The following is a 50,582-nucleotide window of genomic DNA, read 5'->3' as shown; positions in this document are numbered from 1 at the left end:
GCTATTTATGCCTAAAATAATGAAATATTCAACTGGTGTACAGGTGTTTTTATCGGTACCAGTTGGTGCGATTGCTTATTGGATATTTAATCATAACAAGAGGAAAGAATTAAAAAAGATATAAAGTAAGATATTACTGATGGCTTGAATTGTCTAAAACCAACCGACTGATTTTGTTCAGTTTTGATCGATATCCCTGTCCGCCAGAGCATTGATTGAAAATAATTCCTGATTTATATAGAGCAGTTCCGTTAGATGATTATTTAGCCGAATATGGTATTACGGAGGAGAATCAATTTATATTCGGAACCATTGATACGGAAAAAGTAAAAACATTGAGGTTTATGTTGGTGATTTTAGGATGGTGGAACTTATGAAAAAGATATTAAAATATTTAGGAATTGTTATACTAATAATTTTAGGGACATTTGTAGCACTGTTTTCTTTACTTGTTTTTTGGGCAATAATTGTACCGAAGAATCAGAGCGCTGAAAATGGTTCAGTAAGTTTAAACATAGAGTATAACGGGGATGGTAAAATGCCTGAAAAACCAGATCCCATATATGTTGATACAATGGAAGAGGCACTTACTATCAATCCAGATTATTATTTTGGTGATGATACATATGCAAATAAAGTAAATAATGTTATTAAAGTTTTTGAAAATGATAATTATGCGACAATGTTTTATATTTCAGTCAAGAATTTAAAGGCAGAGGCATTTGTTGCAGCTAAATTTAAAGTAAGAACAGTAAATAAAAAAAAAGCAATATGCATTAGTTGATGCAATACGTTCAGAATATGAAGGTGAATCAAGAATAAAACCATTAAAAATGTTACATCTAGAGGCTCCAGCATATGATTATTTGTGTAATTTTGGAATTACTGAAGGGAATCGATTTATATTTGGTAATCTTGGGACGGAAAAGGTAAAAACGTTGAAAATAGAAGGCCAGAGTCCGACAGAGGTTATTGAATATACATTATTGGGGAAAAAAGAATACTTTTGGTATTATGAAAACCTAATTGAAAATACTAAACCCCCAGCTATGCTGGGGAGAATAGTGTAAGTGGAAACGGTGAGGATATAACGAAAAAGCCTCCTATGATAAAATGAGAATGGTGTCGCAAGCCAAACTCAAAAATAGGAGGCAGTCCCAATGGACAATAAAAGTTTATCACACAGTAGATGGAAATGCCAGTACCACATAGTATTTATTCCAAAGTATCGGAAAAAGCAACTATACGGACAAATAAAAGAAGATGTACGAGAAATACTTGGTACGCTATGCAAGTATAAAAATGTAGAAATAATAGCAGGAGCAGTATGCGTAGATCATGTACATTTAAGCTTAGCAATTCCGCCGAAGCTTAGTATATCAAGTTTCATGGGCTATTTGAAAGGAAAAAGTACGCTGATGATTTATGATAGACATCCAGAATTGCAGAGTAAGTGGAATAAAGCGTTTTGGTCGCGAGGATATTATGTAGAAACCATTGGTAATATAACCGATGAAGCAGTACAGAAATACATTAAAGAGCAAGCAGAAGAGTCGCGCAAGGAAGATATGAGAAGTACCGCTTTTTAGCGGACCAGTAAGGATGCTTGCGACACCGCCCTATTGGGCGAGCAGTAAGAAAGCCCTTATTAGGGCTAATATCAAACCACCAGTTGAACTGGTGGTTGCTGACTTAGTGATAAACTCAGTTCTGAATTTGATATTGAAATAGATGAGGAGTAGTGGGAAATTATATCGAAGTTTTCTTTCCACTGGAAAGTGAGGGGATTTTTTTTCGTTTTGAAGGGAGCATATTACTGTCTGTTTCTACCAAACACGATGTACTTGAAAATCGGAGTGAGCGTCTGATATATGAACTTCTACATCAGAAAGAATTTCCAGCCCGGACCTGGTGAGAAGAAAGAAGGTACCCTGAAATTCTTTTTCCAGTTTCATTAGGCGGGAGGATACATTGGATTGGGTATAGTGAAGGAGTTCCGCAAAAAATTTTATATTATTTAATTTCATGTCATATCTCCATTATAAACAATTTTTCAGTGGATGCTTCCTAGCGGCTTTTGAACCGTTAGGAAGCACCTTTTCTATCCCGCACCCTAAGTTTCTTCATGGACAGGGATCAGGACCTGAAGGGTAAACCAGTTATCATTGGAAGAAATGGTCATGGAGCCGCCGTATTTCTGTGCGGCCGCCTGAATGCTTTTTAATCCGTATCCGTGATACAGTCTGTTTCTTTTGGTAGTGGGCGGAAGGTTGTTGTTCCCCATATCCAGCCGGTTTTCCGAATAATTCTCGCACTGGATCAGCAGAAACCGGTTCCTTTTGCATATGGAAAGGCTGATCAGTCTTTTTTCCGGGTCCTCAAACTGGGAAACGCATTCGATGGCATTGTCCAGGGCATTCCCGAAGATAGAACAGATATCTTTTACATGCAGAAAAGAAATCAGTTTCCCATCCGTCATGCAGGTAAAGGTGATCCTGTTTTGGGCGCAGTAGGTGCTTTTGGTGGTCAGCACAACATCCAACACCTGATTCCCTGTATTCGCCAGGGCCTCCTGTGTGAGAATAGCTTTTTCCATTTCCGATAAATATTGCTCCCGCTTTTCCGGATCCTGTTCCGCCCGGATAGCGATCATGTAATGCTTTAAGTCATGGAATTCCCGCCTCAGCAGTTCCATGTTGTCGATGGCCATGCGGTACTGGTCATACTGGCGCTGCAGTACCACATTCATTGCGTGGTTTTCGCTTCGCACCCGGAGCTCTTTCCTTCTGTTCTGCTGGGCGAACAGCATCAGGAGCCCTCCGAAGTCTACCAGGGTCCGCACGTAAAGTAAGGAGCTGGTGGCACTGGAAAACGGGGTATTCGGCATGACAAAGCTGATATTGCTGATCAGAAAAGCGCCTAATGCAATGGAGGCGGCACCAAGCAGCTCCTTTCGTTCCACCTCCATGCCCTCATCCTCCGGAATGTGTTCTTTTTCCAGAAAATAATATCCGGTAAAAAGGCATGCATAGGAAATCAGCATGATCAAAACAGAAAGCATCCGGTTCTCCCGCCCGGTGCCCAGTGCCCACCAGACATATAGCTGCCACTGGAAGGAGGCGGCAAACTCTGCCAGAACAAAGGCGCGGACACAGAGGAATCCGGCATCAAAGGGTGAGACCTGGCAGGAAACATAGATACAGAAATACATGAGCAGAATGGCCGCGGTCATTCCTGGAAACCATAAGTACAGCGGAAGAATTCCGGCAATCCCGTGCAGAAGAAGAAACAGGCCGAACATACCGGCGAAAAAGGCAGCCAGCCGGACTCCTCTTTGCTTCCGGCGCAGCATAAGGATATAGATGATGCAGGCGCTCCATTCGGCAAGAGCGGTATAGGGACGTGGGGTATTTAAAAGTTCGGCAAAATTCATCGGTTCACCCTCCCAGATAATCCGCAAGGCAGTCCATAAATGCTTTTTTCCGTGCACGGCTTACCGGTATCTGTTCGCCGGAAAATAACAGTACATAATTCGGAAGGCTGCCGGTCACATGCTTTAGGTTCACCAGATAGGCGTTGTGGCATTTGGCAAATCCCAAGGGCTTTAATGCTTCCTCCATTCGTTTCAAGGGACCGGAAGCCATAAGCTCTCCTTTTTCCGTATGAATGAGGATATGGTGAAGCTGGCTCTCGATATAATAGATGGAGTCCGTATTGAAACGCATGGTTCCGCCGTCTGTGTCAATATTTATAGAATGTATCTCCTGTTTTTTCTGTATTCTGCGGACTGCTTTGCTTAAAATCTGGGAAAATGAAAGATAAGGAACCGGTTTTAAAACATAGCCCAGCGCATCCACCGTGTATCCTTCTATGGCAAACCGGGAGGAGGAAGTAATGAAAATAAAGATCACATCCTCATCCAGTTTCCGGATCTTTTCAGCCGTTTGCATGCCGTTTAAATGCTTCATCTGTATATCCAACAGTATGATGTCATAGCTGGCAGTATAATCCGATACGATATCAAGGCCGTCGGGAAATACCTCAATCTGAAAATTCAGGCTGTGCTCTGCTTCGTACCGGACCAGGTAGCCCTTAAGCGTCTGCACATATTCATTTTCGTCTTCTACAATCGCTATTTTAATCATGTTTCCGCCCTCAAATCGGTCAATTTTATTTCATCATTTTAAAGTATAGCATGAGCCAGGGAAAAAACCAAGGCATGAAAAAACCGATCCAGAATATTCCTGAACCGGTTAGGTGTAATTTAGTAATTTTCAACTTTTCTTTCAAAATAAGCCTTTGGGTGGGCACAGGCGGGACAAATCTCAGGAGCGTCCGGTCCTTCGTGGATATAGCCGCAGTTCCTGCATTTCCAGCCAAGAGGAGCGTCGCCATTGAAGGTTTTGTCGTTCTTTAAGCTGTCAAGAAGCTTTAAGTAGCGCTTTTCATGAGCGGCTTCCACTTTCCCGACGAATTCGAATTTAAGGGCCAGTTCATCAAAGCCTTCCGCTCTGGCTTCTTCGGCCATTCTTTTGTACATGTCGGTCCATTCGTAGTTTTCACCTGCAGCAGCGTCCGCTAAGTTTTCTTCCATCGTGCCAATGCCGTGTAATTCTTTAAACCACATCTTGGCATGTTCTTTTTCCTGATCCGCGGTTTCTAAATATAAGGCGGCCATCTGCTCATAGCCGGCCTTTTTCGCTGCAGAAGCATAATATGTATACTTATTTCTTGCCATGGACTCGCCGGCAAAAGCATCTTTTAAGTTCTGTTCTGTTTTTGTTCCCGCATATTTGGACATCGTATGAACCCTCCTGATTTGAATGACAAGTTATCTGTTATTTAACCTTATCGAGCAGCGAAGCGGATTGCGAATATCCGCTTTGACAAATCAGGGAGCGGTAATCCGTTCTGCCGCTCCCTGAAGGTGTCACATTCTTAGTGAACAGGCATTAGCCGAAGTATCTTTCCAGTAAGCCCTTGAATGCTTTTCCGTGACGGGCCTCGTCCTTTGCCATTTCATGTACTGTATCATGGATTGCATCTAAATTTAATGCCTTCGCACGTTTTGCAAGGTCAAATTTACCGGCTGTAGCGCCATTTTCAGCTGCAACTCTTAATTCCAGGTTCTTCTTTGTGCTGGAAGTTACGCATTCTCCTAACAGCTCAGCAAATTTTGAAGCATGTTCCGCCTCTTCGAAAGCAGCCTTTTCATAGTATAAGCCGATTTCCGGATAGCCTTCTCTGTGAGCGGCTCTGGACATTGCAAGGTACATACCGACCTCAGAGCATTCGCCTTCGAAGTTCGCTCTTAAGTCCTTCATGATATCTTCCGGAGATCCTTTCGCAACGCCGATCTCGTGCTCGCAGGCCCAGGACATATCCTCGTCCTGTAATTTGAACTTCTCAGAACCAGCCTTACATACCGGACAGAATTCCGGAGCTGCCTCTCCTTCGTGAACATAACCGCATACTGTACAAACCCATTTTTTCATGATCTCATGTCTCCTTTTTATTTTAATTTTTTTATTGTTATGATGTGGTAATCAGTAATAGTAATGATTACTGATATTAATTTAGCACATCTTTTATCCATTGTCAAGTGTTATTATCAATTATTTTCCAAACAATTTTTGCAGGTGCCGTAGAAGTAAATTGTGTGACTGTCCACCTGACCGTCCGCATGTTCCTGAGCCAGATGGTTGATGTGTTCCATGGGGTCTAACGGCAGGTCGTAAACCTGCCCGCACTTTTTACATACGAAATGATAGTGCGGTGAGGTATCCGCATCAAAGTGATCTGCTCCATCCCCGCATGTCAGCTTCTGAATCTCCCCCAGCTCTACCAGAAGGTTTAAATTCCGGTATACGGTTCCCAGGCTGATATTGGGATATTCCTCGCGGATCGACGTGTACAGGGCGTCGGCAGTCGGATGGTCGTGCCTTGCCATCAGGCAGGCTTTGATGGATTCCCGTTGACGGCTATACTTTAATGTTTTCATGGCCGCTCCTTTTCTATAAATGATAATTATAGTAGTAATTGTTACTGTTTAATAATAAAAGATTCCAACTGTTTTGTCAATCCGCAGATAAAATCCAGCTATATGTTTTCCCTGGCGATCCGTATGAATTCTTCCGTAGCCTGTGACAAATACCGGCCCTTGTGGCAGCCGAATGCCAGGACACCATGGCTGCGCCTGTAATTTAAAGAATAATAATTGAGCCCTGTCTTTTTCCTGGCCGTTTCGCTGGTGCTTTCAGCGCCGGACATAAACATTTTGGGATAGAAGGTAATCCCCATGCCTTTGGCCGCGAGAGCCAGAACGGTTTCGATATTCTCCGTCTCCAGAAGGACCGTAGGGGAAAGCTGGGCATCCTCAAAGATCTCATCGGCAATGGTGCGGACCCGGTTTCCTTTATTGATAAGCAGGTATGGACAATCCTTTAAAAGCTGTACATCCGCGTTTTCTTCCAGTTCTTTTTTAATGGCCTCCTGCTGTCCCGGAAAGTACCGGTCCAGGATCTGATCCGGGACCACGAGAAGGATCTCCTCTTCGCAAATGGGGACGGTCTCCACGTTTTCCGCTTTAAAGGGCAGGAGATCTATCATCAGGTCAATATCTCCGTGGATCAGGGCAGAGCTGAGCTCCGAGGAATTTCCTTCGACCAGATGAAGCTCGATGTTGGGAAATTTCTCCTTGTAGGCCGGAAGGATCGCAGGGAGTAGAAAACGCCCCCTGGTATGGGAAACGCCGATGGATATCTGCCCTGTGGTGAAATCCTTAATATCGGCCAGTTCCCGGTACGTTTCGTCTTTTAAGTCTAAAAGCTGTTTGGCCCTGAGCTTTAATGCGCGGCCTGCGTAGGTCAAAGTCAGGGGCATGGTTCGGTGAAACAGCTGGACATCAAATTCCTTTTCCAGATTTGAAATGTGGTTGCTTAAGGATTGCTGGGAAATATACAGCCGTTTGGCTGCCCGGGTGATATTTAATTCCTCCGCCACAGCCAGGAAATATTCCAGGTTCAGGAAGTTGATCATAAATAAGCCTCCAGCTTTGGAATGTAGGGAAGGAGGCGTTCCATGGAACTGTTCACGATAAGCTCCTCCGGGAATCCCACTTCTTCAATCAGCTCCCATGCCTTTACGTGGTTTCCCACATCTGCTTCGATATGGGCGTCGCTGTCAATGATGACAGAGGCCCGGTAACGCTTGCATAGTTCCAGCATGGTCCGGTAGTTTTCCCCGGCATCTCTTCTGGCGCTTAAGGGATGGAGGGAGCTGGAGTTGAGCTCCAGAAGCGTGTGGTTTTCCGCCGCAGCGGAAACAAGGGTGTCATAATCCACGGGAAAGCGGCCGTCATCGGGATGGCCGATGATGTGGATCAGAGGATTTTCAATGGCCCCTACGTAAGCCATGGTGTTTTCCGCCGCAGTTCCGCTTTTGAAGCAGGGTTCGTGGAGGCTGGCGATGGAGTAATCCAGCTTCTCCAAAAGTCCTTTTCGCAGATCTATCCGTCCGGAATAATCCAGGATGTTGAGTTCAGCGCCCATGAGTATGTTTACGCCGAAGAGTGTACGCGGTATGACTTTAAAATTTATAAAATAAAATTCATGGCATGTCCCCGGCATTTTTGGTGCGTGGTCCGTAGAGCCCATCAGGGCGAGACCTTTCTCAGAGGCAGATCTGGCCATTTCATATAAAGTGTTGTATGCATGTCCGCTGGCTATGGTATGGGTATGCAGGTCCATTATGTCGTTCATATTTTTGTCCTTTCTGTATCAATACCCGGGATTTTGCTGCCCCGGGACTGTTTTCATATATCTCAAATATAGCATATTTTTGCCGAGAAAACTATAGAAATATCGGGCCGGATGTGATAAATATATAGTTAGATTTTACACAAAACAGGACGTTTTATGAATGGAGGAAATTTAAATGAGTGAAGAGATGAAAGAAAAAGCCGTTTTGGAAGAACCGGCGGAAACCATGGATGATTATGCCGAGGAACTGGAAGCATCTTTTAAAAGAGTGAGAGAGGGAGATCAGCTGACCGGAACCGTTATAAGCGTAAACGAGGATATGGTACTTCTGGATTTAAAATATTATGCGGAAGGAATCATCCATAAGGAAAACGTAAGCAATGATCCGGAATTTAACCTGCTTAATGAAATCCATCCGGGAGATGAGATTACGGCAACGGTGATAAGCACCGATGATGGGGAAGGAAACATCGTCCTTTCCAGAAAGCTGGCAAATGATCTCATGGCATGGGAAAAGTTAAAATCCATGTTAAATGACCGCACGGTCGTTAAGGTCAAGATCGCAGAGATCGTAAAGGGCGGTGCGGCAGCCTGGCTGGAAGGGATCCGGGGATTTATTCCGGCGTCCAAACTGGCAGGGGAATATGTAGAGGACTTAGAGGAATATAATGGAAAGACCATTGAGGTCACAGTTATCACCGCAGACGAAGAAAATAAGAAGCTGGTGCTCTCAGGCAAAGAACCGGCCCTCTTAAGGCTTAACGAAGAGAAGAGCAAAAAGATCGCAAAATGCGAAGTTGGAACCGTTATGGAGGGAACGGTGGACAGCCTAAAGGATTATGGGGCGTTCATCAGCCTGGAAAATGGTCTTTCCGGCCTGCTTCATATTTCGCAGATCAGCGATCATAGGATCAAACACCCCGGTGCTGTCTTAAAGAAGGGACAGACGGTTAAAGTTAAGATTATTTCCATAGCGGATAATAAGATAAGCTTAAGCATGAAAGCCATTCAGGCGGAGGATGAAATAGAAGGAGAGGTCTTTGATTACAAGGAGGAAGGTTCGGCATCTACAGGGCTCTCGGCGCTCTTAAAAGGATTAAAGTTTTAGAAAGTCGGGAAAAAGAATATAAAATATCAGGTTTCTATGGTATACTGTTCTTGATGAGCAGGGGCTGCCGGGCGATGGGGCTGCCCCTGTCTCACTGACTGAGAATGCGGGAGAGAGGGGGAATGTGGAATGAATATTCCCGAAGCATTTAACCAGGTTGACCAGTGGAAATCTGTAATGTTTTTGTATGACTCAGCATTAAAGGAAATCAATACAAAGATTGAGATACTCAATAATGAGTTTGTGCATATTTACAATTACAATCCAATAGAGCACATCAAGTCAAGGCTTAAGACACCGGACAGCATTGTAAAAAAGCTGAAGCGGTACGGCTACGAAGTGACGATCGACAACATGGTGGAGAAGTTAAGTGATATTGCAGGGATACGGATCATCTGTTCCTTTACGTCAGATATTTACCAGATTGCGGAGATGATAACAAAGCAGAGCGATGTTACGGTCCTTTATGTGAAGGATTATATTAAGAATCCAAAGCCAAACGGTTATAAAAGCTATCACATGGTGGTGACCATACCGATTTATTTAACAGACGGGCCTGTGGAAACCAAGGTAGAGGTTCAGATCAGGACCGTTGCCATGGATTTCTGGGCAAGCCTGGAGCATAAGATTTATTATAAGTTTGAAGGCAATGCACCGGCGTACTTGCAGCAGGAGCTGAAAGCCTGTGCCGATGTGGTAAATATGCTGGATGGGAAGATGTTTTCCTTAAACCAGGCAATTCTGGAACTGAGCGAGGCACAGCAGCGGGAGGCAGAAGGAGAAGACAGGAAGGCAGAGGAAGAATCAACATAAAAAACGCAGCCTTGACGATGCCACTCGCTGAGGCTGCTTTTTAACCTTATCAAGGAAGCAGCGAAGCGGATTGCGAATATCCGCTTTGATCTCCGCAAAAAAGAAGGTTATGGTATGAGTACATTAACAAAAGAGACTTGGAAGATTTTTAAGTTCAACCAGAAGAATGCGTTTGTTTTTGAGCTGCTGTTCCGGCTGGTTTCGTCCATCCTGTATCTGCTTATCTTAAACAAAGGCCTCTTATTTGCGCTGCGTATGGCCGGATACAGTTATCTGACTGCCGCCAATATCGGCTATTTCCTGGTGAAGCCCTTCACCATCATCGTACTGTTTCTGATGGCCATGATCGGTATCCTGATTCTTGCTATGGAGGCCGGATGCCTTCTTACGCTCTATCAGGGGGCTTTCTATTCCCGGAGGCTGAGACCGGGGGAGATCCTGGCGGGAGGTTTTTTAAAGCTGGCCGACGAGATCCGTAAGAGGAACTGGCGGTTAGGGCTTTTGATCCTGGCGGATTATGCGCTGTCAAACCTGTATCTGATATACCGGGTTTTAAACCATGTAAAGCCCCTTAATTTTGTCCTGTCTGAGATTTTAAGGCAGCCATGGTGGCGGGTGTCTCTGGTGCTTATCCTGCTGTCATTTCTGGTGACGGCGGTTCCAGGTCTTTATACATTCCACGCCTGCATGATCGAGCAGAAAAATTTCTGGGATGGATATCTTAGAAGCTGGTGGCTTTTGAGACACCGGCTTTTGAGGGTTGTGGTTCTGCTGTCCGTTTATTATCTGGCAGCCGTGCTGGGGATGCGCCTGATCTATGCATTCTGTGTTCTGGTCACAGCCGTTTCCGTGACCCTGTTTACAGACAACCGCCTGGCACTTGCCATCCTCCCGGCTGCCTGCGGCCGGATCGAGCTGGTACTCCTGTTCTTAACCAGCATGCTCATGGCCATTGGAAATTTCGCAGCCATAAGCGTCCAGTATTTCCAGTTCAGCAGCAGGCTTAAAAAGAAGGAAAAAAGCTTTGACTATTCCCATAAAAAGTCTGTAAACGGGCGGCTGGCGGCGTTAGTCATGGCAGCAGCGGCGGCAGTCAGCCTGTTCTCTCTCTATGATGTGGTGCGGAACGGTTCTGCAATTACGGGAGACATATTGAATGTGATCCAGATCACTGCCCACCGGGGAAGTTCCAGGGAAGCTCCGGAGAATACCCTTGCAGCCATGGAAAAGGCCATTGATGATCTGGCCGATTTCGTAGAGATCGATGTCCAGGAGACGAAAGACGGCGTAGTGGTTCTGGGCCATGATGCCAGTTTAAAGCGGGTGTCAGGAATAAACCGCCCCATAAGCTCCTATTCCTTTGAGGAATTAAAGGAGCTGGATGTCGGAATATGGTTTTCCGGCGAATTCAGAGGAGAACGGATTCCATCTCTGGAAGAGGTCATGGAGTACTGTAAGGGACGGATTAACATAAATATTGAGATTAAGAATTTAGGGAGCCGCAGTGAGCTGCCGGATAAGGTTGTGGAATTGATTACAGAGCACCAGATGAAGGAACAGTGTGTGGTCACCTCGACCAGGCTTTCCTATCTGGCCCGGATAAAGGAACTGGATCCGGAAATCCGGACCGGATATATTATTTCGGCGGCTTACGGAAATTATTATTCCAGCGACGCCATCGACTTTATCAGCCTGCGGTCCAGCTTTGTAAGCGAAAGGCTGGTGGAGGCCGCCCATGAGAAGGGCAAAGCCGTCCATGCCTGGACCGTGAACAGCAAAAGCGAGATGGAGCGGATGAAGATGCTCGGCGTGGACAATATCATAACGGATTATCCGGTGCTTGCGAGGGAAATCGTGTACCGGGAAGCAGCGACCGAGAATCTTTTGGAATATTTAAGGCTGGTATTAAAATAGACAGGAGAATGGAAATGAAGATTGTACTACAGCGGGTTGCCCATGCGAAAGTCACAGTGGAAGGGCAGCAGGCCGGGGCCATTGGAAAAGGTTTTCTGCTGCTTTTGGGCGTATCTGATACGGATACGGAAGCAATTGCCGGGAAAATGGTGGATAAAATATGCAAATTGAGGATTTTTCAGGATGAAAATGGAAAGACCAACCTCTCTCTGGCTGATGTAGCAGGGGAAATACTGGTGGTCAGCCAGTTTACCCTTTACGCTGACTGCAGAAAAGGCAACCGGCCGAGCTTTGCAAAGGCGGGAAGTCCGGAGCTTGCAAAAGGGCTCTATGAATACGTAGTGGAACGGTTAAAATCCTGCGGAAACCGGGTGGAGCACGGAATCTTTGGGGCTGATATGAAGGTTGAGCTTTTAAATGACGGGCCGTTTACTCTGGTCCTGGACAGCGGTGAGATCTGTTAATCAATGATAATATAACAGGGCTGAAAGCCCTCAGGAAAATCAATGGAGGTAGAAGAATGGAGAAAACAAAGGGACAGCAATTACAGGAAGAACTGACATTCAAGTTTCCTCATATTGCCAAGGCAGCACCGGGGCAGCTTGAGGAAGCAGAAATGTTCTGCGAGAGCTATAAAAGATTTTTGGATAACGGCAAGACCGAACGGGAATGCGTCAGGGAGGCCGTGGCAATGCTTGAGATGCAGGGCTATCTTCCTTTTGAAGCAGGAAAAACCTATAAGGCCGGTGAAAAGGTGTATCTTGTGAACCGGAATAAGGCGATCATTGCAACGACCTTCGGACAGGAAGGGGTGGAGAAGGGCCTCCGCATCAATGGGGCACACATTGATTCCCCAAGGCTTGATTTAAAGCCCAATCCCCTTTATGAAAAGAATGATATTGCGTACTTTAAGACCCATTATTACGGCGGGATCCGGAAATACCAGTGGGGTACCGTTCCCCTTGCCATGCACGGTGTTATCGTGAAGAAGAACGGGGAGGCCGTGGAAGTGAATATCGGTGAGAAGGAAGGGGATCCGGTATTCTGCGTGTCAGATCTGCTTCCTCATCTGGCGGTGGAACAGAATGAGAGAAAATTAGGAGAGGGTTTAAAAGGAGAGGAGCTTAATGTGATCATCGGTTCCATCCCATTTCTTGATGATGCGGAAATAAAGGATGCGGTCAAGCTTCTTGCCCTTAAGCTGCTTCATGAACGCTATGGGATCACGGAAGCGGATTTCTTCCGTGCGGAAATTGAGATGGTGCCGGCCTGGAAGGCCAGTGATGTGGGCTTAGACCGCAGCATGATCGGTGCATACGGACAGGATGACAGGGTATGCGCCTATACGGCTTTAATGGCGGAGATCGATGCCAGGATGCCAGAGTATACCACGGTAACCATTCTCACGGACAAAGAAGAGATCGGTTCCGACGGTAATACCGGTCTGAATTCCCATTATGTGCTGCACTATATTGAGGATCTGGCGGATATGGCTCATGTTGATGTGAGAAAGGTGCTCCGGAATTCCTTCTGCTTATCTTCTGATGTGAATGCGGCCTATGACCCCACCTTTGCACAGGTATATGAGGAGCGCAATTCCTGCTTCATAAACAAGGGCTGTGTTCTGACAAAGTACACAGGCGTACGCGGAAAAGCAGGCTCCAACGATGCCAGTGCGGAGCTCATGGCAAAAATGATCGCCATGATGGATCAGGAAGGCGTGTTCTGGCAGATCGGGGAGCTTGGCGCTGTGGATCAGGGCGGCGGCGGCACCATCGCCAAATATGTGGCCCAGCTGGATGTTGATGTGGTTGATTTAGGAGTACCCATCCTTTCCATGCATTCCCCCTTTGAGCTATCTTCCAAGCTGGATGTATACAATACATACAAGGCATTTCAGGCATTTTACAAATAATAACGGAATTTTGAAATTTTTGTTAATTTCGGGAAAAAGCTTTTTTTACCGTGCCTTATATGGTATAACTGACTGGAAGCAGTTTCATTGTGAATCATTAAATAGAAAGAAAAAGGATTGTATTATGAAGAAAATTTTTAAAGTATGTATGTACGGACTGGCTGCAGCAGCTCTTATTACCGGATGCTCAAAAAAAGCGGCGGAGGAGACAACAGCAGCAGCAACGGAAAGCTCCGCACAGGAAACCATGGCGGATGTGGACTTAACAGGCGTTGACAACGGAACCATCACTCTGGGAGAGTACAAAGGCATTGAAGTGACAAAGGACCCTGTGGAAGTGACGGAAGAAGAAGTGAATACGGCAATTCAGAACGAACTGGAAGCAAGCGCTAAATATACGGAAACAGACCGCGCAGTTCAGACAGGGGACCAGGTCAACATTGATTATGTGGGAACCAAGGATGGAGTCGCATTCGATGGAGGGACCGCCCAGGGCTATGATCTTTCCATCGGTTCCGGCCAGTTTATCAAAGGCTTTGAAGAAGGCCTTATCGGTGCGAAAAAGGGAGACAAGGTCACTTTAAATCTCACCTTCCCGGAAAATTACCAGAACGCGGACTTAGCAGGCCAGGCAGTGGTGTTTGAAGTGACGGTCAACGCTGTCAAGGAGAAACAGGTTCCGGAATTAAATGATGCCTATGTCCAGGAAAACTCTGACTTTAAGACGGTGGATGAATACAAAGAGGACAAGAAGCAGTCCCTGTTAAAGGACAAGAACGACCAGGCGGAGCAGAAGGTCAAGAGCGATATTTACAATGCGATCTTAAATGCCTCTACGGTTGAGCCGAAACAGGATGCCATTGATGCCAACTTCAATAATGTGGTTGCCAACTATACAAACCAGGCATCGTCCTACGGTATGGACCTGGGAACGTTTGCAGGCGCATTTGCAGGAATGGGAGAGGCTGATTTTAAAGAAGTTTTAAAGACCCAGGCAGAAGCTATCGTAGAACAGAGGCTGGTAGTAACCGCTATCGCAGAAAAAGAAGGAATTGTGATAACAGACGAAGACCGTAAGAAAATTGCAGATGAGATGGGCTATGAAAGTGTTGAAAATATGATTGAGACTGCCGGCCAGTTTAACGTAGATGACTATATTATGAATAACAAGGTAATGGATTTCCTGACGGAGAATGCGGTTATCAGATAATGAATAATTTACGACAGGGGGAACCTTTATGCAGCTTTTAAAGGACAGAATACGCAGGGACGGAAAGATTAAATCCGGTGACGTACTGAAAGTAGACAGTTTTTTAAACCACCAGATGGATATTAAGCTGTTCGTTGAAATCGGAAAGGAATTTAAGAGACGCTTTGCCGGTTATGAAGTCAATAAAATCCTGACCATTGAGGCTTCCGGCATCGGCATTGCCTGTATCGTGGCCCAGTATTTTGATGTGCCGGTAGTATTTGCCAAGAAATCCAAGACCAAGAACATCGCAGGAGATGTCTACACCACCCAGGTGGAATCCTTTACCCATGGAAAAGTCTATGATATTATGGTTTCCAAGGAATTTCTGGGAGCGGGTGACAAGGTATTGCTGATCGATGACTTCTTAGCTAATGGAAAAGCTTTGGAGGGCCTGGCTGCTATCGTAAAGGATTCCGGCGCAGAGCTGGTCGGTGCGGGAATCGTGATCGAAAAGGGCTTCCAGACCGGCGGGGACCGTTTACGGAAAGAAGGCATCCGGGTAGAGTCCCTGGCCATTGTAGAAAGCATGGATGAAACATCGGGAACCATATGTTTTCGAGGTGACCGATGACTGAAAAAAGAAAGGCCCTGTTTTTCGATATTGACGGCACGCTTTTTTCCGAGGTAAACCGGAATGTGCCGGACAGCGCGAAACAGGCAGTCGCACGGGCGCGTGAAAAGGGCCACCTGGTATTCATCAATTCCGGACGCACTGACTGTCAGATTGAACTCATCAAACGGATGATCGAAGTGGATGGCTATTGCTGCGGATGCGGGACCCGTATTGTGGCGGAGGGTCAGGTTCTTTTCTCAGCCACGATTCCTCACGAGCGCGGGCTTAAGATCAAAAAAATCATTTTAGAGCACGGTCTGGATGGGATTTTAGAGGGAACAGAAAGCTGTTATTTCAGAAAAGAACCCTCCCGCATTCCCCAGGTAGAGAGAATGAAAGAAACCATAGCCCGGGAAGGGAACATATCCCCCTATGGCTGGGAAGAGGATTGCTACGACTTTGATAAGTTCTGTGTTCTTGCAGATGAAAAGAGCGATATGAAAGGTTTTTCCCGTGCATTGGGACTGGATTTTGAAATCATCAGCCGGGGCGGCGGATTCTATGAATGCGTTCCGGCCGGTTATTCCAAGGCGACCGCCATGGAGCTGGTTTTAAAGCATTATGGGATCGCGCTGGAGGATACTTATGTATTTGGTGACAGCACCAATGATCTGTCCATGTTTGAGTATGCGAAGAACTGTATTTTAATGGGACATCACAGCGTGGAGCTGGAGCCTTATGCTACCTTTTATACGAAGAATGTGGAAGATGACGGAGTGGCCTATGCGATGAAGAAGCTGGGGCTGGTATGATTCGTTTGAAAAATAGCAATAAAATGGATAAAAGCTCTTGAGACTTATAAGTTTCAAGAGCTTTTTTGCAGGAAAATTTAGTATCTTACATAATTATGTTTTTAATTCATTTTTTCCAGAATGCTTCTTGCCACGCTCAGTCCGTTGGCGGATGCCTGCTGGAGGCCCCTGGTTACGGAAGCCCCGTCGCCGATGGCACGCAGGCCTTCTACACTGGTTTCAAAGTCAGCGTTAACCACCACTTTATTGGAATAGAATTTGACCTCTACGCCGTATAACAGGGTTTCATCGCTGGCGATGCCCGGAGTTACCTTGTCGAGGGCTAAAAGCATTTCTTTTATGTCGACCATTATGCGGTGCGGGAAAACTAAGGATAAATCTCCGGGGACCGCATCCTTTAAGGTTGGGATCAGGTTGTTGCGGCATAAGCGCTCTTCTGTGGTACGACGTCCTCTTTGGAAGTCACCGAAGGTCTGTACCAGGATTTTGCCGTCGCAGAGCATATTGCTCAGCTGGGAGATGTGCTTGCCGTATTCGATGGGAGTCTTAAATGGTTTTGTAAAATTTTTTGATACCAGGATAGCGAAGTTGGTGTTATTGGTCTTAAATTCCTGGGATTTGTAGGCGTGTCCGTTGACAACGGCCAGTCCGTTTTCGTAATACTCCGTAGCCACCTCGCCGGAAGGGTTGGTGCAGAAGGTACGGACCTTATCGTCAAAGGTCGGGGTATAATAAACAAGCTTGGCCTCATAAAGGTTCTTGTTTAAAAATTCCATGACCTCATCGCGGACTTCCACGCGGACACCGATATCTACGGTTCCGACCCTTGTCTCAATGCCGTGGTCTCCGCAGATGTGGCTGAACCAGTCAGAGCCCTCCCGGCCGATGGCGGAAACGATTTCCGGTGCATAGTAGGTTTCTTCTTTATCTGTGATGACGCCCTTTGCTTTATTATCCTCGATGATAATATCCTTTACCATCGTATTAAACGCCATTTCAATGCCCTGCTCCAATAAATGTTCCTGAAGGCGGGTGTAGATTTTATAGCCTTCTTCCGTGCCTAAGTGGCGGATCGGGCATTCGATCAGCTTTAAATTAGCGCCTATGGCCTTACGGCGGATCTCCTGGATTTCCTTTTGTTTGTCCACTCCGTAAACATTGGTATCCGCGCCGAATTTTAAGTAAATGTTATCGGATTCCTTTAACAGCTCCACTGTTTTATCGTACCCCAGTATCTCAGGAAGGTTTCCTCCAACATCAGGGGATAAGGACAGCTTTCCGTCAGAAAATGCCCCTGCTCCCGCAAAGCCTGTAGTGATGGAGCATGGTTTGCAGCCTACGCATACTTTGGTTTTCCGTTTGGGACAGGTTCGGTTTTCAATCCGGCGGCCCTTTTCGATCATCAGAATTTTAAGGTCCGGTTTTTTCTCGATCAGTTCATAAGCGCAGAAAATGCCGGAAGGGCCTGCGCCGATGATGATCACATCGTAATTTTTTGAAGCATCCTTCATGAACATCACTCCTTTTTCCTTCTAACCCTTATAGTCAACTATTATGGTAGTTGGTAGAAACGCTCAACCAATTATGAACTTATATAAGCGCAACGGTTTTATTTTAACATAACGGATACGGGAATGACAAGGAAAATAATCTTAAAAATCAGGAATTTACAGGATAGGAGTATCTGGAAAAAAAAGACGGTTTCCGCCTTTACATCTTAAACCGGAACTGTTAAAATGAAAAAGAATAGCGTTAGACCCCCCGGATTGGGAAATCTAACGCTTTTCGGGTGTTCAAAACCCCTAAAAAGTCATGAATCGTAACCGTAATTAATATAGACAATAATGAGGAGAATCATCATGTATATCATCGCAGGACTAGGAAACCCAACCAGGGAATATGAAAAGACCAGGCACAATGCAGGGTTCGAGGCAATCGATATTCTGGCGGACAAACTGGGCACCAGGGTAACGGAAAAAAAGCATAAGGCATTCTGTGGGAGCGGAATGATCGGCTTCGAGAAAGTGATCCTGGCAAAGCCCCAGACCTTTATGAATTTAAGCGGAGAAAGCATCCGGGCCATAGCCGATTTTTACAAGGTGGAACCGGACCACATCATCATCATCTGCGATGACATCAATCTGGCGGAAGGCCGGCTGCGGATCCGGACAAAAGGAAGTGCCGGAGGCCATAACGGTTTAAAAAATATTATAAGCCACTTAGGGACCCAGGAATTTTTAAGGATCCGGGTAGGAGTGGGAGAAAAGCCGGAGGAAATGGATCTGGCGGACTATGTTCTCGGCCGGTTCCCAAAGGATCAGGAAGAGGTTATGGCACAGGCATACAAGGATGCGGCGGAGGCTGCAGTGATGATGGTTACGGACGGAGCGGATATGGCAATGAATCACTTCAACAGGAAGAAATAAGGAGATTTCATGAGCGATCTATTTGAAAAACCATTAAGGGAGCTAAAGGATTTTGAAGATCTGTCGGCTGATCTGGTAAAAAAAGCAGGGCCGGCCGCAGCAAGCGGATGCATGGATTCCCAGAAGGTCCATCTGATGTACGAGGCCGCAAAGCATGCCGGCTTCAAGCTGGTGGTGACTTATGATGATACCAGAGCCAGGGAGATCTATGAGGATCTGCGCTTCTTTGATCGGGATGTATGGCTGTATCCGGCCAGGGACCTTCTTTTTTTCAATGCGGACATCCATGGAAATCTGCTCACCAAGCAGCGGATGACCGTATTCCGCCATTTAATGGAACAATCCTCAGGCTGGATCGTTACCACCATTGACGGACTCATGGACCATCTTTTACCTTTACGGCATTTAAAGGAACAGGTGTTATCCGTAGAAGGCGGTCAGACCATTGACGTGGAGAAATGGAAGAAGCGCCTGGCTGAACTGGGATATGAGCGGATGGCTCAGGTGGATGGCATGGGACAGTTCTCCATCCGCGGCGGGATCATTGACGTGTTTCCTTTGACGGAGGAACTCCCGGTGCGGATTGAACTATGGGATGATGAGGTGGACTCCATCCGGACCTTTGATATAGAGAGCCAGAGATCCATTGAACAGCTGGACCGCGTCCGGATTTATCCTGCCACGGAAATGGTACTCAAAAAGGATCAGATCGTAAGCGGGGCCGCTATCCTTGAAAAGGAAGCAAAAAAGTATGAGAAGGAGCTTAGATCCCAGTCAAAAATAGAAGAATCAGCGAGAATCCGCTCCATTGTCTCGGAACTTTTGGAAGGGCTTCGGGAAGGTTTTAAACAGCATGGGCTGGACGGCTATATCCACTATTTCTGCCAGGAGAGCGTTTCCTTCCTGGAGTATTTTCCGGCAGAAGACACGGTACTCTTCCTGGATGAGCCGGAACGGCTTAAGGAAAAGGGAGAGACCGTGGAAATGGAATTCCGGGAAAGCATGATTCACCGTCTGGAAAACGGTTACATCCTTCCCGGCCAGACCGGACTTCTGTTCCCGGCAAAAGAAATGTTAGCCAGGACCCAGACAAAGACCACCGTGTATTTAACCGGCCTTGAGCAGAAGCTGGCGGGATTTACGGTTAAGAACCGATACAGCTTCCAGGTGAAAAATGTAAATGCTTATCAGAACGGGTTTGAACTTTTGATCAAAGATTTAACCAGGTGGAAAAAGGAAGGTTACCGGGTCATCCTTTTGTCGGCTTCCAGAACCAGAGCCAGCCGTCTGGCCGGGGATTTGAGGGAATATGATTTACGGGCCTACTGTCCCGATGAGTCCTGGGAAGGCTGTGAGGTAAAACCGGGGGAAATTCTGGTGACCTTCGGAAATATCCACCGCGGCTTTGAATATCCCATGATCAAATTTATCGTCATCACCGAAGGCGATATGTTCGGGGGAGAGAAAAAGAAACGGAAACGGAAAAAGACCTCTTATGAGGGGACGAAAATCCAGAACTTTTCAGACCTGTCCATCGGTGACTACGTGGTTCACGAGGATCATGGCCTGGGAATTTACCGTGGTATAGAAAAAATCGAACAGGATGGGGTGATCAAGGATTACTTAAAGGTGGAGTACGCAGAAAACGGAAATTTATACCTCCCTGCCACAAGGCTTGACGGGATCCAGAAGTATGCAGGTGCCGAGGCGAAAAAACCTAAATTAAACCGGTTGGGCGGAGACCAGTGGAACAGGACCAAAACCAGAGTCAAAGGTGCGGTTAAGGAAATTGCCAGGGATCTGGTGCAGCTTTATGCTGCCAGGCAGCAGACCGATGGATTCCGGTATGGAGAGGATACGGTCTGGCAGAAGGAATTTGAAGAGATGTTCCCCTATGAGGAAACAGAGGATCAGTGGGATGCCATAGAGGCTGCAAAAGCAGATATGGAAAGCCGGAGGATCATGGACCGCCTGATCTGCGGAGATGTGGGATATGGTAAAACTGAAATCGCCTTAAGGGCAGCGTTCAAGGCAGTCCAGGATGGAAAGCAGGTAGTCTATCTGGTGCCTACCACCATTCTGGCCCAGCAGCATTATAATACCTTTGCCCAGAGAATGAAGGATTTCCCGGTGCGGGTGGATTTGATGTCCCGTTTCCGGACTCCGGCCCAGATAAAGAAGACCCTGGAAGATCTAAAGCGGGGGCTGGTGGACATTGTGATCGGAACCCACAGGGTTCTGTCAAAGGATGTGGCATTTAAGGATCTGGGGCTTCTCATCATTGATGAGGAACAGCGTTTTGGCGTGGCACATAAGGAAAAAATCAAACAGTTAAAGGAAAATATCGACGTTTTGACCTTAACGGCCACCCCGATTCCAAGAACCCTTCATATGAGTCTGGTCGGAATCCGGGACATGAGCGTGCTGGAGGAGCCTCCGGTAGACCGTATGCCGATCCAGACCTATGTTATGGAGCATAACGATGAGATGGTGCGCGAGGCCATACACCGGGAACTGTCCCGGGGCGGACAGGTCTATTACGTATACAACCGGGTAAATAACATCGATGAGGTAGCGAACCACGTTGCAAGCCTGGTTCCAGAAGCAGCCGTGACCTTTGCACATGGACAGATGCATGAGCATGAGCTGGAACGGATCATGTTCGATTTCGTAAACGGAGAGATCGATGTTCTGGTCTGCACCACCATCATAGAGACCGGCCTTGACATTCCCAATGCAAATACCATGATCATTCAGGATGCGGACCGCATGGGGCTTTCCCAGCTGTACCAGTTACGGGGGCGGGTGGGCCGTTCCAGCCGGACCTCTTATGCATTTTTGATGTATAAACGGGATAAATTACTAAAGGAAGAGGCGGAAAAGCGTCTTCAGGCGATCCGGGAATTTACGGAGCTGGGCTCCGGCATCAAGATTGCCATGCGGGATTTGGAGATCCGGGGGGCAGGAAACGTTTTGGGTGCGGAACAGCATGGACATATGGAAGCTGTGGGTTATGATCTTTACTGCAAGCTTTTAAACCAGGCGGTCCTGGAACTGAAGGGACAGAGGAAAGAAGAGGAGACCTACGATACGGTGGTGGAATGTGATACCGATGCTTATATTCCTGCTTCCTATATTAAGAATGAATATCAGAAGCTTGATATTTACAAGCGGATTTCCAGCATTGAGAATGAAGAAGAATATATGGATATGCAGGACGAACTGATGGACCGCTTCGGCGATATTCCGAAGCCGGTTGATAATCTCTTAAAGGTCGCAGGCTTAAAGGCTCTGGCCCACAGTGCCTATGTGACCGAGGTGAACATCAACCGCCAGGAGATCCGTTTTACCATGTATAAGAATGCAAAGCTTAAGGTAGAGGGAATTCCGAAGCTGATCGACCGGTACCGTGGAGATTTGAAGTTTCAGATGGGAGAAGAACCAAGGATTATGTTCCTGGACAGAAAGAAGAATCCGTCTACCGATGCCATGATGGGCCAGGCAGAAGTGATTTTAAAGCAAATATTAGAATTGTCTGAAAAGTAGTGAAAATATGAAAAAGTGACACAAAATACAGAGCTTGTCTGGTTAATTTTTGCCTGTTAAGTGATATAATAATAGTAGAAGAAGGGATTTAGTCCCAGATGCTTTCTTTACTTCAAAATAAATATTTCGGAGAAAGGTGGTAGCTATGGACGTACTAGGTATGTATCTTCTGCAAAGGGTATCCGATGAATTGACGATTCAGCGGTATGGTTCTTTTGAAAACCGGTTTGTGACTCCCATTCCTGATAATACAGCCGCAAAGGCGGCTCATGAGGGTTACATTTCTTCCTCAAAGGAAGCTCCGCGTCGTTTCAGGCAGAATGATTTTTAACCTTTGGGTATTGAGAATCCGGCATATTCCAATAGCAAACTGACCCTGATTTTAAATTTTGGGAAAAATGGCAGACTTAAGTATAATCTGTTGCTTTCGTAGCAAAATAATATCAGTGATATTAAAAAGTACAAGATGGAGGAATTTTATTATGAAAGCAACTGGTATTGTGAGAAGAATTGACGACCTTGGGCGCGTAGTTATTCCGAAAGAAATCAGGAGGACACTACGCTTGAGAGAAGGAACTCCGCTTGAGATATTTACAGACAGAGAAGGCGAGATTATTTTAAAGAAATATTCTCCAATGGTAGAACTGACTGCTTTTGCCTCCCAGTACGCAGAGGCTATGGCTCAGACTACGGGGCTTACCGTATGCATCAGCGACCGGGACCAGATCATTGCTGTGGCTGGAGGTTCTAAAAAGGAGCTTATCCAGAAGACAATCAGCAAGCAGCTGGAAAATCTTATTAATGAGCGGACCGTTGTGATTGCCGGAAAGGATGATAAGGGATTTATTCCTCTGACAGGTGAGACATTGGAAGGTGTGACAGCCCAGGTAGTGGCACCGATCATCTGTGAAGGCGATGCAATTGGTTCCGTAGCTTTGCTGAGCAGGGAACCAAGAGCCCGTTTTGGGGACATGGAGACAAAACTGGCTACAACCGCGGCCGGATTTTTAGGCCGTCAGATGGAAGGATAACCATATTACTATGACAGCATATGAAAAAGGAGGTAATTAAACAATGAAGGTTTTTGTACCGGAAGAAGATGATTATAATGATGGCGATGTTCCGGAGATTGATACCGAGCCTTACAAGGATGGTTTCTACGTGGAGCCATTACCGGAATCAGAGCGGCCCAGAAGAGACGGTCCCGGGGGAAATTAACCAGATGTTTATGGAATAATTGAAAGAAAAAGAAACGGCGTGGACACTGGTTTTTCTGTGTTCATGCCGTTTCTTTTTACTTAAAACCGATTAATAAATGATTTGATCTCCGTCTTTGATACAGTAATTTACTTTTACTCCTAACTCCTCCATCCACTTCCTTGTCTCAAGGGTTTTCCAGTCCCCGCTTCCGGTTCCTCCGCCGTTATCATTGTTCCACAGCCAGAGCGGACAGGGCCACAGGGCGATTTTGGGATCAATAGCCGCGTACACTTCCCGGCTTACGCCGTATTGCCCATGGTGGGACATCTGGACAATATCACTCTTTAATTCCGCTGCGGTATGCTCGGAAAGCAGAAGCTGTCCCGCCTCCGGCCCCATATCTCCAAGCACCAGAATGCTTACGTCATTCAGTAAAAACTGATATGCAACGGAACTGTTGTTTACCGAGGTCGCATCCAGTAAATAAGGGTTATTTAAAACCCTGGCTTTTATCTGGCCGATCTGGATCTCCTGGTCTTTCTGGACGGTGTGCAGCTTTTCCGCAGGAAGGGTCGCCAGCGCTGCCCGTAAGCTGTTCACAAGATCAGCCCGCGATGGCTCAACGGTTTCATACCAGGACTGGTCCGCCAGGGAGTAATAGACATGGTCTATGGTGATCTGGCTGTCCGGATTGTTTAAGATCTGAACGAGCGCTCCAATATGATCTGAATGAGGATGGGTAATGAACCAGCCTGATACATGTCCGCCTCTGGAACGGATCACATCCGTCAAATGGGCCGCATTGATATCCCAGCCGCCGTCAATCACCACAAGAGCTCCGTTCTTGTCCTGCAGGATCATGGAAAGCATCTGCCGGTTATCATAATCCGCCAGCAAGGATAAACTTCCGCCGTTAAATATTTTGCTTCCCGGTCCGATGTTAAGGGCCGGCCCAAAGCCCATGCTCCGTACGGTCATTTCCCCGGCTGAGGCATTGGGTGTCAGAAGCTCCGGCTTAAATGCAGTAAATACAATGTTTAAAAACAGCAGGCAGGCTGCTATTTTTTTCCAGATATTAAATTGTTTCATGGCTACCTCCGGTTTTTATTTCGCTATCCCTTATTATATAAGATTATCGTCTTTTTTAACAGGGGCCGAGCTCAAATGTCAGAAAATCTTCAGAATTGGAAAAAAATGAAATATTTCCTATATTTCCTGCGGATATGTTATAATAAATGCAAAAGGAGGAGCTGCCCATGCATACTTTTGAGGATTTAGTAAATATTACAAATAAACTGCGGTCAGAACATGGTTGTCCTTGGGACAGGGAGCAGACCCATGAAAGTCTGAAAAAGTGCCTGGAAGAGGAAAGCGGAGAGGTTCTGAATGCCATCGATCAGGAAGATATGGAAAACCTTTGCGAAGAGCTGGGAGACGTACTGTTTCAGGTAATGCTGCACAGCCAGATCGCGAAGGAGCGGGGGGACTTTACCATCGATGACGTGGTGAACGGAATCTGTGAAAAAATGATACGCAGGCATCCCCATGTTTTTGGCGATAAAAAGGTAATTTCACCGGAAGAAGGGCAAGTCCTGTGGAATGAGATAAAAATGCAGGAGAAAGCCCTCCAAAAGAGCGAAAAACCTTGACAAAAACAGGAGAAACAGCTATAAATGATATAGTAATCGTGTTAACGCGAAAAATCGTAGTCTAGTGCTACATTCTAGGAGGAAGATATCAATGAACAAAGCAGAGTTAATCGCAGCAGTAGCAGAGAAAGCAGAACTGTCCAAAAAGGATGCAGAGAAGGCAGTTAAGGCTTTAACAGATGTAATATCTGAAGAGCTGGTAAAAGGCGAGAAAATCCAGTTAGTTGGTTTTGGTACATTCGAGGTATCTGAAAGAGCAGCAAGAGAAGGAAGAAATCCAAAGAGCGGCGAAGTTATGAATATCCCGGCTTCCAAAACACCAAAGTTCAAAGCTGGAAAGGCTTTAAAGGATATGGTGAACGCATAATCCATGAGGCTGGACAAGTTTCTTAAAGTTTCCCGTCTTATCAAGAGAAGAACCGTAGCCAACGAAGCCTGTGATGCAGGCCGCGTGCTTGTCAATGACAAGCCTGCCAAAGCTTCCCTGAATATTAAGGAAGGTGACATCATTGAGATTCGTTTTGGAACCAGTTCGGTAAAGGTTCAGGTTCTTGATGTCGCGGAGACGGTAAAAAAGGATGAAGCGAAAGAGCTTTACCGTTATCTTTAGCTCATAGTTTTGATACGTACGATAAATTTCAGGAATATTGGAGCGCGCCTCCTAATATACTTTAGACAGGTATATTAGGAGGTTTTTCTTATGGAAGAAAAGATGAATATCCGCCCTCACAGGCTGACAATAGAAAACCGGGCTTCCGGTACAATGACAGGCATCCGGGAAGTAGTATCCTTTGATGAGAACCAGGTGGTTTTAGACACCGATATGGGGATCCTTACCCTTAAAGGAAAGGAGCTTCATGTCAGCCGTCTGACACTGGAAAAAGGAGAGGTGGACTTAAACGGCAATATAGAGAGCCTTACCTATTCTTCCAACGAAGCGCTGCGCAGGTCCGGGGAACCCCTGCTTTCCAGGCTGTTTAAATAAGAATCAGAAGGAGTCATATGAGCGTTCATATCGTATATGAAGTAAAACTTCTGCTCTACAGCTTTTTAACGGGCGCAGGGCTTATGATGACATATGACCTGTTACGTATTTTCCGTATTTTTATCCCTCATTCCTATGCTTTTATAGGAATAGAGGACATGATATACTGGATTTATGCTGCGCTCATTACATTTTCCCTGCTGTATGAACAGAATGACGGAGAATTAAGAGGATATGTCATTACCGGAGTATTTATGGGAATGTTTCTGTATGACAGAATGATCAGCAGGTTTTTTCTAAAGTTCTTGAAAAACTTCAGGAAATATCTTAAAATAAAAATGAATAAGTGTATCCGCCGGAAGAGGCGGCAGTAGGATTGACTGGTGATTGTATGAGCGAGATGGGAAAATCAAGAAGAAAAAGAAAAGATAAATGGGGCAACCGCATGGCCCTTATTGGTATCACCTTCGTCGTATTCAGCCTTGCAGTGATCGTTACCTTAAAGGGAGTCACACTGAAGGAAAAGGAGCAGGAGTACCGGCTTCGTCTGGAAAACCTCCAGGCTCAGGTGGACAAGGAACAGGAACGGGCCAAGGAGTTAGAGGAATACCGTGTTTATGTGCAGACAAAACAATATATCGAAGAAGTGGCAAAGCAGAAGCTGGGACTTGTAAATCCTGACGAGATTCTGCTAAAACCGTCACAAAGGCAGTAAATATTGTCGTACAATTTTAAAGATGGAATCAGCTGTTTTGACAAATATTTCCCTCCCCCCTGTATATAATGTGGTTTAAAGCATGTAACAGGCAGGAGGGATTTTTGTGTTCAGACGTAAGGCGGCACATCACGATATGGCTGATGTGAATGTATATACGGCAAAGAGATTAAACGACATGGCAAATTCATTGGGAGAGCTTGCCAGAGCGTGCACAGATGACCTGTCCGCAGAACAGGGACTTACGAAGGAAGATGGCGTCGCGGCTCTTCAGACAGCGGCAGCCATGGTATGCGCAGGCTGTAACAAATGCATTGTGTATCCCGGTAAAGAACAGGACAATCAATATTATCTGCAGTATCTGATTCGTGCGTTTGAGCATAAAGGGAGCGTGGACTACGGGGACATGCCCCGTTTTTTTCTGGAAACCTGCAAAAGGAAGGACGAATACATGGTCCAGTTAAACCGGGGGCTTGGAAGAGCCACCATGAATCTGGCTTGGAAGAACCGTTTCCTGGAGAGCCGCGATGCGGTGATCGTCCAGTTTAAGGAGCTGGCCGTGATCCTGGAAGAATTTTCACATCAGGTGGAGCATGCAGTTGACATAACCCCGGAATGGGAGGAAGAAATAAAGCGGGCATTCCGCCGCAATCACATTATCATAGAAAAGATGCTGATCCTGGAATACGAGAATCAGCAGAGGGAAGCATATCTGACCATGAGAACCATGAACGGCCGGTGTGTGACCGTGAAGGAGGCTGCAGAAGTCCTGGAGGATGCCATAGAGGAAGGCGAATGGACGGTGGCTCCCGACGGCAGGAACCTGGTAACAAAACAGGCCGATACCATACGGTTTGTTGAAAAAGGCGAATACCAGGTAATCTACGGCGCCGCCAAGGCAATAAAAAGCGGGGAAGAGGTATCCGGGGACAATTACACCTTTGGACAGGTCCAGCCGGGACAAGCCATACTGAGCCTGTCAGACGGCATGGGAAGCGGCAAGGCCGCAGAGGAAGAAAGCAGGCAGGTGATCGAACTGACCCAGAGGCTTTTAGAAGCAGGATTTTCAGCAAGGGCGGCGCTTAAGATGGTAAATACCGTTTTACTGCTGACAGGTATTTCCCAGCATCCGGCTACCCTGGACTTGTGCTGTATTGATTTGAAAACCGGAATTATGGAGGCCATGAAGCTGGGAGCAGCGGCTACGTATATCCTCAGCGAAAAAGGAGTGGAGCGTTTGGAGGCCGGCGAGGTTCCCATGGGCATCTTAAACCCGGTGGAGCCGGTTCTGCTGTCTAAAAAGCTGTGGGATGATAACCGGATCATTATGGTCAGTGACGGTATTCTGGACGCTCTTCCGGCGGATGACAAGGAACTGATGCTTCAGGAATTCATTGCCGGAATGCCGGTCAAGAATCCTCAGGACATGGCGGACCGGATTCTTTTGTTCGCAAGATCCTTTGCCGAAAAGGCGGCTGATGACATGACGGTTCTGACAGCCGGCATATGGAAAAGAAAATAATAATTGCAACAGACATGTTTTGCGGGTATATTTATAGTAGAGAGGGGAGAAAATCAACTAAGGAAGGTGGATGAATGTACGGAAAGATATTGGATTTTATCAGACGGAACCGGCTGTTCACTCCGGGGGACCGCGTCATCGTGGCGCTTTCCGGAGGAGCCGATTCGGTCTGTCTTCTTATAGTCTTAAATGAGCTTAAGGAAGAGCTTGGACTGGAATTAAAAGCAGTCCATGTTCATCATGGATTAAGAGGGAAAGAGGCGGACCGGGACAGTCTTTATGCCGGTCAGCTTTCCAAAGAGCTGGGAATCGCTTTTGCATGCGTCCGGGTGGATGCCGCGCTTTATGCCAGGGAACATGGGATGTCGGTGGAGGAAGCCGGCAGGCATTTGCGGTATGAGATCTTTGAGAGAGAGCGTCTGGCCTTTGGGGGAACCAAAATAGCGGTAGCCCATCATGCGGATGATCAGGCGGAGACCATTCTGTATAACCTGTTCCGGGGGACCGGACTGAAGGGGTTAGGCGGAATGCGTCCCGTACGGGAGAGAATTGTCCGGCCGCTGTTGTCCGTAGGGAGGGGAGAAATTCTTGCATATCTGGAGGAAAAAGGGATATCTTATTGTGAGGACTCCACCAATGCTTCCCTGGATTATGTGAGAAACCGCCTGCGGAGCCAGATCCTTCCCTCCATCAAAGAACAGATCAACAGCCGGGCAGGGGAAAACATCGTCCATGCAGGGGAAATGGCTGCAAAAGCGGACGCTTATCTGGAAAAACAGGCGGAGAGCGTGTTAAAGGCCTGTGGAAAGCGGGAAACGGATGCGGCCGGAACGTGCCTGGCGTGCAAAGCCGGGGTAGAGATGCTTTTAACGGAGGACGACATAATAAAGAATTATGTGATCCGAAGGATGATCCGGTCGGTCAATGAATCCATGAAAGATATTACCATGACTCACGTGGAAAGTGCGGCTGCCCTGCTTTCGGGGCCTTCCGGCAGGCAGGTGGATCTTCCCCATGGGCTCATTGCGGTGCGGACAGTGAGTGAATTGTGGATAAAAAAGAAAAATCAGGGAGATTTGGTGGAAAACGAGTGCAGTTTTCCGCTTCCAAAACTGGATTTTACGGTCTTTCCCTATAAAAAAGGCCAGGAAATTCCCAAAAACGGGTGTACGAAATGGTTTGATTATGATAAAATCAAATGTGCACTTTCTGTGAGGTATCGGGAAACCGGAGATTACATCACACTGGCCGGAGGTGGAAGAAAGACCGTCAAGGCATTTATGATCGATGAAAAGATTCCGAAGGAGGAACGGGGGAAAATACCGCTGGTGGCAGATGGTTCCCATGTTCTCTGGGTCATCGGATACCGGATCAGTGAATACTATAAGATAACAGATGATACCCATACAGTAATACAAATGCAGCTAGACGGAGGAACGCCCTCCGGGCATACCATTATGCACAAAAAGCATGGGCAGAAAAGAGGAAAAGACAATGGATGATAAGATACGTGTATTGTTATCAGAGGAAGAGGTAGCGGAAAGAGTAAAGGAAGTAGCAGATGAGATCAGCAGGGATTACGAGGGAAAACCCCTTCATCTGATCTGCATTTTAAAAGGAGGCGTTTTCTTTACCTGTGAGCTCGCAAAGCGGATCAGACTGCCGCTTACCATGGATTTCATGTCCGTATCCAGTTACGGCGCCGGAACGGTGTCCAGTGGGATCGTTAAGATCGTTAAGGACTTAGATGATCCCATCGAAGGAAAGGATGTATTGATTGTGGAGGATATCATCGATTCCGGCAATACCCTGTCCTATCTGATCGAGGTGTTAAAGCAGAGAAATCCTAACAGCATTCAGCTCTGTACGCTGCTTGATAAACCGGAGCGCCGGGTGAAAAAGCAGGTGGAAGTGAAATACACCTGTTTCACTGTGCCGGATGAGTTTATCATTGGATATGGTCTTGATTACGATCAGATATATAGGAATTTGCCATATATTGGAGTTATAGAACAGCAATAAGGAGGCAGCATGTTGAAACAACAGCAACCATTCAGAGGCTTGGGATTTCTGCTCCTTCTGGTTATCATGCTTATATTTGCCAGTAAGCTGCCCCAAAAGAGTGAAATCGTCACCAACCAGGAGTTAATGCAGGCGATTGACAATGGAACCATAGCCTCAGCAACGATCAGGCAGAACGATCCGCCTCCAACGGGAAGGATCGAGATGGCCATGACCGACGGCTCGTCAAAACAGGCCAATGTATCCAATGTGATTGAGATTCAGGATCGTTTGGACCGCAATGGAATCACCTATACGGTGGATGCAGTACAGAAGGAAAATTTATTCCTGACCATTACTCTGCCGCTGATTTTAACAGCGGTAGCTTTGGTTTTTCTTTTCATGTTAATGAATGCCAGGGCAGGGGCCGGAAGCGCCAATGCAAAAATGATGAATTTTGGAAGAAGCCGGGCCCATCTTGCAAAAGATGCCAATAAGGTGAATTTCAGCAAGGTAGCCGGGCTCGAAGAGGAAAAAGAGGAACTGGAAGAGGTGGTGGACTTCTTAAAGAATCCTCAGAAATATACCAGTGTGGGAGCCCGTATTCCGAAAGGGATCCTTCTTGTAGGACCTCCCGGAACAGGTAAGACCCTTCTTGCCAAGGCAGTGGCAGGAGAAGCAGGGGTCCCGTTTTTCTCCATTTCAGGTTCCGACTTTGTGGAAATGTTTGTCGGTGTCGGCGCTTCCCGGGTGAGGGATTTATTTGAAGAGGGGAAAAAGCACGCCCCATGTATCATATTTATTGATGAAATCGACGCAGTTGCCCGCCGAAGGGGTACCGGTATGGGCGGAGGACATGACGAGAGGGAGCAGACCTTAAACCAGCTTCTGGTTGAGATGGACGGCTTCGGGATCAATGAAGGGATCATCGTTATGGCTGCGACAAACCGTGTGGACATTCTGGATCCGGCGATTCTGCGTCCCGGACGTTTTGACCGGAAGGTGGGCGTCGGAAGGCCCGATGTGAAGGGAAGAGAGGAAATCTTAAAGGTTCACTCCAAGGAAAAGCCCCTGGGAGAAGATGTGGATTTAAAGAGAATCGCCCAGACAACGGCCGGATTCACCGGTGCGGATTTAGAGAACCTTATGAATGAAGCAGCCATCAATGCGGCCAGAAACAGCAAGAAATATATCAATCAGGCCGATATTGATAAGGCTTTTGTGAAGGTCGGCATTGGAGCCGAGAAGAAGAGCAAGGTAATAACCGAGAAGGAAAAGAGGATCACGGCATACCATGAGGCAGGCCATGCGATTCTGTTTCACTTACTTCCGGATGAAGGGCCTGTGCATACCATTTCCATCATTCCCACGGGAGTCAGCGCGGCCGGATATACCATGCCATTGCCGGAAAGAGATCATATGTTTAATACAAGAGGCAAGATGCTGCAGGATATTATGGTAGATTTAGGCGGCAGGATCGCGGAAGAGATTATTTTCGGTGATATCACCACCGGAGCTTCCCAGGACATCAAGCAGGCGACCGCAATGGCCCGGGCCATGGTGACCCAGTACGGCATGTCCGACAGGGTTGGCATGATAAACTATGATAATGACGGCGATGAAGTCTTTATCGGCCGGGATCTGGCCCATACCAAGAACTATGGCGGCCAGGTTGCGAATACCATTGACAATGAAGTGAAGCGGATCATCGATGAGTGCTATGAAAAGGCGAAGGATATCATTTTAAAACATGAAAATGTCCTTCATGCCTGCTGTCAGCTGCTCATAGAAAAGGAAAAGATTGGCCAGCAGGAATTTGAAAGTCTGTTTACTGCTGCAGCGGAAGGTTAGGAACCCTCTGTCAGCCTGAAAGCGATAGAAGCGCAGAATCCGGTAAAATATCTAAGTTTTTACCAGGGAGTCTGCGCTTTTTTGTATCTGATGAGAAGGCAGGGCAAAAATGCATAAAAATCAAGTATGAAAAAAATGATGTTTGTGCACACTTATTTTGCGGGACATGGTATATTAATAATCGTAAACCCCCCCAATACATTATATAGTTTTTGCTACACCCCATAAGAAACGAAATACCTTCTCCGAAAAACGGTCAGCTACCCCGCTGGCCGTTTTTTCTGTCTTTTTCCGGAAAAGGCGGGGTTGTATATTTGGATTCAATCAGATAGAATAGAGCGTATAGATGACGAGAAAGGAAATGAAAATCATATGTGCTTCCAGGCTGAGGCGTTGAACAGAGATGCTTTATTTACCGATGAGACTGAGAATTTCCGGTTCCCGGCAGAACCCGGTGAGGGAGATGATGTGATTCTGCTTTTCCGAACGGCAAAGGATGATGTGGACCAGGTCTGTTACATTCAGGATGGCGATGGGGAAGAGCGGGCCATGGATCAGACAGCTTCTGACGGGCTGTTTGATTATTATGAATACCGGTTGACGGCGGGGCATGAAAAAATCAGCTACAGCTTTAAGGCGGTAAAAGGCGGGGAAGTCTGTTATTACAACCGGCTGGGGGTTTCTGCGGATGATCCGGAGGAATTTCATTTTCGCATTGTTCCCGGGTTTTCTACGCCTGACTGGGCTAAAGGGGCCGTTATGTACCAGATCTATGTGGACCGGTTCTGCAACGGGGATGTGGCCAATGATGTGGTGGATGAGGAATATATCTACATCGGCCGGCCGGTTTTCGGCGTAAAGGACTGGGGAAAATATCCGAACCAGCTGGATGTCGGGTATTTTTACGGCGGTGATCTGCAGGGGGTATGGGATAAGCTGAATTATTTAAAAAATCTGGGTGTTGACGTGATTTACCTAAACCCCATTTTCGTATCTCCCTCAAACCATAAATACGACTGTCAGGATTATGATCATATTGATCCCCATTATGGCGTGATCGTAAAGGACGGAGGCCGGACTGTGGAGCCGGAGGATCGGGATAACAGGAATGCCGTAAAGTATATGATCCGGACGACGGACCCGGAGAACTTAGAAGCCAGCAATGCATTTTTTGCCCGGTTTGTGGAAGAAGTGCACAGGCGGGGAATGAAGGTGATTCTGGACGGTGTATTTAACCATTGCGGTTCTTTTAATAAATGGCTGGACGGAGAACGGATATACGAGATGTCCGGAAGATATGAGCCCGGTGCTTACGTTTCAAAGGACAGCCCATACCGGACATTTTTTAAATTTAACAGAGAAGATGCATGGCCTTATAACGGCTCCTATGACGGCTGGTGGGGCCATTCCACGCTTCCAAAGCTTAATTATGAGGATTCCCCTGTCCTTTATGAATATATTATGCGGATTGCCGCAAAATGGGTGTCAGCTCCTTACCATGTGGATGGCTGGCGTCTTGATGTGGCGGCGGATCTGGGCCACAGCAGTGAGTACAATCATAAATTCTGGCGGGATTTCCGGCAGACGGTTAAGAAGGCCAATCCGGAAGCCATGGTGCTGGCGGAGCATTACGGCGATCCGTCCGGCTGGCTGCAGGGGGACCAGTGGGATACGGTCATGAATTATGATGCCTTCATGGAGCCGGTAACCTGGTTTTTGACAGGCATGGAAAAACACAGCGATGAAAGAAACCCTGATCTTTTCGGGGACGGAGAAAGCTTTTTTAAATCCATGAATTATCATATGAGCCGCATGATGTCGGGATCGCTTCTGACGGCCATGAATGAGCTGTCAAACCATGACCATTCCCGTTTTATGACCAGAACCAACGGCCGGGTGGGGCGCATGTCTTCCCTGGGGCCGGAAGCGGCTTCGGAAGGGATCCATTACGGTATTTTCCGGGAGGGGGTCATGATTCAGATGACGTGGCCCGGAGCGCCCACGATTTATTACGGAGATGAGGCCGGCGTCTGCGGCTGGACGGACCCGGATAACCGGAGGACCTATCCATGGGGCAGTGAGGACTTAGAACTGATCGAGTTTCACCGCTATATGACAGGACTGCATCATAGCATACCGGCCCTGCGCCTCGGATCGTTAAAACAGCTTTTGGCCGGACGCCATCTTATTTCTTACGGCAGATTCTGCGGTGACAGTATCTGTGCCGTGGCGGTCAATACTCTTTCGGATGAACGGGAAGTGAAGATTCCCGTATGGCAGTTGGGAGTAAAGGATGGGGAGACCATGTCCCGCCATATGCTGACCTATGAGAGCGGTTACAATGTCGGGAAGATCCCGTATGAGGTAAGCGGGGGCCAGGTGGTGGTTATCATGCCCGGAACCAGCTCCATTCTGCTGGTGGCTGACCGGGATTAGATGTTTCATTTTTTTCAAAAAACCCTTGATTTTTTCATGTCCCTATGATAAAATAACACTCGCTTGCTTCATAAAAAGCATGGGCGGATTCCCGAGCGGCCAAAGGGGGCAGACTGTAAATCTGTTGTCGACGACTTCGAAGGTTCGAATCCTTCTCCGCCCAGTCCGTATAGCGGCAGGAAACTGCCGCTATATATGAGAATGCCGGCGTGGCGGAACTGGCAGACGCACAGGACTTAAAATCCTGCGGGACTTACCTCCCGTACCGGTTCGATTCCGGTCGCCGGCATGATGAAAAGAGGATGTTGTGCAGATGGCCGGACCGTATGGTCTGGCAGGCTGGCAACGCTCTTTTTTTATATCTATGCGAATACAGACAGGGTATTATTGTGATGCTGATCTCCATTGTCAGGCTTCCAATGATGCTCTTTTTCAATGCCTGTATATTTCCTGTTCATGGAATATCCAAAGCTGCGTTCTTTCCGGCAAATCCCGCCTTTTTTATTGATAATTGAGAATTACTATTGACATTTATTTTTTATTGAATATAATGTTCTATGTCTAACAGTTCAACTTCGAACTAACAGGCAGAGAGGAAGGGGAAGATGGAAAATGCAAGCATAGCAATGGGACTCCGTTCGCTGAATAACATGATCCGCCGTTATTTTTTAAATTCTACCTCCAATAGGGAAGTTGATAAATTAACCGATAATAACGGGTGGATCATTGGGTTTCTTGCGGAGAATGAAGGGAAAGATATTTACCAGAAGGACATTGAGGACTTTTTTACCATTGCAAGATCCACAGCTTCCACGGTGCTGGGCCTGATGGAAGAGAAGGGGTTTATCCTCAGACTGTCCGTAAAGTCAGATGCACGGCTGAAAAAAATTGTGCTGACGGACAAGTCGAGGGCAGTTCATAAAATAATGGAGAAAAATAAAAAAGAAATGGAGCGCATCCTGCTCCGTGGATTTACGGATGAAGAGGTGACTGCCCTGAATGAATACTTAAACAGAATGAAAGAAAATATTTCAGAAGCACAGGAGAATCAATAAGGAGATTTTTTATGATCAAAAGACTTGCAGCCAGTGTGCGTGAATACAAGAGGGATAGTATTCTCACACCAGTATATGTAATAATTGAATCGATTCTTGAAATTTTTATCCCTACGCTGATGGCGTTTCTGATCGACAATGGGATCTATCGGAAAAATATGTCCTATGTTTTCCTGATGGGCCTTGCCCTTCTCGTCTGCGCCCTGGCTTCTCTGCTGACCGGAATTCTGGCCGGACGCAGCGCGGCCGCCGCGTCGGCGGGCTTTGCCAGAAACCTGCGGCACGATATGTTTTATAATGTACAGAAGTTTTCATTTTCCAATATCGATAAGTTTTCAACCTCAAGCATTATCACACGGCTGACTACGGATGTTACAAATGTGCAGAATGCCTATCAGATGCTGGTGCGCCTTGGAGTACGTGCACCTGTCATGATGATTTTCGCACTGATATTTTCTTTCCGGATCGATGCCAGCCTGTCTCTGATTTTCGTTCTGGTGATTCCGGTTCTTGGGGCCGGCCTGTGGCTGATCATATCCCATGTGCACCCTGTTTTCATGCGGGTGTTCCGGACATATGACAAGCTTAACAGCATTGTACAGGAGAATCTGCATGGGATCCGGGTAGTTAAATCCTATACCCGGGAGGAATTTGAGGAGAAAAAGTTCACCGGCGTATCCCGGTCCATTTATCAGGATTTTATCAGGGCTGAGAAGCGTTTGGCGTTTAACATGCCCCTGATGCAGGTATGTCTGTATACAAGTATGCTTTTGCTTTCGTGGTTCGGTGCGAAAGAGATCATTGCCAGCGGCAATAACGCTGTGACCGGGCTTTCTACCGGCGAGCTGACCAGCCTGATCACATACTCCCTGCAGATCCTTATGAGCTTAATGATGTTTTCCATGGTTCTGGTCATGATTACGATTTCCCGTGCATCGGCCCAGCGTATTGTGGAAATCATGGCAGAGGAAAGCGATTTAAAAGATCCGGCTGATCCGGTCCGCACCGTAAAGGACGGTTCCATCCGGTTTGAAAATGTTACATTTTCCTATTCTGCAAAAGCCGAGAAGCCGGTCCTTTCCGGAATTGATATTTCCATCAAATCAGGAGAAACTGTGGGAATTATCGGCGGAACAGGGACTTCCAAATCCAGCCTTGTCCAGCTGATCCCCCGGCTTTACGATGCGGCCGGCGGAAGGGTGGCGGTTGGCGGAGTCGATGTAAAAGCCTATGATCTGGAAGTACTCCGCAATCAGGTCGCCATGGTGCTTCAAAAGAATGTGCTGTTCTCCGGCACCATCAGGGAAAATCTGCGCTGGGGCAATGAGCATGCCACGGATGAAGAGATCAAAAAGGCATGCAGACTGGCTCAGGCCGAAGGGTTCATCCGGGAATTTCCGGATCAATATGATACCTACATAGAACAGGGAGGCTCCAATGTATCAGGCGGCCAGCGTCAGCGGCTCTGCATTGCCCGGGCGCTTCTAAAGCACCCTAAGATCCTGATTCTTGACGACTCCACCAGCGCGGTGGATACGGCAACTGACAGCCTGATCCGTCAGGCGTTCCGGGATGAGATCCCGGATACCACGAAAATCATTATTGCACAAAGGGTTTCATCCGTACAGGATGCAGATAAGATTATTGTGCTGGATGACGGGCGGATCAATGCTGTGGGAACCCATGACGAGCTGTTAAAAACCTGTGAAATTTATCGTGAAGTTTATGAATCCCAGACCAAAGGGGGTGTTCTCAGTGAGTAAGATGACAAATAAGGAGGTCCCCGAAAGGACGCCGGGCCATTTTAAGCCGGGTACAATAAAAAGACTCCTCTCCTATATGGCTCAGTACAGAATTCAGCTTATTGCCGTAATCATCGGCATTTTAATAAGCGCGGCCGCCGGTGCGGCATCCGCCTTGTTTTTACAGACGCTGATCGATCAATATATTATTCCCCTTGTAGGACAGGCTGCACCGGATTTTACAGATCTGTTCCGCATGATTTTAATTATGGGTGCGGTTTACTTAACCGGCGCACTTTCCACCCTGTTCTATAACTGGATCATGGTGTTCATTGAGCAGGGGACGCTTAAAAAGATCCGTGACGAGATGTTCACCCATATGCAGTCTCTGCCCATCCGGTATTTTGACACCCATTCCCATGGGGATGTCATGAGCCGCTATACCAATGATACCGATACCCTGCGCCAGGCGATTTCCCAAAGCCTGCCCCAGATGTTTTCTTCTGTGGTTTCTGTCATGGCAGCGTTTTTGTCCATGCTTTATTTAAGCGTTGGGCTGACAGTCATTGTTTCTGTTTTCACGGTCGTGCTTTTAAAGACGATCAAGGCTTTGGTGGGCAGGAGCAGGACTTACTTTATAAAACAGCAGGTAGTTCTTGGGGATGTCAACGGTTATATTGAAGAAATCATCAACGGACAGAAGGTGGTGAAGGTCTTCTGCCACGAGGAAAAGGCGAAAGAAGAATTTGACCGGAAAAATGATGAGTTGTGCTACAGCGCCACCCAGGCCAACAAATACGGAAATATCACCATGCCTGTGGTTGGAAATATGGGTTATATGCTCTATGTAATACTGGCGGTTGTCGGCGGTGCGGCCGGCATTGCGGGGATTCCGAACTTAAGCCTTACAGGGGTCGGCACCCTGTCCATCGGTACCATTGTTTCTTTCCTGACCCTGTCCCGAAGCTTTGTTAACCCGATCGGACAGATATCCATGCAGTTTAACATGGTTATTATGGCTCTTGCCGGCGCATCACGTATTTTTGATCTGATGGATGAGAGGAACGAGCAGGATGACGGATATGTTACACTTGTCAACGCCAGAATGGTAAACGGTGAAATTGAAGAATGTGAGGAACGGACGGATACATGGGCATGGAAGCATCCCCACAGCGACGGTACGGTTACTTACACCCTGTTGCAGGGAGATATCCGTTTCCTGGATGTAGATTTCGGGTATGAGGAAAATAAGACCGTTCTGCACAATATTACCCTTTATGCCGAACCGGGTCAGAAGGTGGCCTTTGTGGGTTCCACCGGAGCGGGAAAGACCACGATTACGAATCTGATCAACCGGTTTTATGATATCGCAGATGGCAGGATCCGGTATGACGGCATTAACATCAATAAGATCAAAAAGGCTGATTTACGCCGCTCTCTTGGCGTCGTTTTACAGGATGTCAATCTGTTCACCGGCACCGTAATGGATAATATACGCTATGGAAAACTGGATGCGACAGATGAAGAATGTATTGCGGCTGCAAAGCTGGCAAATGCGGACGGATTCATCCGAATGCTGCCGGATGGCTATCAGACCATGCTGGAAGGCGACGGCGGAGGTCTTTCCCAGGGACAGCGGCAGCTCATTTCCATTGCCCGTGCGGCTGTGGCGGATCCGCCGGTGATGATCTTAGATGAGGCTACCTCCTCCATTGATACCAGGACAGAGGCCATCGTACAGAAGGGAATGGATGCGCTGATGAATGGAAGAACGGTTTTTGTTATCGCTCACCGGCTTTCCACCGTTCAGAACTCCGATGTCATCATGGTACTGGAGCATGGACGTATTATCGAGCGGGGGAGACATGAACAGCTCATTGCGGAGAAGGGCAAATATTATCAGCTCTATACTGGAGCAGCCGAATTGGATTAGATACCGAAAAGCCTGCCGGGGACTTCAGGCAAGGCCGGTGCTGGAAGTGATTTCAGCACCGGCTTTTTAGATTATTTACTGTCTGTAAAAGATTGAACAAGTTATTGTAAAATATTGGTAAAAATCATATAGTTTTCTGAATACTGTCCGATATATATTTTAAACCGCTGTAATTTCAAGCGGCAGAGGAGCAAATTGGATATCGGAGGATAACGAAATATGAAAAGGCAATCCAAGGGAATAAAAAGAGAACTGGTATCGTTCACAATAGGGTGTATTATCTGCATTGTATTCGTACTGTCCACAGGCTCCATTTGTTTTACTTATGATACGACCCGGAAGTCATTGTCCAAGAGTTTAAAGGAAACTTCCGAGCTGGTCTCTGAAAAAATAACCCAGCAGCTTGAAGCGTATTCGATCATATCCGAGTCGATTGCGCTTTACATGAAAGGGAATGCGCAAAGGGAGGGCAATATCAGCATATTTTTAAGGATCTCATGTTCCCAGTACGGCCTCAATAACATCGATATCATTTCGTCCGACGGGCTTTCAGTTGTCAATGGGAAATCCTATGAGCAGGACAATGCATACCTGCAGGCAAAAAAAGGAACCCCTTTTTTGTCAGATCCAATCATTCACAAGGATTCTGCGTCCTTTGAATATGCATACCCATATGACGACTTAGTCATCATGATAGAATTTCCTTATTCTGTTTTTGAGACGATGATTTCGGATGCAAAGCTTGGAAATACCGGAAGCACCTACATACTGAACCGGGATGGCACGAAAGTAGCTCATGAAGATTTTTCCCTGGTATTATCGCAGCAAAATGATGCAGAGGCCGCAAAAACCAATCAAGCGGTGTATGGGGAAATAGCAAAGCTGGAAACTGCAATGGTCAACGGGGAAACCGGATTCGGGTTCTATCGGTGGAACGGAGAAAATAAGTTTGGTTCCTATACTCCGGTAAAAAACACCAATGGCTGGTCGGTAAATGTGACAGCATCCGAATCGGAATTTATGTCCGGCGTCATAACCTCCATGTTAAGCGCTGTTATTTTGGGACTTATCTCCCTGATCCTTGCAGTTTTCGCCATGCTCCGGATCACAGACCGGATAACAGGACCGATCGGGAAGGTGGTTGATTCCATTGATCAGTTATCTGCCGGAGATTTGAGCATTGAACTTTATATGGAGCGCCGTGATGAAATTGGAAGGATCGGGGAGAAGGTCCATGAAATGGCGGGAAAATACAGAGATATCATCTATGATATTTCCCGGTTCCTGCAGGAGATTTCCTATGGGAATCTTACGGTTCAGAGCAATTGTGAATATCCCGGTGAATTTAACGGCATACGCAGTTCTATGGAAATGATTGCTTCCCGCTTAAATGATACCATATTAAATATCCGTTCCTCCGCCGAGGAGGTCAATCGCGGTGCAGGGCAGGTTTCCGGTGCTTCCCAGGCCCTTGCCTCCGGAGCAGCCGTGCAGGCGGCAACGGTGGAGGAACTGAATGCTTCCATTGCGGATGTTTCCGATAAGGCGGTGAAAAATACGGATCGTGTGCGGAATGCTAAAGATTATGTAAATCAATCCGGGGTGAGGGTCAACGCAGGCAACCGGTATATGCAGAGCCTCAATTCAGCCATGGAAGAGGTAAGCTTATCTTCTGAAAAGATATCCGGCATCACAAAAATGATCGAGGATATTGCATTTCAGACCAATATTTTGGCTTTAAACGCTGCGGTGGAGGCTGCCCGTGCCGGGAGTGCGGGCCGGGGCTTTGCAGTTGTTGCGGGAGAAGTGCGGAATCTGTCGGCCAAATCCGCCGAGGCGGCAAAACAGACTGCAGAGCTGATCGGGCATACGGTAAAAGCGGTTTCAGAGGGAAAGAAACGGACGGATGAAACGGCAGTGATCTTAAAGGAGATTGCCGAAAAATCCATTCTTGTAGAACAGGTGATCGAGGAAATCGAATCGGCCTCTAAGGAACAGGCTCAGGCTATGGAGCAGGTCAGTAAAGGACTGTCAGAAGTATCGGCCGTGGTGCAATCCAATGCAGCAGCAGCGGAGGAGAGTTCGGCTTCCAGTGAAGAATTGGCGGCACAGGCCCGGACCTTAAGGCAGGAAGTTGCAAAATTCAAATTGCCTGAAGAATAAAAGCCTGTCCCTGGGTGGGAAGGCTTTTTTAAGTTATGCTTCTGTTTTCCAAAATCCATGAAGATTGCAGTAAGCGAAAGCAGCTTTTGGAGAATCGCCTTTCTCCAGCGTAAAGCGGGCCACTGGTTCGCATTCCGGGCTTAAGCTCACTCTCATGATGCCGCCGGCCTTTGTATGGAGGCAGACCCAGGTAATGCTGTGGTCTCCGGTCATGGGATGGAACACGCTGCCCACCGTTACGGTCACATGGTTTCCTTCTGTTTCAATGACCGGGACATGCTTTTCTGCGGCCCCGTCCGCAGTATTGGGTTCCAATATTTCAAAAGGCTTCAAGCTGTCCGGAAGTGCTGCATTCGGCGTTCCGGAGATGGCTTCCAGAATGATATTATGGTTTTTGTCGGTTAAAAATACAGGTTCGTTATTCATGAGGATCCTCCAATCATAAATTCTTCTTTTTTGCGTCATACTAATAGAAAAAAGAAATGGGGTATTATTATGAGCGCTGATGCGGAACTGCTTAATTTCATTTATCAGAATTCCCAGATGGGAGTAGAAACATTACACCAACTTTTGCCAATGACAGATAATGAGTCATTTAAAAAGCATTTAAAATCACAGGTTAATGAATATAAGCAGATACAGGAAGAGGCAAGAAAGCTGCTTAACCAGTATGGATATAAGGAGAAGGAAATCGGAAATTTTGAAAAAATCATGTCGTATCTGATGATCGATATGAAAACATTTGTGGACAAATCAGCCTCTCATATGGCTGAAATGCTGATATTGGGGAGCACCCGGGGAGTCATTGACTGCATAAAACGGCTGAAACAGTATGAAGAGGAGGCGGATAAGGATATTCTGTCTTTGATGAACCGTCTTTTAAAATTTGAGGAGTATAATCTGGAACGGTTGAAGAGCGCGCTTTAACGGCGTATAATGTCTCTATTAAGAAGAGACGGGAGTGGAAATAGGATGATACTCAGTGTCAGCAGACGGACTGATATTCCGCAGTTTTATTCAGATTGGTTTTTTAACAGGTTAAAGGAGGGGTACCTTTATGTAAAAAATCCTATGAACAGCCACCAGATCAGCAGGATCGATCTTTCGCCGGAGCAGGTGGAGCTCATCGTATTCTGGACGAAAAACCCGGAACCCATGCTGGAGCGGATCCATGAGCTGGGGGATATTCCCTGCTATATTCAATTCACGCTGACCGGATATGGCAGGGATATTGAGCCCGGGCTGCCGGATAAAAGACATATGACCGACGTTTTCCGGAAAACGACAGAATTGGTGGGAAAGGACCGTATGGTCTGGCGGTATGATCCCATATTCTTAAATGACCGCTATCGGGAAGAATATCATTTTCATGCCTTTGAGGAGATCGCCAAGGGCGTATGCGGTTCAGCGGAAAAGGTTGTGATCAGCTTTCTGGATCAGTACGGCAAAACCGTGCGTAATATGAGAGGGATCTCGGTAGAAGAATTGGATGAAGAGAGGATGTTAAAGCTGAGCGGAAGACTGGCGGCTGTTGCAGGGACTTACGGTCTTAAGATAGAAGCATGTGCGGAGAAAGGATAAAAACCAGAGAATGGAATGCGGCTGCTTAGAAAGCGTTGAGGTGGGGACCTATGACACCTGTTTGTCCGGGTGCAGGTATTGTTATGCCAATGACAGCCTGGCCGCAGTGGAGAGGAAGAACGCATTGTATGAGGTACATAGCCCTCTGCTTTGCGGAGGGCTGGAAGAAGGAGACAGGATCACGGAACGGAAAGGAAAGTCCATTCGGGAGAAGCAGGCTTTCAGTTAGGAGCTCTTTGACAGGAGTTTTTTGTACGTCATATCTACAAGGGCTGCGCCTAAGGGTGCCGTTATCAATATGGACAGGACCGCCACCGTTAACACGATATTTCCGCATGCAAGCCCCATGGATAAAGGGAGGCCGCCGATGGCTGCCTGTACCGTGGCTTTTGGGATATAGGCAATCGCTGTAAATATCCGTTCGTTCTTATTAAGAGGTGTTCGAACCAGACATACAAAAACGCCGAGGATCCGAAAAGCCAGGACACAAAATATGAGTGCGATGGCCATAAGTCCTGCATGGATTGCATAGCTGATATTTACTGTGGCGCCTACCAGAACAAACAATAATACTTCAGCGCCGACCCACAATTTCGAGAATTTAACGGATAAGCGCCTGGAAACCTCATATTTTCTTTGGCGCAGGGTGGCGCCTAAAGCCATGACTGCAAGAAGACCTGAAAAACCGATGACTCCTTTCAGGCTATGCTCCACTGTAACAAGCAGGAAGGAAACGGACAAAATGAAGATTACCTTACTGCTGTCACGAATGTGCGCCCTGGTAAAGAAAACGGACATCAATACCCCCATAAGGATTCCGCCGGTGAGCCCAAAAAGGATAGAGGTGGGGATGGTTATAAAGCTCAGCGGGCTGATGGTACCGCCCCCGGCAAGTCCTGTGAAGGCCGTAAACAGCACAATCACAAATACATCGTCAACAGAAGCTCCCGCCATGATGATCTGCGGGATGCTTTTTTCTGTTCCGTAACCGTTTTCTATGAGCTTTAGCATTCGGGGAACAATAACAGCAGGAGAAACAGCAGCCACTACCGTACCCATGATCGCGGCTTCCAAGTGTGTGATGCCCAGGAATGCGGGAGCAAATAATAACATTCCTGCGATTTCAAAGCATGCGGGTACGAAACACATCAGGATAGCCGGACGGCCCACCTTCTTTAAATCCCTGACATCCAGATTGAGGCCTGCCCGGGTAAGAATGATGATCAATGCGATCTGGCGCAATTCCGTTGATATGTTTAATATGGTGCTGTCCAGCAGGTTAAAAGCGTAAGGCCCCAGTATGATTCCCGTCATAATCATACCAAGGAGGCTTGGCAGCCTTAATTTCTCAAAAATTTTTCCGAGTGCCATTCCGCATAGGAATACAAGTGCAAGTGATAATAACATATGTTTTTCTCCAATCTACGCATACGATCAAAAAAGCTGATGCATCTGCGATTCTATCATCACAGAAGTCATCAGCTTTATAAGCGGTTCAGGGTCTGACCCAAGGGAGAACTTCATTCCCTTAATTCGGTATTATAATACTTTTTAACAGTTTTGACAATAGTAAATATAGGATATGGGAATTTCGTTTCAATTATACTTCAGCAACTACCCTGCAGGGTATTCCTGAAAATCCATCAAAATTAACCGGGAAATTATACACTTTAAATGGTTTGTTATCCGCTTTTTCTAACAGTAATTCCAGATTATTCAGATTCTCAATGATAAAAACTCCCCTGTCGGCACAGTACTGATCGATACGCGGATGATCCTTGGGCCCTTTGACACCTCCCATATCCACACCGATATAGCTTATCTTTTTGCTAAGCAGATAATCGATCAGTTCATCTGATAATTCAGTATAATTTGAAAAGTACTCTTTTGTTCCATAACCAAATCGTTTCAAAATTCCCGTGTGAAATATTACAAAATCCTTCTCTTTCACCGAAGTCAGATCAAGGTCTTCTGTTTTTACTTCACTGGCTTTTATATGGCTTATATCATATATCCTGCCTTGAGTTATGATATTATCTACGGAATATTCCCTGCCCATAACATCGAAATGTGTACCTACATGTCCGGTCTTATCAATATCCGATGCGATCTCTTTGGTAGCCAATCCTAATGCTTCCAGCAATTTTTTATCCACTTTGTAACTTAAATCAATCTTCAATTTTTTATACCTCCTAAAAAATATTTGTTTTCCCGGGAAACAATATTAATATAACTCATTATTGTTTCTTTGTAAACTATTTTTTGAAATATATTGACAGATTCTTTATAAGCAGTATAATATAATTGTTTCTTAAGAAATTATGATAGAAGGAGTCAGGTACTGTGAGCAACGAATGCGGGAAATTAGAAATTGATTTATTGTTAAATAAGATGACGAATTTATTTGATGCCATAAATGGCAGTATTCAGGACCATAAAAAATCTCTAAATGAAATGATGACAGAAAACGGATATAACAATAAAGAAATTAAGAACCTTTTACTTTCAGAAATTCATGTCATTGACTGTATCGGTAAGAACCGTCCATGCAATACGACCTTTATTTCAAAACAATTGAATATGACAAAAGGAGCCATATCTAAAATAACAGTGAAGCTGCTGGAGAAAGGGTTGATAGAGGTAAACCGTTTGGAAAACAATAAGAAAGAACGATATTATACCTTGACCGTATCCGGGAAAGAAATTTTTAATATTCATGGGAAGCTCCATGAAATTGAAAATAAAAAATTGGCGGATCTGCTTTGTCAATATAATAAAAAAGAATTAAATACCATAAATAATTTCATAGATGATTTATTAAACGAATGGCTTTAAGAAAAAGAATAAGGGTGGAGATCATGAATTTTTTGACATAATTTAGAAAACTTCTTGAGTTTCCGCAAACTGTAATTAATAAATCAATATATATTTCTAAAGTACCACTCTGCCAATTTTTGAAAGAATCATGATGGGCAGTCACAGAATTAGAAGCACTTTAACAAGCCCCGCCGGAACCGGACTTTGGGAGAAATATATAACAAAGCGGATGAAATCAGGATTTGTGGATAAATCTGCAGAAACTCAAGTTTTATTTTATAAATATAAGAGGACAACTTTCATATGGTTTAACATTTCTCTGCATAATAGGATGGATACCATTTTTGAAACCAATTGGTGAAAATACCCAAAAATGCAGGCAGAATGGAGTTAACAATACCTAAGAGCATGGCGGGCCTGTTCTGCATGAAAAAGTAGGTCCATATGGGAGTGATAAGATAAAGGAAGCCCCAACACGCGGTTAATATCCGGTTGGTTCTCATAAAGAGAAGGTTTTTAAGGGCTTTTTCTGCTCCGTATCCATACATGGAGTAGTATGCGGTCAGCGGTATCTTTAAAAAAACGGTAACGCTCCACATGATTCCAAAAAGCAGGTAGGAAGCCGGTAAAAGTATGGAAACAGGAAAGCCAAATACTGCGAGTAAACCGATGCATGATGCCGTTAATCCGGAAATGCATTCAAAAATGGTTGCTTTGTATTTAAAAAATGAGAAAGGCAGGATCGCGCCTGCAGCAATTCCCAGAACTCCTCCAATGCCTGGATTGACAGCCATGAAAAACCATATGGGAAACCAGGGAAACAGCATAAGAGCCATATTGGTTCTCTTTTCAGGAATCGGGTTACCGGCTGCTTTTTTTGCATTCACCCCCGGTCCGAAAAAATCATTCCAGTGAATCATTAAGTTTAAGTCACCTTCCACCCGGTATTTGTGCTCCATCATGGCGGCTTGGCCGTCCAATTCTCCCTTTGCAATACTCATCCATATAGAAAGAGGTGTTTCTATTTTAGTGGTGGGAGGCAAAAAGTTTTCTGATAAAAGTTTATGACCGTTTTTACCTAGCATGATCTGGTATGTCTTACCGACATCGATGTAGTGCATTTCCAGGACTTTATCTGTTCCATCCCAGGCAGCCGGATTATAGAAAGCGGCCATCTGCTTTGTAAAAGACAGGGAGCTGTCATGAGCCTGGTCAGAACGGTACGGGGACTCAGCTTCCGCCTCCCAGCTTGCGTTTGCCATTTGTTCAAAAACATCTCTCGAATACAAAAGTTCATTTAGTGTTTCTTTGGTCACGGCAGTAATTCCGCTGGATGCAAACTCTGCTCCTGCGGTTTTGACGTTCTGAAGATATTTTTCGGTACGGCTGCGCAATTCCGGTACACCAAAAAGTTCCCCTTGTCCGCAATAAAGGGTTTCGTAATTTCCCTTACCCAGGTAATGATCGAACTGAAGGTTAACGGAATCATAATTGCCCTTTGGAGTATAGAACCCACAGGTGGAAATTAAGACATAACGTTTGCCTGTCATATCGTATCTGGGAGGATGGGAACCGCTGTCTGAGCCGTTCTTGGCTCCCTTTTCCATGAACGGCAGATTCATGGGCAGCTGGCGGTCAATGACTGCTTTTAGCTGTGAGGGCAAACCATAATAATAAAGAGGAAAGTTCCAGATTATGATGTCAGAAGCCAGCATTTTTTCAATAACAGAAGCCATATCGTCATGGATACAGCATTTGCCGGGGGTTTTGCTCCAGCAATGAAAGCAGCCGACGCATGGCTTGATATTCATATTAGAAACAGTCAGAACATCAATATCCAGTGCGGTGCGTTCCGCCATACCCTCTAAGAATGCGTTAGTCAGCTGTATAGTATTGCTTTTTTCCCCTTTGGGACTTCCGTTTAGTACGAGCACGTTCATTCGAATTCCTCCAATTTTTTTATACACCGGTCTGCCCAGTCTATGCACATCTGGATATAACTGTAACCGAAATCTGCGGTAAAATTCCAGTAGACCTTTTCATAAGGTTTAACAAGCTTGCCATAATGGTCAATGCTGGTGGGAATATCATTCATTTCAATGAGATATTTTTTGCAGTCATCGGAAAAGCTTTTTAACATGGCAATGCATTGATCCGGCGGTTTGCAGCCTGAAAAAAACACCTTCATTAAAAATGCGTTCTTGATCCCCTTGGAAAATTCATGGTTTTCACTTGAAAGCCAGCGTAAGAATTCATTTTTTCCGCTCTCAGTGATGGAGTAGAGCTTTTTGTTTGGCTTTTCCGTTTGAACGATGATTTCACAGGTGACAAACTGTTTTTGTTCCAGCTTATTCAGTTCATGATAAATATGACTGGTCTGTGCATACCAAAAAAATTTAACGGATGATCCGAACGCTTTGGCCAAATCATAACCGGTCATGCTTCCATAGGAGAGAAATCCTAATATGCTATGGGAAAGTGACATGTCTGTGCCTCCAGATTATATTATAAAATTATAATATTATAAAATTATAATAGTGTCAATAAAGAAGTATTTTAGGATCATGAATTTTTTGACATAATTTAGAAAACTTAGCTTGACAAGACAGGAGAAATCCTGTAGAATTATTCATGTTGTAATTGATTGTGCCCAGATAGCTCAGTTGGTAGAGCAGAGGACTGAAAATCCTCGTGTCGCTGGTTCGATTCCGGCTTTGGGCATTGTGCTTTTTAGAGCACTTTTGAAATGCTTTTTGAGTTCTGCGCGGGTGTAGTTCAATGGTAGAACACCAGCCTTCCAAGCTGGATACGTGGGTTCGATTCCCATCACCCGCTTCAAGTTATAAGCTACATTTTTGTTGGTAATAAGCCAATGAGAATGTAGCTTTTTTCATGTGATAGAAAAGTTCTCGTGTAAAAAGGTTTATGTAAATTTGATGCTCTGCAAAAGCAGAGCATCAAAAACAGACGATGGGCTGGACTAAAATATAAAAAAACCATCATTTTCATCATCTTCGCTAAATACATTTTCGTGAAGAAAATAATCCATATCAAGAAGGACTTCATCCTTCATGCGCAGGATTTCGGCAGCGGTCATTCCGTCCGGAGGATTTTTCGCATATTCTATGCGAAGTTTCGCTGCAAGTTCTTTGTTAGTAATAGTGCCCACCTCCAATTAAAATTAAGATACTTTGATTTTAGAATGGGAGGAGTGTACTGTATAGTTTTTTTGTGCAGGTGACCTGCCTTTGTATTTCCTCATGGCCCTTTCGTATAGTTCCTGCAGAGAGACTGGTTTGTGGTTGTAACAGACTTCCATTACCTCCATGATGCACCCGCAACAGGGGCATTTTAAAGGATCATAACCAAAAGAAGAGAGGATTAAAGGATGCGATAAAGTTTTTTGTCCTGCTCTTTATGCCGGGCATAAAGTCCGTAATAGCGGATCATTTTAAACTGTCTTTCCGGGATGTGCTGGATCAGTCTGGAAATAAATTCTATAACAGGAATCAATTCAGTGACAAGTGCGTTGTCTTCATGCCTGTTATAGTGAAACGTAACGGTGTCGCCATCATAAGAGTCAATGCGGGAGGAGGCAATGACAGGGCGTCCAGGGTATCGGCCAACATATTTAAGGACTATGTCAGGTTCACAGTCTTTGGATTCGGCATAGACATAAAAACCATCCTTATGATTGTTATAAATGGAAGCTTTCATCTGCTTAAAAGAATCGCCAAGCCGGGAGTGAAGTAAGTTAAGAAGGGAAATACGGAAGGCAAACCGCAGGAAAACAAAGGGAAAGTAAGTAACCCTGCGCCATTGAAGGGAAGAACCAACGCCGCCTTCGGAGATAAGACAATGAATATGAGGATTCCATTTCAAGTCGCGGCCGAAGGTATGAAGAACACAGATAAAACCGGGAATCAGGGACTCGGATTTATTAATGTTGTGGAACATGCGAAGAACAACACTACGAACAGCAGAAAAAAGGGAGTGCAAAAGAGTCCTGTCATCAAGGAAATAGTGTCGGAGTTCTTCCGGAATGGTAAAGACACAATGCCGGTGTGTACAGTAAATGAGCTTAGAAGCCATGGAAGTAGAGCGCTCGATGGAATATTTGTTGCCGCAGGTGGGGCAGAAACGGCTGTGGCAGCGAAAGGGACGAAACTTAAGAAAGCGGCAGCCAGGACAGGCATACATGGTGCCGCCAAAAGAAGGATCGCCGCAGCTTAACATTTTATCCACATTCTCAATGACAGAGTCGCGGGGATGCTGAGTATAAATCATCTCTTCATAATGGTCACTAAAAATATTTTGCAAAAGGTTCATAAGACTATTATAAGAGAAGAAGTCAGAGAAAGGAATCCCCTAATTCCCCTCAAGATTGAGGGGCCAGGGGAGCTGAAGTGCCGAAGGCACTTTCTTGTATAATAGGAAATTCCTCACGAATTATGGTTTATGTAAACAAATAGCCCTGCAAAAGCAGGGCATAGGTAACAGACGATGTTGAGTTAGAAGATATAAAACCCTTCTTCAAATTCATCATCATCAAGGTCATCATCCTCAATAAGGAAATAATGCATGTCAAGCAAGTCAGAATCGGTCATACCTTTTACCAGCTTGGCAGTCATGCCTTCCGGAGGATTTTTGATATATTTTTGTCTGAGTTCCTCTAATTGTTTTGGATCCATTGAAGCGCCTCCCATCTTTGAATACTTCCAGTATGAAACAGATGGGATAGAAAATCAAGCAGATTTTCCACTAGAGCGGCAGCGGTATTTTGCCAAAGCCCTTTCATAAAGTTTAATCAGAGGGACTCGTTTGTGGTTAAGG

Annotated in this window: 47 protein-coding genes, 4 tRNA genes, 2 pseudogenes and 2 riboswitches; of the genes and pseudogenes, 37 read left to right on the top strand and 16 right to left on the bottom strand. The window is 46.0% G+C overall.

The window, feature by feature from the left end; all coding sequences use genetic code 11:
* Positions 1-373: 373 nt before the first annotated feature.
* Together BQ9856_RS20340 and tnpA are read left to right on the top strand one after the other, a co-directional pair.
* Complete coding sequence (locus BQ9856_RS20340) at positions 374-784, top strand: hypothetical protein (RefSeq protein WP_077612636.1); 411 nt, start codon at positions 374-376, stop codon at positions 782-784.
* Positions 785-1,160: 376 nt separating this feature from the next.
* Positions 1,161-1,589, top strand: coding sequence for an IS200/IS605 family transposase (gene tnpA, locus BQ9856_RS20330; protein WP_077609580.1), 429 nt, complete (start codon positions 1,161-1,163; stop codon positions 1,587-1,589).
* A gap of 524 nt (positions 1,590-2,113) precedes the next feature.
* On the opposite strand, the gene BQ9856_RS20320 is transcribed toward tnpA, so the two are convergent.
* The 7 genes from BQ9856_RS20320 to BQ9856_RS20290 all read right to left on the bottom strand — a co-directional run bounded on the left by BQ9856_RS20320 (position 2,114) and on the right by BQ9856_RS20290 (position 7,760).
* Entirely contained in the window at positions 2,114-3,433 is a 1,320-nt protein-coding gene (locus BQ9856_RS20320; protein WP_077612633.1) for a GHKL domain-containing protein, read from the bottom strand.
* Positions 3,434-3,437: 4 nt separating this feature from the next.
* A complete protein-coding gene (locus tag BQ9856_RS20315; protein ID WP_077612632.1) occupies positions 3,438-4,145 on the bottom strand; it encodes a LytR/AlgR family response regulator transcription factor in 708 nt (235 codons plus the stop codon).
* Positions 4,146-4,264: 119 nt separating this feature from the next.
* Positions 4,265-4,801 (bottom strand): rubrerythrin, encoded by a 537-nt coding sequence (gene rbr, locus BQ9856_RS20310; protein ID WP_077612631.1) that lies wholly within the window; start codon positions 4,799-4,801, stop codon positions 4,265-4,267.
* A gap of 151 nt (positions 4,802-4,952) precedes the next feature.
* Positions 4,953-5,495, bottom strand: a complete 543-nt coding sequence (locus BQ9856_RS20305; RefSeq protein ID WP_077612630.1) for an NADH peroxidase — start codon at positions 5,493-5,495, stop codon at positions 4,953-4,955.
* Between the two features lie 116 nt (positions 5,496-5,611).
* Positions 5,612-6,001, bottom strand: coding sequence for a Fur family transcriptional regulator (locus BQ9856_RS20300; protein ID WP_077612629.1), 390 nt, complete (start codon positions 5,999-6,001; stop codon positions 5,612-5,614).
* Between the two features lie 98 nt (positions 6,002-6,099).
* The gene (locus BQ9856_RS20295; RefSeq protein WP_077612628.1) at positions 6,100-7,038 is read right to left on the bottom strand and encodes a LysR family transcriptional regulator; all 939 of its coding nucleotides are present in this window, start codon (positions 7,036-7,038) and stop codon (positions 6,100-6,102) included.
* Complete coding sequence (locus tag BQ9856_RS20290) at positions 7,035-7,760, bottom strand: phosphatase (RefSeq protein WP_077612627.1); 726 nt, start codon at positions 7,758-7,760, stop codon at positions 7,035-7,037. The genes BQ9856_RS20295 and BQ9856_RS20290 overlap by 4 nt, the downstream gene beginning before the upstream one ends.
* 175 nt (positions 7,761-7,935) lie before the next feature.
* Between BQ9856_RS20290 and BQ9856_RS20285 the strand changes: the two genes are divergently transcribed.
* The 8 genes from BQ9856_RS20285 to BQ9856_RS20250 all read left to right on the top strand — a co-directional run bounded on the left by BQ9856_RS20285 (position 7,936) and on the right by BQ9856_RS20250 (position 16,127).
* A complete protein-coding gene (locus BQ9856_RS20285; protein ID WP_077612626.1) occupies positions 7,936-8,868 on the top strand; it encodes a S1 RNA-binding domain-containing protein in 933 nt (310 codons plus the stop codon).
* 129 nt (positions 8,869-8,997) lie between these two features.
* Positions 8,998-9,681 (top strand): GTP pyrophosphokinase, encoded by a 684-nt coding sequence (locus BQ9856_RS20280; RefSeq protein WP_077612625.1) that lies wholly within the window; start codon positions 8,998-9,000, stop codon positions 9,679-9,681.
* Positions 9,682-9,795: 114 nt separating this feature from the next.
* Positions 9,796-11,595, top strand: a complete 1,800-nt coding sequence (locus BQ9856_RS20275; protein ID WP_077612624.1) for a glycerophosphodiester phosphodiesterase — start codon at positions 9,796-9,798, stop codon at positions 11,593-11,595.
* A 14-nt stretch (positions 11,596-11,609) separates the two neighbouring features.
* A complete protein-coding gene (gene dtd / locus BQ9856_RS20270; protein ID WP_077612623.1) occupies positions 11,610-12,059 on the top strand; it encodes a D-aminoacyl-tRNA deacylase in 450 nt (149 codons plus the stop codon).
* 56 nt (positions 12,060-12,115) lie between these two features.
* Positions 12,116-13,510, top strand: a complete 1,395-nt coding sequence (locus tag BQ9856_RS20265) for an aminopeptidase (protein ID WP_077612622.1) — start codon at positions 12,116-12,118, stop codon at positions 13,508-13,510.
* A 124-nt stretch (positions 13,511-13,634) separates the two neighbouring features.
* Entirely contained in the window at positions 13,635-14,720 is a 1,086-nt protein-coding gene (gene tig, locus BQ9856_RS20260) for a trigger factor (protein ID WP_077613471.1), read from the top strand.
* Between the two features lie 28 nt (positions 14,721-14,748).
* The gene (locus tag BQ9856_RS20255; protein WP_077612621.1) at positions 14,749-15,333 is read left to right on the top strand and encodes a xanthine phosphoribosyltransferase; all 585 of its coding nucleotides are present in this window, start codon (positions 14,749-14,751) and stop codon (positions 15,331-15,333) included.
* Entirely contained in the window at positions 15,330-16,127 is a 798-nt protein-coding gene (locus BQ9856_RS20250; RefSeq protein WP_077612620.1) for an HAD family hydrolase, read from the top strand. The genes BQ9856_RS20255 and BQ9856_RS20250 overlap by 4 nt, the downstream gene beginning before the upstream one ends.
* Positions 16,128-16,228: 101 nt before the next feature.
* On the opposite strand, the gene BQ9856_RS20245 is transcribed toward BQ9856_RS20250, so the two are convergent.
* A complete protein-coding gene (locus BQ9856_RS20245; protein ID WP_077612619.1) occupies positions 16,229-17,638 on the bottom strand; it encodes an NAD(P)/FAD-dependent oxidoreductase in 1,410 nt (469 codons plus the stop codon).
* A gap of 11 nt (positions 17,639-17,649) precedes the next feature.
* Positions 17,650-17,745, bottom strand: a riboswitch (purine riboswitch).
* Between the two features lie 241 nt (positions 17,746-17,986).
* On the opposite strand from BQ9856_RS20245, the gene pth reads away from it, so the two are divergent.
* The 5 genes from pth (at position 17,987) to BQ9856_RS20220 (ending at position 23,317) form a co-directional block, all read left to right on the top strand.
* Positions 17,987-18,553, top strand: coding sequence for an aminoacyl-tRNA hydrolase (gene pth, locus BQ9856_RS20240; protein WP_077612618.1), 567 nt, complete (start codon positions 17,987-17,989; stop codon positions 18,551-18,553).
* Between the two features lie 9 nt (positions 18,554-18,562).
* Entirely contained in the window at positions 18,563-22,099 is a 3,537-nt protein-coding gene (gene mfd, locus BQ9856_RS20235; protein ID WP_077612617.1) for a transcription-repair coupling factor, read from the top strand.
* Between the two features lie 145 nt (positions 22,100-22,244).
* Complete coding sequence (locus tag BQ9856_RS20230; protein WP_077612616.1) at positions 22,245-22,430, top strand: hypothetical protein; 186 nt, start codon at positions 22,245-22,247, stop codon at positions 22,428-22,430.
* A 151-nt stretch (positions 22,431-22,581) separates the two neighbouring features.
* A complete protein-coding gene (gene spoVT, locus BQ9856_RS20225; protein ID WP_077612615.1) occupies positions 22,582-23,130 on the top strand; it encodes a stage V sporulation protein T in 549 nt (182 codons plus the stop codon).
* Between the two features lie 43 nt (positions 23,131-23,173).
* The gene (locus tag BQ9856_RS20220; protein ID WP_077612614.1) at positions 23,174-23,317 is read left to right on the top strand and encodes an AE-binding protein; all 144 of its coding nucleotides are present in this window, start codon (positions 23,174-23,176) and stop codon (positions 23,315-23,317) included.
* Positions 23,318-23,407: 90 nt separating this feature from the next.
* On the opposite strand, the gene BQ9856_RS20215 is transcribed toward BQ9856_RS20220, so the two are convergent.
* Entirely contained in the window at positions 23,408-24,388 is a 981-nt protein-coding gene (locus BQ9856_RS20215) for a ComEC/Rec2 family competence protein (protein ID WP_077612613.1), read from the bottom strand.
* 167 nt (positions 24,389-24,555) lie between these two features.
* On the opposite strand from BQ9856_RS20215, the gene BQ9856_RS20210 reads away from it, so the two are divergent.
* The 17 genes from BQ9856_RS20210 to BQ9856_RS20125 all read left to right on the top strand — a co-directional run bounded on the left by BQ9856_RS20210 (position 24,556) and on the right by BQ9856_RS20125 (position 41,351).
* Positions 24,556-24,948: a MazG family protein gene (locus BQ9856_RS20210; protein WP_077612612.1), complete on the top strand. Its 393-nt coding sequence runs from the start codon at positions 24,556-24,558 to the stop codon at positions 24,946-24,948.
* A gap of 64 nt (positions 24,949-25,012) precedes the next feature.
* Positions 25,013-25,315, top strand: a complete 303-nt coding sequence (locus BQ9856_RS20205; protein WP_268875600.1) for an HU family DNA-binding protein — start codon at positions 25,013-25,015, stop codon at positions 25,313-25,315.
* Between the two features lie 3 nt (positions 25,316-25,318).
* Entirely contained in the window at positions 25,319-25,558 is a 240-nt protein-coding gene (locus BQ9856_RS20200; protein WP_077612611.1) for an RNA-binding S4 domain-containing protein, read from the top strand.
* 90 nt (positions 25,559-25,648) lie between these two features.
* The gene (gene yabP / locus BQ9856_RS20195; RefSeq protein WP_077612610.1) at positions 25,649-25,933 is read left to right on the top strand and encodes a sporulation protein YabP; all 285 of its coding nucleotides are present in this window, start codon (positions 25,649-25,651) and stop codon (positions 25,931-25,933) included.
* A 17-nt stretch (positions 25,934-25,950) separates the two neighbouring features.
* Complete coding sequence (gene yabQ, locus BQ9856_RS20190; protein WP_077612609.1) at positions 25,951-26,307, top strand: spore cortex biosynthesis protein YabQ; 357 nt, start codon at positions 25,951-25,953, stop codon at positions 26,305-26,307.
* Between the two features lie 2 nt (positions 26,308-26,309).
* The gene (locus BQ9856_RS20185; RefSeq protein ID WP_442855551.1) at positions 26,310-26,648 is read left to right on the top strand and encodes a septum formation initiator family protein; all 339 of its coding nucleotides are present in this window, start codon (positions 26,310-26,312) and stop codon (positions 26,646-26,648) included.
* A 106-nt stretch (positions 26,649-26,754) separates the two neighbouring features.
* Positions 26,755-28,170, top strand: a complete 1,416-nt coding sequence (locus BQ9856_RS20180; protein ID WP_442855550.1) for a SpoIIE family protein phosphatase — start codon at positions 26,755-26,757, stop codon at positions 28,168-28,170.
* 74 nt (positions 28,171-28,244) lie between these two features.
* The gene (gene tilS, locus BQ9856_RS20175; RefSeq protein WP_077612607.1) at positions 28,245-29,672 is read left to right on the top strand and encodes a tRNA lysidine(34) synthetase TilS; all 1,428 of its coding nucleotides are present in this window, start codon (positions 28,245-28,247) and stop codon (positions 29,670-29,672) included.
* Entirely contained in the window at positions 29,665-30,192 is a 528-nt protein-coding gene (gene hpt / locus BQ9856_RS20170; protein WP_077612606.1) for a hypoxanthine phosphoribosyltransferase, read from the top strand. Before tilS ends, hpt begins: the two co-directional genes overlap by 8 nt.
* Before the next feature lie 9 nt (positions 30,193-30,201).
* A complete protein-coding gene (gene ftsH, locus BQ9856_RS20165) occupies positions 30,202-32,022 on the top strand; it encodes an ATP-dependent zinc metalloprotease FtsH (protein WP_200801331.1) in 1,821 nt (606 codons plus the stop codon).
* A 372-nt stretch (positions 32,023-32,394) separates the two neighbouring features.
* A complete protein-coding gene (locus BQ9856_RS20160) occupies positions 32,395-34,458 on the top strand; it encodes a glycoside hydrolase family 13 protein (protein WP_077612605.1) in 2,064 nt (687 codons plus the stop codon).
* A gap of 81 nt (positions 34,459-34,539) precedes the next feature.
* Positions 34,540-34,621 (top strand) — tRNA-Tyr (locus BQ9856_RS20155).
* A gap of 40 nt (positions 34,622-34,661) precedes the next feature.
* Positions 34,662-34,747 (top strand) — tRNA-Leu (locus BQ9856_RS20150).
* 316 nt (positions 34,748-35,063) lie between these two features.
* On the top strand, positions 35,064-35,513 hold the full coding sequence (locus BQ9856_RS20140; protein ID WP_077612603.1) for a MarR family winged helix-turn-helix transcriptional regulator: 450 nt from the start codon (positions 35,064-35,066) through the stop codon (positions 35,511-35,513).
* 11 nt (positions 35,514-35,524) lie between these two features.
* On the top strand, positions 35,525-37,276 hold the full coding sequence (locus BQ9856_RS20135) for an ABC transporter ATP-binding protein (RefSeq protein WP_077612602.1): 1,752 nt from the start codon (positions 35,525-35,527) through the stop codon (positions 37,274-37,276).
* A gap of 1 nt (position 37,277) precedes the next feature.
* The gene (locus BQ9856_RS20130) at positions 37,278-39,188 is read left to right on the top strand and encodes an ABC transporter ATP-binding protein (protein WP_077613468.1); all 1,911 of its coding nucleotides are present in this window, start codon (positions 37,278-37,280) and stop codon (positions 39,186-39,188) included.
* Between the two features lie 219 nt (positions 39,189-39,407).
* Positions 39,408-41,351, top strand: a complete 1,944-nt coding sequence (locus BQ9856_RS20125; RefSeq protein WP_077612601.1) for a methyl-accepting chemotaxis protein — start codon at positions 39,408-39,410, stop codon at positions 41,349-41,351.
* Positions 41,352-41,384: 33 nt separating this feature from the next.
* Here BQ9856_RS20125 and BQ9856_RS20120 read toward each other — a convergent pair whose 3' ends face one another.
* Complete coding sequence (locus BQ9856_RS20120; protein WP_077612600.1) at positions 41,385-41,777, bottom strand: desulfoferrodoxin family protein; 393 nt, start codon at positions 41,775-41,777, stop codon at positions 41,385-41,387.
* Positions 41,778-41,846: 69 nt separating this feature from the next.
* Here BQ9856_RS20120 and BQ9856_RS20115 point away from each other — a divergent pair, with 69 nt between their 5' ends.
* Complete coding sequence (locus tag BQ9856_RS20115) at positions 41,847-42,278, top strand: hypothetical protein (protein ID WP_077612599.1); 432 nt, start codon at positions 41,847-41,849, stop codon at positions 42,276-42,278.
* A gap of 9 nt (positions 42,279-42,287) precedes the next feature.
* A pseudogene (locus BQ9856_RS20110) lies at positions 42,288-43,161 on the top strand (DUF1848 domain-containing protein).
* Here the strand turns inward: BQ9856_RS20110 and BQ9856_RS20105 are convergent.
* Together BQ9856_RS20105 and BQ9856_RS20100 are read right to left on the bottom strand one after the other, a co-directional pair.
* The gene (locus tag BQ9856_RS20105; RefSeq protein ID WP_077612598.1) at positions 43,158-44,339 is read right to left on the bottom strand and encodes a cation:proton antiporter; all 1,182 of its coding nucleotides are present in this window, start codon (positions 44,337-44,339) and stop codon (positions 43,158-43,160) included. The pseudogene BQ9856_RS20110 and the gene BQ9856_RS20105 overlap by 4 nt on opposite strands.
* Before the next feature lie 55 nt (positions 44,340-44,394).
* Positions 44,395-44,469: riboswitch (Fluoride riboswitch) on the bottom strand.
* Positions 44,470-44,532: 63 nt separating this feature from the next.
* Entirely contained in the window at positions 44,533-45,111 is a 579-nt protein-coding gene (locus BQ9856_RS20100; protein WP_077612597.1) for a cyclase family protein, read from the bottom strand.
* A gap of 164 nt (positions 45,112-45,275) precedes the next feature.
* Here BQ9856_RS20100 and BQ9856_RS20095 point away from each other — a divergent pair, with 164 nt between their 5' ends.
* A complete protein-coding gene (locus BQ9856_RS20095; protein WP_235839265.1) occupies positions 45,276-45,767 on the top strand; it encodes a MarR family transcriptional regulator in 492 nt (163 codons plus the stop codon).
* A 290-nt stretch (positions 45,768-46,057) separates the two neighbouring features.
* Here the strand turns inward: BQ9856_RS20095 and BQ9856_RS20090 are convergent, their stop codons facing one another.
* Positions 46,058-47,689 (bottom strand): NAD(P)H-dependent oxidoreductase, encoded by a 1,632-nt coding sequence (locus BQ9856_RS20090; RefSeq protein WP_077612596.1) that lies wholly within the window; start codon positions 47,687-47,689, stop codon positions 46,058-46,060.
* Positions 47,686-48,234: a PadR family transcriptional regulator gene (locus BQ9856_RS20085; protein ID WP_077609373.1), complete on the bottom strand. Its 549-nt coding sequence runs from the start codon at positions 48,232-48,234 to the stop codon at positions 47,686-47,688. The genes BQ9856_RS20090 and BQ9856_RS20085 overlap by 4 nt, the downstream gene beginning before the upstream one ends.
* Before the next feature lie 163 nt (positions 48,235-48,397).
* Between BQ9856_RS20085 and BQ9856_RS20080 the strand changes: the two genes are divergently transcribed.
* Both BQ9856_RS20080 and BQ9856_RS20075 read left to right on the top strand, forming a co-directional pair.
* A tRNA-Phe gene (locus BQ9856_RS20080) sits at positions 48,398-48,470 on the top strand.
* 43 nt (positions 48,471-48,513) lie between these two features.
* Positions 48,514-48,584 (top strand) — tRNA-Gly (locus BQ9856_RS20075).
* Between the two features lie 346 nt (positions 48,585-48,930).
* On the opposite strand, the pseudogene BQ9856_RS20065 reads toward BQ9856_RS20075, so the two are convergent.
* Both BQ9856_RS20065 and BQ9856_RS20060 read right to left on the bottom strand, forming a co-directional pair.
* Positions 48,931-50,078, bottom strand: a pseudogene (locus tag BQ9856_RS20065) (IS91 family transposase).
* A 182-nt stretch (positions 50,079-50,260) separates the two neighbouring features.
* A complete protein-coding gene (locus BQ9856_RS20060; protein WP_077609371.1) occupies positions 50,261-50,440 on the bottom strand; it encodes a hypothetical protein in 180 nt (59 codons plus the stop codon).
* Positions 50,441-50,582 lie beyond the last annotated feature (142 nt).

The organism is Clostridium sp. Marseille-P2415 (assembly GCF_900155545.1).
Taxonomy (GTDB): domain Bacteria; phylum Bacillota; class Clostridia; order Lachnospirales; family Lachnospiraceae; genus Lacrimispora.
The sequence above is the reverse complement of the archived record's forward strand: the minus strand, read 5'-3'. Positions and strand labels throughout refer to the sequence as shown.

Excerpts from the sequence above, each read along its gene's own strand:
- BQ9856_RS20340 (WP_077612636.1), top strand. The coding sequence starts at position 374 with ATGAAAAAGATATTAAAATATTTAGGAATTGTTATACTAATAATTTTA.
- tnpA (WP_077609580.1), top strand. The coding sequence starts at position 1,161 with ATGGACAATAAAAGTTTATCACACAGTAGATGGAAATGCCAGTACCAC.
- BQ9856_RS20320 (WP_077612633.1), bottom strand. The coding sequence starts at position 3,433 with ATGAATTTTGCCGAACTTTTAAATACCCCACGTCCCTATACCGCTCTT.
- BQ9856_RS20315 (WP_077612632.1), bottom strand. The coding sequence starts at position 4,145 with ATGATTAAAATAGCGATTGTAGAAGACGAAAATGAATATGTGCAGACG.
- rbr (WP_077612631.1), bottom strand. The coding sequence starts at position 4,801 with ATGTCCAAATATGCGGGAACAAAAACAGAACAGAACTTAAAAGATGCT.
- BQ9856_RS20305 (WP_077612630.1), bottom strand. The coding sequence starts at position 5,495 with ATGAAAAAATGGGTTTGTACAGTATGCGGTTATGTTCACGAAGGAGAG.
- BQ9856_RS20300 (WP_077612629.1), bottom strand. The coding sequence starts at position 6,001 with ATGAAAACATTAAAGTATAGCCGTCAACGGGAATCCATCAAAGCCTGC.
- BQ9856_RS20295 (WP_077612628.1), bottom strand. The coding sequence starts at position 7,038 with ATGATCAACTTCCTGAACCTGGAATATTTCCTGGCTGTGGCGGAGGAA.
- BQ9856_RS20290 (WP_077612627.1), bottom strand. The coding sequence starts at position 7,760 with ATGAACGACATAATGGACCTGCATACCCATACCATAGCCAGCGGACAT.
- BQ9856_RS20285 (WP_077612626.1), top strand. The coding sequence starts at position 7,936 with ATGAGTGAAGAGATGAAAGAAAAAGCCGTTTTGGAAGAACCGGCGGAA.
- BQ9856_RS20280 (WP_077612625.1), top strand. The coding sequence starts at position 8,998 with ATGAATATTCCCGAAGCATTTAACCAGGTTGACCAGTGGAAATCTGTA.
- BQ9856_RS20275 (WP_077612624.1), top strand. The coding sequence starts at position 9,796 with ATGAGTACATTAACAAAAGAGACTTGGAAGATTTTTAAGTTCAACCAG.
- dtd (WP_077612623.1), top strand. The coding sequence starts at position 11,610 with ATGAAGATTGTACTACAGCGGGTTGCCCATGCGAAAGTCACAGTGGAA.
- BQ9856_RS20265 (WP_077612622.1), top strand. The coding sequence starts at position 12,116 with ATGGAGAAAACAAAGGGACAGCAATTACAGGAAGAACTGACATTCAAG.
- tig (WP_077613471.1), top strand. The coding sequence starts at position 13,635 with ATGAAGAAAATTTTTAAAGTATGTATGTACGGACTGGCTGCAGCAGCT.
- BQ9856_RS20255 (WP_077612621.1), top strand. The coding sequence starts at position 14,749 with ATGCAGCTTTTAAAGGACAGAATACGCAGGGACGGAAAGATTAAATCC.
- BQ9856_RS20250 (WP_077612620.1), top strand. The coding sequence starts at position 15,330 with ATGACTGAAAAAAGAAAGGCCCTGTTTTTCGATATTGACGGCACGCTT.
- BQ9856_RS20245 (WP_077612619.1), bottom strand. The coding sequence starts at position 17,638 with ATGAAGGATGCTTCAAAAAATTACGATGTGATCATCATCGGCGCAGGC.
- pth (WP_077612618.1), top strand. The coding sequence starts at position 17,987 with ATGTATATCATCGCAGGACTAGGAAACCCAACCAGGGAATATGAAAAG.
- mfd (WP_077612617.1), top strand. The coding sequence starts at position 18,563 with ATGAGCGATCTATTTGAAAAACCATTAAGGGAGCTAAAGGATTTTGAA.
- BQ9856_RS20230 (WP_077612616.1), top strand. The coding sequence starts at position 22,245 with ATGGACGTACTAGGTATGTATCTTCTGCAAAGGGTATCCGATGAATTG.
- spoVT (WP_077612615.1), top strand. The coding sequence starts at position 22,582 with ATGAAAGCAACTGGTATTGTGAGAAGAATTGACGACCTTGGGCGCGTA.
- BQ9856_RS20220 (WP_077612614.1), top strand. The coding sequence starts at position 23,174 with ATGAAGGTTTTTGTACCGGAAGAAGATGATTATAATGATGGCGATGTT.
- BQ9856_RS20215 (WP_077612613.1), bottom strand. The coding sequence starts at position 24,388 with ATGAAACAATTTAATATCTGGAAAAAAATAGCAGCCTGCCTGCTGTTT.
- BQ9856_RS20210 (WP_077612612.1), top strand. The coding sequence starts at position 24,556 with ATGCATACTTTTGAGGATTTAGTAAATATTACAAATAAACTGCGGTCA.
- BQ9856_RS20200 (WP_077612611.1), top strand. The coding sequence starts at position 25,319 with ATGAGGCTGGACAAGTTTCTTAAAGTTTCCCGTCTTATCAAGAGAAGA.
- yabP (WP_077612610.1), top strand. The coding sequence starts at position 25,649 with ATGGAAGAAAAGATGAATATCCGCCCTCACAGGCTGACAATAGAAAAC.
- yabQ (WP_077612609.1), top strand. The coding sequence starts at position 25,951 with ATGAGCGTTCATATCGTATATGAAGTAAAACTTCTGCTCTACAGCTTT.
- tilS (WP_077612607.1), top strand. The coding sequence starts at position 28,245 with ATGTACGGAAAGATATTGGATTTTATCAGACGGAACCGGCTGTTCACT.
- hpt (WP_077612606.1), top strand. The coding sequence starts at position 29,665 with ATGGATGATAAGATACGTGTATTGTTATCAGAGGAAGAGGTAGCGGAA.
- ftsH (WP_200801331.1), top strand. The coding sequence starts at position 30,202 with ATGTTGAAACAACAGCAACCATTCAGAGGCTTGGGATTTCTGCTCCTT.
- BQ9856_RS20160 (WP_077612605.1), top strand. The coding sequence starts at position 32,395 with ATGTGCTTCCAGGCTGAGGCGTTGAACAGAGATGCTTTATTTACCGAT.
- BQ9856_RS20140 (WP_077612603.1), top strand. The coding sequence starts at position 35,064 with ATGGAAAATGCAAGCATAGCAATGGGACTCCGTTCGCTGAATAACATG.
- BQ9856_RS20135 (WP_077612602.1), top strand. The coding sequence starts at position 35,525 with ATGATCAAAAGACTTGCAGCCAGTGTGCGTGAATACAAGAGGGATAGT.
- BQ9856_RS20130 (WP_077613468.1), top strand. The coding sequence starts at position 37,278 with ATGACAAATAAGGAGGTCCCCGAAAGGACGCCGGGCCATTTTAAGCCG.
- BQ9856_RS20125 (WP_077612601.1), top strand. The coding sequence starts at position 39,408 with ATGAAAAGGCAATCCAAGGGAATAAAAAGAGAACTGGTATCGTTCACA.
- BQ9856_RS20120 (WP_077612600.1), bottom strand. The coding sequence starts at position 41,777 with ATGAATAACGAACCTGTATTTTTAACCGACAAAAACCATAATATCATT.
- BQ9856_RS20115 (WP_077612599.1), top strand. The coding sequence starts at position 41,847 with ATGAGCGCTGATGCGGAACTGCTTAATTTCATTTATCAGAATTCCCAG.
- BQ9856_RS20105 (WP_077612598.1), bottom strand. The coding sequence starts at position 44,339 with ATGTTATTATCACTTGCACTTGTATTCCTATGCGGAATGGCACTCGGA.
- BQ9856_RS20090 (WP_077612596.1), bottom strand. The coding sequence starts at position 47,689 with ATGAACGTGCTCGTACTAAACGGAAGTCCCAAAGGGGAAAAAAGCAAT.
- BQ9856_RS20085 (WP_077609373.1), bottom strand. The coding sequence starts at position 48,234 with ATGTCACTTTCCCATAGCATATTAGGATTTCTCTCCTATGGAAGCATG.
- BQ9856_RS20060 (WP_077609371.1), bottom strand. The coding sequence starts at position 50,440 with ATGGATCCAAAACAATTAGAGGAACTCAGACAAAAATATATCAAAAAT.